This window comes from Brevundimonas sp. NPDC090276, assembly GCF_044772165.1.
Taxonomy (GTDB): domain Bacteria; phylum Pseudomonadota; class Alphaproteobacteria; order Caulobacterales; family Caulobacteraceae; genus Brevundimonas.
The window spans coordinates 442,850-499,123 of record NZ_JBIVYK010000003.1 but is presented as its reverse complement, the minus strand read 5'-3'; the positions used below and the strand labels follow the sequence as shown (position 1 = coordinate 499,123).

General features: G+C 68.1%; 51 protein-coding genes and 1 tRNA gene (2 of these 52 only partly in view). 30 read left to right on the top strand and 22 right to left on the bottom strand.

Features of this window, described 5'->3' with window-relative positions:
- Together clpB and ACIQTU_RS14295 are read left to right on the top strand one after the other, a co-directional pair.
- Positions 1–1,992 carry the 3' portion of an ATP-dependent chaperone ClpB gene (clpB, locus tag ACIQTU_RS14300; protein ID WP_400548475.1) on the top strand. Its footprint begins 597 nt before the window's first position, so 1,992 of the gene's 2,589 nt are visible here — the last part of the coding sequence; its start codon lies off the left edge, out of view; its stop codon occupies positions 1,990–1,992.
- 35 nt (positions 1,993–2,027) lie between these two features.
- Positions 2,028–3,707, top strand: a complete 1,680-nt coding sequence (locus ACIQTU_RS14295; RefSeq protein ID WP_400548472.1) for a DUF262 domain-containing protein — start codon at positions 2,028–2,030, stop codon at positions 3,705–3,707.
- 10 nt (positions 3,708–3,717) lie between these two features.
- Here ACIQTU_RS14295 and ACIQTU_RS14290 read toward each other — a convergent pair whose 3' ends face one another.
- The 6 genes from ACIQTU_RS14290 to ACIQTU_RS14265 all read right to left on the bottom strand — a co-directional run bounded on the left by ACIQTU_RS14290 (position 3,718) and on the right by ACIQTU_RS14265 (position 10,277).
- Positions 3,718–4,077 carry a hypothetical protein gene (locus ACIQTU_RS14290; RefSeq protein ID WP_400548469.1) on the bottom strand — a complete coding sequence of 120 codons (360 nt, stop codon included), beginning with the start codon at positions 4,075–4,077 and terminating at the stop codon, positions 3,718–3,720.
- A gap of 275 nt (positions 4,078–4,352) precedes the next feature.
- Positions 4,353–5,750: a dihydrolipoyl dehydrogenase gene (lpdA, locus tag ACIQTU_RS14285; protein WP_400548466.1), complete on the bottom strand. Its 1,398-nt coding sequence runs from the start codon at positions 5,748–5,750 to the stop codon at positions 4,353–4,355.
- Complete coding sequence (locus tag ACIQTU_RS14280; protein WP_400548463.1) at positions 5,751–6,218, bottom strand: hypothetical protein; 468 nt, start codon at positions 6,216–6,218, stop codon at positions 5,751–5,753.
- 147 nt (positions 6,219–6,365) lie between these two features.
- Entirely contained in the window at positions 6,366–8,015 is a 1,650-nt protein-coding gene (locus ACIQTU_RS14275) for a 2-oxo acid dehydrogenase subunit E2 (RefSeq protein WP_400548460.1), read from the bottom strand.
- 1 nt (position 8,016) lies between these two features.
- Positions 8,017–9,042, bottom strand: a complete 1,026-nt coding sequence (locus ACIQTU_RS14270) for an alpha-ketoacid dehydrogenase subunit beta (RefSeq protein WP_400548458.1) — start codon at positions 9,040–9,042, stop codon at positions 8,017–8,019.
- Positions 9,043–9,044: 2 nt separating this feature from the next.
- Positions 9,045–10,277, bottom strand: a complete 1,233-nt coding sequence (locus ACIQTU_RS14265) for a 3-methyl-2-oxobutanoate dehydrogenase (2-methylpropanoyl-transferring) subunit alpha (RefSeq protein WP_400548455.1) — start codon at positions 10,275–10,277, stop codon at positions 9,045–9,047.
- A 145-nt stretch (positions 10,278–10,422) separates the two neighbouring features.
- Here ACIQTU_RS14265 and ACIQTU_RS14260 point away from each other — a divergent pair, with 145 nt between their 5' ends.
- The gene (locus ACIQTU_RS14260; protein ID WP_400548452.1) at positions 10,423–10,911 is read left to right on the top strand and encodes an Lrp/AsnC family transcriptional regulator; all 489 of its coding nucleotides are present in this window, start codon (positions 10,423–10,425) and stop codon (positions 10,909–10,911) included.
- Between the two features lie 28 nt (positions 10,912–10,939).
- Positions 10,940–11,878: a pirin family protein gene (locus ACIQTU_RS14255; protein WP_400548449.1), complete on the top strand. Its 939-nt coding sequence runs from the start codon at positions 10,940–10,942 to the stop codon at positions 11,876–11,878.
- Here the strand turns inward: ACIQTU_RS14255 and ACIQTU_RS14250 are convergent.
- Positions 11,875–12,132, bottom strand: a complete 258-nt coding sequence (locus ACIQTU_RS14250; protein WP_400548446.1) for a hypothetical protein — start codon at positions 12,130–12,132, stop codon at positions 11,875–11,877. The genes ACIQTU_RS14255 and ACIQTU_RS14250 overlap by 4 nt on opposite strands.
- Positions 12,133–12,338: 206 nt before the next feature.
- Here ACIQTU_RS14250 and ACIQTU_RS14245 point away from each other — a divergent pair, with 206 nt between their 5' ends.
- Entirely contained in the window at positions 12,339–13,382 is a 1,044-nt protein-coding gene (locus ACIQTU_RS14245; RefSeq protein WP_400548443.1) for a helix-turn-helix transcriptional regulator, read from the top strand.
- 47 nt (positions 13,383–13,429) lie between these two features.
- The gene (locus ACIQTU_RS14240; protein WP_400548440.1) at positions 13,430–13,936 is read left to right on the top strand and encodes a DUF805 domain-containing protein; all 507 of its coding nucleotides are present in this window, start codon (positions 13,430–13,432) and stop codon (positions 13,934–13,936) included.
- Here the strand turns inward: ACIQTU_RS14240 and ACIQTU_RS14235 are convergent.
- The gene (locus ACIQTU_RS14235) at positions 13,933–14,901 is read right to left on the bottom strand and encodes an alpha/beta fold hydrolase (protein WP_400548437.1); all 969 of its coding nucleotides are present in this window, start codon (positions 14,899–14,901) and stop codon (positions 13,933–13,935) included. The genes ACIQTU_RS14240 and ACIQTU_RS14235 overlap by 4 nt on opposite strands.
- Positions 14,902–14,997: 96 nt before the next feature.
- Here ACIQTU_RS14235 and ACIQTU_RS14230 point away from each other — a divergent pair, with 96 nt between their 5' ends.
- Both ACIQTU_RS14230 and ybaK read left to right on the top strand, forming a co-directional pair.
- Entirely contained in the window at positions 14,998–17,841 is a 2,844-nt protein-coding gene (locus ACIQTU_RS14230; RefSeq protein ID WP_400548434.1) for an ATP-dependent DNA helicase, read from the top strand.
- A complete protein-coding gene (gene ybaK / locus ACIQTU_RS14225; RefSeq protein ID WP_400548431.1) occupies positions 17,841–18,314 on the top strand; it encodes a Cys-tRNA(Pro) deacylase in 474 nt (157 codons plus the stop codon). The genes ACIQTU_RS14230 and ybaK overlap by 1 nt, the downstream gene beginning before the upstream one ends.
- Positions 18,315–18,323: 9 nt before the next feature.
- On the opposite strand, the gene ACIQTU_RS14220 is transcribed toward ybaK, so the two are convergent.
- Complete coding sequence (locus ACIQTU_RS14220; protein ID WP_400548428.1) at positions 18,324–18,758, bottom strand: VOC family protein; 435 nt, start codon at positions 18,756–18,758, stop codon at positions 18,324–18,326.
- A gap of 102 nt (positions 18,759–18,860) precedes the next feature.
- Here ACIQTU_RS14220 and ACIQTU_RS14215 point away from each other — a divergent pair, with 102 nt between their 5' ends.
- From ACIQTU_RS14215 to hisC, 3 genes are read left to right on the top strand one after another with little or no spacing between them, the layout of a single operon-like run.
- Positions 18,861–19,925, top strand: a complete 1,065-nt coding sequence (locus ACIQTU_RS14215; protein WP_400548425.1) for a DUF2125 domain-containing protein — start codon at positions 18,861–18,863, stop codon at positions 19,923–19,925.
- A complete protein-coding gene (locus ACIQTU_RS14210; protein WP_400548422.1) occupies positions 19,925–20,605 on the top strand; it encodes a hypothetical protein in 681 nt (226 codons plus the stop codon). Before ACIQTU_RS14215 ends, ACIQTU_RS14210 begins: the two co-directional genes overlap by 1 nt.
- A gap of 26 nt (positions 20,606–20,631) precedes the next feature.
- Positions 20,632–21,735 carry a histidinol-phosphate transaminase gene (gene hisC / locus ACIQTU_RS14205; RefSeq protein WP_400548419.1) on the top strand — a complete coding sequence of 368 codons (1,104 nt, stop codon included), beginning with the start codon at positions 20,632–20,634 and terminating at the stop codon, positions 21,733–21,735.
- Positions 21,736–21,741: 6 nt separating this feature from the next.
- Here hisC and ACIQTU_RS14200 read toward each other — a convergent pair whose 3' ends face one another.
- From ACIQTU_RS14200 to ACIQTU_RS14180, 5 genes are read right to left on the bottom strand one after another with little or no spacing between them, the layout of a single operon-like run.
- The gene (locus ACIQTU_RS14200) at positions 21,742–22,530 is read right to left on the bottom strand and encodes a MipA/OmpV family protein (protein ID WP_400548416.1); all 789 of its coding nucleotides are present in this window, start codon (positions 22,528–22,530) and stop codon (positions 21,742–21,744) included.
- A gap of 53 nt (positions 22,531–22,583) precedes the next feature.
- Complete coding sequence (locus tag ACIQTU_RS14195) at positions 22,584–23,291, bottom strand: lysophospholipid acyltransferase family protein (RefSeq protein WP_400548413.1); 708 nt, start codon at positions 23,289–23,291, stop codon at positions 22,584–22,586.
- Positions 23,288–23,923 carry a YdcF family protein gene (locus ACIQTU_RS14190; RefSeq protein ID WP_400548410.1) on the bottom strand — a complete coding sequence of 212 codons (636 nt, stop codon included), beginning with the start codon at positions 23,921–23,923 and terminating at the stop codon, positions 23,288–23,290. Before ACIQTU_RS14190 ends, ACIQTU_RS14195 begins: the two co-directional genes overlap by 4 nt.
- Positions 23,924–23,932: 9 nt before the next feature.
- Positions 23,933–24,814: a cell division protein FtsX gene (locus ACIQTU_RS14185; protein WP_400548407.1), complete on the bottom strand. Its 882-nt coding sequence runs from the start codon at positions 24,812–24,814 to the stop codon at positions 23,933–23,935.
- Positions 24,811–25,536, bottom strand: coding sequence for a cell division ATP-binding protein FtsE (locus tag ACIQTU_RS14180; RefSeq protein WP_400548404.1), 726 nt, complete (start codon positions 25,534–25,536; stop codon positions 24,811–24,813). The genes ACIQTU_RS14185 and ACIQTU_RS14180 overlap by 4 nt, the downstream gene beginning before the upstream one ends.
- Positions 25,537–25,610: 74 nt before the next feature.
- Between ACIQTU_RS14180 and ACIQTU_RS14175 the strand changes: the two genes are divergently transcribed.
- Positions 25,611–26,468, top strand: a complete 858-nt coding sequence (locus ACIQTU_RS14175) for a DUF3426 domain-containing protein (protein ID WP_400548401.1) — start codon at positions 25,611–25,613, stop codon at positions 26,466–26,468.
- Positions 26,469–26,484: 16 nt separating this feature from the next.
- Positions 26,485–27,024 (top strand): phosphoribosyltransferase, encoded by a 540-nt coding sequence (locus ACIQTU_RS14170; protein ID WP_400548398.1) that lies wholly within the window; start codon positions 26,485–26,487, stop codon positions 27,022–27,024.
- On the opposite strand, the gene lysA is transcribed toward ACIQTU_RS14170, so the two are convergent.
- Genes lysA through argH form a run of 3 tightly spaced genes read right to left on the bottom strand, consistent with a single transcriptional unit; the run spans position 27,021 to position 29,956 of the window.
- Positions 27,021–28,301: a diaminopimelate decarboxylase gene (gene lysA / locus ACIQTU_RS14165; RefSeq protein WP_400548395.1), complete on the bottom strand. Its 1,281-nt coding sequence runs from the start codon at positions 28,299–28,301 to the stop codon at positions 27,021–27,023. The genes ACIQTU_RS14170 and lysA overlap by 4 nt on opposite strands.
- 33 nt (positions 28,302–28,334) lie before the next feature.
- Entirely contained in the window at positions 28,335–28,556 is a 222-nt protein-coding gene (locus ACIQTU_RS14160; protein ID WP_400548392.1) for a hypothetical protein, read from the bottom strand.
- Positions 28,553–29,956, bottom strand: a complete 1,404-nt coding sequence (gene argH / locus ACIQTU_RS14155; protein ID WP_400548389.1) for an argininosuccinate lyase — start codon at positions 29,954–29,956, stop codon at positions 28,553–28,555. The genes ACIQTU_RS14160 and argH overlap by 4 nt, the downstream gene beginning before the upstream one ends.
- On the opposite strand from argH, the gene ACIQTU_RS14150 reads away from it, so the two are divergent.
- Positions 29,955–30,566: a TlpA family protein disulfide reductase gene (locus tag ACIQTU_RS14150; RefSeq protein ID WP_400548386.1), complete on the top strand. Its 612-nt coding sequence runs from the start codon at positions 29,955–29,957 to the stop codon at positions 30,564–30,566. The genes argH and ACIQTU_RS14150 overlap by 2 nt on opposite strands.
- 64 nt (positions 30,567–30,630) lie before the next feature.
- On the opposite strand, the gene ACIQTU_RS14145 is transcribed toward ACIQTU_RS14150, so the two are convergent.
- The 3 genes from ACIQTU_RS14145 to ACIQTU_RS14135 all read right to left on the bottom strand — a co-directional run bounded on the left by ACIQTU_RS14145 (position 30,631) and on the right by ACIQTU_RS14135 (position 32,742).
- Positions 30,631–30,936 carry a hypothetical protein gene (locus ACIQTU_RS14145; RefSeq protein WP_400548383.1) on the bottom strand — a complete coding sequence of 102 codons (306 nt, stop codon included), beginning with the start codon at positions 30,934–30,936 and terminating at the stop codon, positions 30,631–30,633.
- A gap of 71 nt (positions 30,937–31,007) precedes the next feature.
- Positions 31,008–32,294 (bottom strand): hypothetical protein, encoded by a 1,287-nt coding sequence (locus ACIQTU_RS14140; RefSeq protein WP_400548380.1) that lies wholly within the window; start codon positions 32,292–32,294, stop codon positions 31,008–31,010.
- A 67-nt stretch (positions 32,295–32,361) separates the two neighbouring features.
- Entirely contained in the window at positions 32,362–32,742 is a 381-nt protein-coding gene (locus ACIQTU_RS14135; RefSeq protein ID WP_400548377.1) for a nuclear transport factor 2 family protein, read from the bottom strand.
- Between the two features lie 187 nt (positions 32,743–32,929).
- On the opposite strand from ACIQTU_RS14135, the gene ACIQTU_RS14130 reads away from it, so the two are divergent.
- Positions 32,930–33,006 (top strand) — tRNA-Arg (locus ACIQTU_RS14130).
- 269 nt (positions 33,007–33,275) lie between these two features.
- Complete coding sequence (locus ACIQTU_RS14125; protein ID WP_400548374.1) at positions 33,276–33,611, top strand: hypothetical protein; 336 nt, start codon at positions 33,276–33,278, stop codon at positions 33,609–33,611.
- Here ACIQTU_RS14125 and ACIQTU_RS14120 read toward each other — a convergent pair whose 3' ends face one another.
- Positions 33,612–34,496, bottom strand: a complete 885-nt coding sequence (locus tag ACIQTU_RS14120; protein WP_400548371.1) for a LysR family transcriptional regulator — start codon at positions 34,494–34,496, stop codon at positions 33,612–33,614.
- 198 nt (positions 34,497–34,694) lie between these two features.
- Between ACIQTU_RS14120 and ACIQTU_RS14115 the strand changes: the two genes are divergently transcribed.
- The 13 genes from ACIQTU_RS14115 to ACIQTU_RS14055 all read left to right on the top strand — a co-directional run bounded on the left by ACIQTU_RS14115 (position 34,695) and on the right by ACIQTU_RS14055 (position 53,872).
- Positions 34,695–36,125 carry an aldehyde dehydrogenase family protein gene (locus ACIQTU_RS14115; RefSeq protein WP_400548368.1) on the top strand — a complete coding sequence of 477 codons (1,431 nt, stop codon included), beginning with the start codon at positions 34,695–34,697 and terminating at the stop codon, positions 36,123–36,125.
- An 11-nt stretch (positions 36,126–36,136) separates the two neighbouring features.
- A complete protein-coding gene (locus ACIQTU_RS14110) occupies positions 36,137–37,885 on the top strand; it encodes a thiamine pyrophosphate-binding protein (RefSeq protein ID WP_400548365.1) in 1,749 nt (582 codons plus the stop codon).
- The gene (locus ACIQTU_RS14105) at positions 37,878–39,152 is read left to right on the top strand and encodes a CaiB/BaiF CoA transferase family protein (RefSeq protein ID WP_400548362.1); all 1,275 of its coding nucleotides are present in this window, start codon (positions 37,878–37,880) and stop codon (positions 39,150–39,152) included. The genes ACIQTU_RS14110 and ACIQTU_RS14105 overlap by 8 nt, the downstream gene beginning before the upstream one ends.
- Positions 39,149–40,033, top strand: a complete 885-nt coding sequence (locus ACIQTU_RS14100; protein WP_400548359.1) for an HpcH/HpaI aldolase/citrate lyase family protein — start codon at positions 39,149–39,151, stop codon at positions 40,031–40,033. Before ACIQTU_RS14105 ends, ACIQTU_RS14100 begins: the two co-directional genes overlap by 4 nt.
- 126 nt (positions 40,034–40,159) lie before the next feature.
- The gene (locus ACIQTU_RS14095; protein WP_400548356.1) at positions 40,160–42,883 is read left to right on the top strand and encodes a TonB-dependent receptor domain-containing protein; all 2,724 of its coding nucleotides are present in this window, start codon (positions 40,160–40,162) and stop codon (positions 42,881–42,883) included.
- Positions 42,884–42,949: 66 nt separating this feature from the next.
- Positions 42,950–43,831: a ThuA domain-containing protein gene (locus tag ACIQTU_RS14090; RefSeq protein ID WP_400548354.1), complete on the top strand. Its 882-nt coding sequence runs from the start codon at positions 42,950–42,952 to the stop codon at positions 43,829–43,831.
- Between the two features lie 20 nt (positions 43,832–43,851).
- On the top strand, positions 43,852–45,807 hold the full coding sequence (locus tag ACIQTU_RS14085) for a PQQ-binding-like beta-propeller repeat protein (protein ID WP_400548351.1): 1,956 nt from the start codon (positions 43,852–43,854) through the stop codon (positions 45,805–45,807).
- Positions 45,808–45,898: 91 nt separating this feature from the next.
- Positions 45,899–47,212 (top strand): MFS transporter, encoded by a 1,314-nt coding sequence (locus tag ACIQTU_RS14080; protein WP_400548348.1) that lies wholly within the window; start codon positions 45,899–45,901, stop codon positions 47,210–47,212.
- Complete coding sequence (locus tag ACIQTU_RS14075; protein WP_400548345.1) at positions 47,212–47,745, top strand: hypothetical protein; 534 nt, start codon at positions 47,212–47,214, stop codon at positions 47,743–47,745. The genes ACIQTU_RS14080 and ACIQTU_RS14075 overlap by 1 nt, the downstream gene beginning before the upstream one ends.
- Positions 47,746–47,766: 21 nt before the next feature.
- A complete protein-coding gene (locus ACIQTU_RS14070; protein WP_400548342.1) occupies positions 47,767–49,785 on the top strand; it encodes a TonB-dependent receptor in 2,019 nt (672 codons plus the stop codon).
- 174 nt (positions 49,786–49,959) lie between these two features.
- The gene (locus ACIQTU_RS14065; RefSeq protein ID WP_400548339.1) at positions 49,960–51,552 is read left to right on the top strand and encodes a DUF4153 domain-containing protein; all 1,593 of its coding nucleotides are present in this window, start codon (positions 49,960–49,962) and stop codon (positions 51,550–51,552) included.
- 2 nt (positions 51,553–51,554) lie between these two features.
- Complete coding sequence (locus tag ACIQTU_RS14060; protein ID WP_400548336.1) at positions 51,555–52,265, top strand: response regulator; 711 nt, start codon at positions 51,555–51,557, stop codon at positions 52,263–52,265.
- Entirely contained in the window at positions 52,262–53,872 is a 1,611-nt protein-coding gene (locus ACIQTU_RS14055) for a sensor histidine kinase (protein WP_400548332.1), read from the top strand. Before ACIQTU_RS14060 ends, ACIQTU_RS14055 begins: the two co-directional genes overlap by 4 nt.
- 6 nt (positions 53,873–53,878) lie before the next feature.
- On the opposite strand, the gene ACIQTU_RS14050 is transcribed toward ACIQTU_RS14055, so the two are convergent.
- A complete protein-coding gene (locus ACIQTU_RS14050; RefSeq protein WP_400548329.1) occupies positions 53,879–55,036 on the bottom strand; it encodes a DUF1624 domain-containing protein in 1,158 nt (385 codons plus the stop codon).
- Positions 55,037–55,223: 187 nt separating this feature from the next.
- On the opposite strand from ACIQTU_RS14050, the gene ACIQTU_RS14045 reads away from it, so the two are divergent.
- Positions 55,224–56,274 carry the 5' portion of a patatin-like phospholipase family protein gene (locus tag ACIQTU_RS14045; RefSeq protein WP_400548326.1) on the top strand. Its footprint extends 8 nt past the window's final position, so the window shows 1,051 of its 1,059 coding nt (coding positions 1–1,051); the start codon lies at positions 55,224–55,226; the stop codon falls past the right edge of the window.

The window sequence follows — 56,274 nt, the reverse complement described above, 5'->3', positions numbered from 1 at the left end:
AACAACCCCGTCCTGATCGGCGAGCCCGGGGTCGGCAAGACCGCCATCGTCGAAGGACTCGCATTGAGGATCGTCAACGGCGACGTGCCCGAAAGCCTGAAGGACAAGAAGGTCCTGTCGCTGGACATGGGCGCGCTGATCGCCGGGGCCAAATACCGCGGCGAGTTCGAGGAACGCCTGAAAGCCGTGCTCAATGAGGTGGCCCAGGCCGAGGGCGGCATTGTCCTGTTCATTGACGAGATGCACACCCTGGTCGGCGCCGGCAAGGGCGACGGGGCCATGGACGCGTCCAACCTGCTGAAGCCGGCGCTGGCGCGCGGCGAGCTGCACTGCGTCGGCGCCACCACGCTCGATGAATACCGCAAGCACGTCGAGAAGGACGCGGCCTTGGCCCGTCGCTTCCAGCCGGTCTTCGTCTCCGAGCCCACCGTCGAGGACACGGTGTCGATCCTGCGCGGCCTCAAGGAGAAGTACGAGGTCCACCACGGGGTGCGCATCTCGGACAGCGCCATCGTCGCCGCCGCCACCCTGTCGAACCGCTACATCACCGACCGCTTCCTGCCGGACAAGGCCATCGACCTGATCGACGAGGCCGCCTCGCGCGTCCGCATGGCCGTCGATTCAAAGCCCGAGGCGCTCGACGAAATCGACCGCCGTCTGGTCCAGCTCAAGATCGAGCGCGAGGCCCTGAAGAAGGAAAGCGACCACGCCTCGCAGCAGCGTCTGGAGAAGCTGGAGGACGAGATCGCCGATCTGGAAGGCCAGTCGGACGACATGACCGCCCGCTGGAAGTCCGAGAAGGACAAGGTGGGGCAGAGCGCCCAGCTGCGCGAAACCCTGGATCGTCTGCGCGCCGAACTGGCCGCGGCCCAGCGCGCCGGCGATCTCGGCCGCGCCTCAGAGATCGCCTACGGCCAGATCCCCCAACTGGAACGTCAGTTGGACGAGGCCGCCGCCGCCGAGCAACCGGCGGAAGGCCCTCTGACGCCGGAAGTCGTCGACGCCGAGCAGATCGCCGCCGTCGTCAGCCGCTGGACCGGCGTGCCCGTCGACAAGATGCTGGAAGGCGAGCGCGAGAAGCTGCTCAAGATGGAGGAGGAGCTGGGCCGCCGCGTCGTGGGTCAGGACGAGGCGCTGGAGGCCGTCTCCGACGCCGTCCGCCGCGCCCGCGCCGGCCTGAACGACCCCAACAAGCCGCTGGGCAGCTTCCTCTTCCTTGGGCCCACGGGCGTGGGCAAGACCGAGCTGACCAAGGCCTTGGCAGGCTATCTGTTCGACGACGACAACGCCATCACCCGCATCGACATGTCCGAGTATATGGAAAAACACTCGGTCAGCCGCCTGATCGGCGCCCCTCCGGGCTATGTCGGCTACGACGAGGGCGGCGCCCTGACCGAGGCGGTGCGTCGTCGCCCCTATCAGGTCGTCCTGTTCGACGAGGTCGAGAAGGCCCACCCCGACGTCTTCAACGTCCTGTTGCAGGTGCTGGACGACGGTCGCCTGACCGACGGTCAGGGCCGCACCATCGACTTCAAGAACACCCTGATCATCATGACCTCCAACCTGGGCAGCCAGTATCTGGCCGACCAGCCCGAGGGCGAAGACGTCGAGGCGGTTCGTCCTCTCGTCATGGAACAGGTCCGCGCCCACTTCCGGCCCGAGTTCCTGAACCGCATCGACGAGATCATCCTGTTCCACCGCCTCGGCCGCGAACAGATGGGCGGCATCGTCCGCATCCAGCTGGCGCGCCTCGAAAAGCTGATGGCCGACCGCCGCCTGACGCTCGCCCTGGACGACAGCGCCCTGACCTGGCTCGCCGACAAGGGCTACGACCCCGTCTACGGCGCCCGCCCCCTGAAACGCGTCATCCAGAAGGAACTGGTCGACCCCATGGCCAGGAAGCTGTTGGCCGGCGAGATCGAGGACGGCAGCGTGGTGGCCGTGTCAGCAGGAACGGAAGGGCTGGAGATCGGCAAAGCGAGGGTGCATTAAGAGTGATCTCCTACTCCTCCGGTTCGGACTAAAGAATGGCCAAAGCTCAATCTGAAATCGGTTTCGAGCAGCTCGGCCTAGGTGCCGTGCTTAAGAGGTATCGCCTGCTCGTTCCCCCGAACCAGCGTGATTATGCTTGGGAGAAGAAGGAAGTGCAAAACCTTCTTGAAGATCTCGTTGCTGCTATCAATGACGACGAACCTCAGCATTTTTTGGGAACTCTTGTCACAATTCCGCGCGCTAACGGCGTGTTGGAAGTTGTCGATGGTCAGCAGCGCTTGGCTACTACCGCGCTAATCCTAGCCTCCATGCGTCAGATCTCGCTTTCTGGCTCTGACAAACTTCCTCAGGCTCTGGCCACCTTCCTGACGGACGTTGATACCGAAACGCTGGAAGACTCTCCTAAGATGACGTTGAACGCTGCGGATTCCGCCGTTTTCCACGAGCTTCTTCTGAATGGAAAGAGCCACAGCGCACTCCCCAACAGGGACTCCCATGCGCGTCTGATAGCAGCTTACGGGATGGCAAAAGCTCAGATGCTCGCCGTTGCGAAGCCGTTCAGTGAGGCAGACCGGACAAAAGCGTTTCTGCGCTGGATGAAGTACATTGAGTTCAACGCACGAGTGATACTACTCAAAGTTCCGGACGACGTGAATGCGTTCAAAATGTTCGAAACCCTGAACGACAGAGGCTTGAAGGTTTCACAATCTGATCTGGTCAAAAATTATATTTTCGGCCAGTCAGGCGCTCGCCTACCGGAGGTTCAGCAACTTTGGTCTTACGTAAAGGGCGCGCTTGAAACACTGGAGGAGGATGACATAACAATGACTTTCCTTCGCCAGTCTTTGATTGCCATGAACGGTTACCTCAAAGAAACCGACGTGTATGAGCGCGTCCAGAAGTCGGTTAAAGGCTCGCAGTCGTCCGTCAACTTCGTCACGGAACTCGAATCTTTGGCGAACGACTACGTGGCGATGGCCAGCCCGCAGAGCGAAAAATGGAACGTTTACCCGTCAAAGGTAAGGGCGTCGCTCAGAGTGCTGCAACTGTTTGATCTCAAGCCATTTCGCCCTCTGATGCTCGCAATCGCTAGACGTTTCTCGACCAAGGAAACGTCACTGGCCTACGAGCGACTGGTCGCGTTCGGTGTCCGATTGATCATCGCGTCCAGCACACGCTCCGGCTCAGTTGAACAACCGCTCGCTCGAGCCGCTAAACAGGTCTTCGACCAAGAAATCGTGGATGCCGCTGGGCTTGCTGCTGCCCTAGGCCCGATTATTCCAACTGACGATGCATTCCGCCAAGCTTTCGAGACTGCCACGGTCGGGCAGGCTAAATTCGCACGGTACTACCTGCGTTCTATTGAGATGGCAGACTCCGGAAGTGAAGATGCTTGGATGATTCCGAACGACGATGCCGATGCGATCAACCTTGAACACGTATTGCCCCAGAAGCCGCTTGAACACTGGCCCGCGTATGATGAGGAAACCGTTCGCACATATGTGAAGCGGATCGGAAATCTGGCGTTGATGATCGCCAAAGACAACTCGGAGCTGAAAAGCGGCCCATTCTCCGAGAAGAGGCCGGCGTTCGCTAAATCGCCCTATAAAACTACATCGATGATCGCGAGCGTTGCGGATTGGACGCCTGAGGCAATTATCGAGCGACAATCAGCGCTCGCCGAAATCGCCGTTAAGACATGGCCGTTGAAATAGCTGGATAGGACTAATCCCCCAGCACCGGCATCACCTCCACCCCGTCGCAGACGAAGATGGACATGTGCGGGTGATCTTTGAACAGGCGGGCCGCCGCCTCGTGGCTGTCGGCGCGCACGACCATGAAGACGGTCAGCAGGTTGACCATGTCCGTCACGGCGCCGTCGTCGCCGATGCGTTTGGTCGGGCCCAGCGGGCCGCCCTGAAAGACGATGGAGTCGCGGTGGGCCGCCTCCCAGGCGGCGACGGCGGCGACGCCGAGGCGGGCGGTCTCGGCTTGCTGAGCCTCGCTCATGGCGCGCCAGGCTCGCCACTTGGGTCCGGTCTTGTCGCTGGTGAAGACGGCCAGGTAATGGGTCTCGGCGCGCATCGAAGCCTCCCGTTTGCGGGAGGGTCGGGCTTTCGTTCGACGAGGGCAAGCGGGACCGGCTCCTTCTCCCCTTGTGGGAGAAGGTGGGCGCCGGAGGCGCTCGGATGCGGGGTGTCAGCGCTGAGGGTTCAGGAAGAAGAACGGCGCCGCCTGAGCGACCAAGCGGCGCCGCCGTCACCCCTCATCCGTCATGCTCCGCACGACACCTTCTCCCTCAAGGGGAGAAGGAAGAACGCGCTCAAGTCGCCAGGGTCCGCGACCCGAGCATAGCGCCCTCAAATATGAATCGCGTGGCCCAATGCCCGCAAGCTGGCCTCGTGGAAGGCTTCGCCGAGGGTCGGGTGGACGTGGATGACGCCGGCCACGTCTTCCAGCACGGCGCCCATTTCCAGCATCTGGGCGAAGCTGTTGGACATCTCGGAGACGTGCTGGCCGACGGCCTGGATGCCGAGAATGCGGTGGTCGGCCTTGGAGGCGATGACGCGGACGAAGCCGCCGTCCTCGCCGGCCTCGATGGCCAGGGCGCGGCCGATGGCGGCGAAGGGGAAGACGGATTGGATCACGTCGTCGCGGCCCTTGACGTCGTCGACGCCGAGGCCTGCCGAGACGATTTCCGGCTCGGTGAAGCAGACGGCGGCGATGGTGACGGGATCGAACACGCGGTCATGGCCCGCGATGATCTCGGCCACGACCTCGCCCTGGGCCGAGCCCTTGTGCGCCAGCATGGGTTCGCCGGTCAGGTCGCCGACGGCCCAGACGTTCTTCATGCTGGTGGCGCAGCGGTTGTCGATCTTCACGAACGGGCCGTCCATGGCGACGCCCATGGTCTCCAGACCCCAGCCTTTCGTGCGCGGACGACGGCCAACGGTGACCAGCACCTTGTCGGCGTCCAGCTGCATCGGGTTTCCGTCCTTGTCGGTGACGTTCAGCTTGCCGTCCCCGAACCCGCCGGCGCGGGCGCCGAGGAAGAGCTCGACGCCGTGCTTCTCGAGCCATTTCTGAACCGGGTCGGTCAGGGCCTTGTCGTAGAGCGGCAGCAGGCGGTCGGCCATCTCGACGATGGCGACTTCGGCGCCCAGCTTGCGGAAGGCGATGCCCAGTTCCAGGCCGATATAGCCGCCGCCGACGACGACCAGCTTCTTGGGCACCTCGGGCAAGGACAGGGCCTCGGTCGAGGAGATGACGTCGCCGCCGAACGGCAGGAAGGGCAGTTCGACCGGCTCGGACCCCGTGGCCAGGATGACGTGTTCGGCGGTGATGAGGATGGGGCCGTCGGCGGTCTCGACGCGGCAGGTCTTGGCGTCGGTGAACTCGGCCCAGCCCTTGATGACCTTGACCTTGGCCTTCTTCAGCAGGGCGGCGACGCCGGCGTTCAGCTTCCTGACGATGCCGTCCTTCCACGCGACCGTCTTCGACAGGTCGATGGCCGGGGCCGAGGCGGTGATGCCCAAGGTGCCGTCGCCGGCGGCTTTCAGCACCGTCTCATACTTGCCCGCGGCGTGGATGATGGCCTTGGACGGAATGCAGCCGACGTTCAGGCAGGTCCCGCCCAGGCCGTCGCCGCCGTCCACCAGCACGGTGTCCAGCCCCAGCTGGCCGCAACGGATGCCCGCGACATAGCCGCCGGTGCCGGCGCCGATGATCAGGACTTTGGTTTTGAGGGTCTGGGTCATTTAGTGTCTCGATAGAGGTTGATCGGCTCTTGCCGCTCGCCAATCGCTCATGAAGCTGTCGATGTAGTCTGCGTCAGCCCTTAAAATGTAGAGCCAACGATGGTCTGCCAGACCGTCGGGGTTCGCCATAACGATGACCTTCAATCCGTTGCGAGGCGGACTATCGGACTGATCGTCCATGAGGAAGAACCAGTTGGTGCAAGCCCCTGCCTCAAACGACAGTCGGAAAGGCTCAGGAGGTTTAGGGCCCCAGATCGCCGTGGTAGGTTTGATGGTGAAGTCGAGATTGTCCCCGTACTGATCGTGCAGCACGACGTTCTCGACCAGCGCTTCATATACGCTAGTGACCGCGCGAAGGTCCCGCGTCCGCGCCGCTACCTGATCCCCTGGCGCTGGAGTGCAGGCGAGAGCAGGCGCGGCACTGAGTGTCGCGAGCATGGCGGCGATGATCAAAGCGCCGGTCTTCATCCGCTTCCTCCTCCGCTCATCCCGGCGGACGCCGGGATCCAGTGCTTTGGCCCAAAAGCGCGGGCCGATTAATGGCCGCTTGCCCGCTTCAAGAACTGGGCCCCGGCGTCTGCCGGGGGAAGCGGGAAGGGGAAGTGCTGCTTCCCCCTAGTTCATCCAGAGCGTGGCCGGGTTCTCCAGCAGGTTCTTGATCTTCTGCACGAAGACCGCCGCGTCATGGCCGTCGACGATGCGGTGATCGAAGGACGAGGACAGGTTCATCATCTTGCGCACGACCATCTGGCCGTCCTTGACCACCACGCGTTCGGCGATCTTGTTCGGGCCGACGATGGCGACCTCGGGGTGGTTGATGATCGGCGTGTGAACCACGCCGCCCAGGGTCCCCAGCGAGGTGATGGTGATGGTCGAGCCGGACAGTTCCTCGCGCTTGGCCGAGCCGTCCTTGGCGGCGCCCGAGACGCGGGCGATTTCCAGGGCGGTGGCGTAGGGGTCCATCGCCTCGGCGTGGCGGACGACCGGCACCATCAGGCCGTTCGGCGTCTGGGCGGCGATGCCCAGGTGGACCGGGGCGTGCGTCGTCAGCACGCCGGCCTCGTCGTCATAGTGGCTGTTGATCGTCGGCTGGTCGCGCAGGGCCACGACGATGGCGCGGGCGATGAAGGGCAGGACGTTCAGCTTGGGCTGGTCCTTGGCCTTGGTCGCGTTCAGGTGGGCGCGCAGCTCCTCCACCGCCGTCATGTCGATTTCCTCGACATAGGTGATGTGCGGGATGCGGCGCACGCTCTCGGCCATCTTCTCCGCGATCTTGCGGCGCAGGCCGATGATCTTGGTCTCGGTGGCGCCCTCGGCGCGGGCGTAGGTCGAGGCGGTCGATCCGCCGGTCGCGGCGGGCAGCGAACCGCCGCGCGCGACGAAGGCGTCCAGGTCGGCGTGTTCGATGCGACCGGCCGGGCCACTGCCCGGCACGAAGACCAGGTCGACGCCCAGGTCGCGGGCGCGGTTGCGCACGGCGGGCGAGGCCAGCGGGCGTTCGCCCGGCTGGCGGCCGGTCAGGGCCGGAACGGGTTTGGCGTCGGCCTTGGGCGCGGCCGGAGCGGCTTTCGCGACCGGCGCGGGCGCGGCCTTCTCGGCCTTGGCGACAGGGGCGGCGACCGGGGTAGCAGCCGGGGCGGCGGCGACATTGCCCGCGCCCTCGACCTTGAAGCTGACCAGGGGGCCGCCGACGGCGATCTGCTGGCCGGCCTCGCCGTGCAGGGCGACGACCACGCCGTTGATCGGGCTGGTGATCTCGACGGTGGCCTTGTCGGTCATGATGTCGGCGAGGATTTGATCTTCCTCGACCGTGTCGCCGACCTTGACGTGCCAGCCGACCAGCTCGGCCTCGGCCGTGCCTTCGCCCACGTCGGGAAGCTTGAAGACATAGTTGGCGCCGGCGGCAGCCGCCGGGGCGCTGACCGGCGCGGCCTCGACCTTCGGCGCCTCGACGGCGACCGGGGCGGGCTCGGCTTTGGCGACCGGCGTGGGCATCGTCTCGGCGTCGGAGGCGTTCCCCGCGCCCTCGACCTCGAACTCGACCAGGGGGCCGCGCACCGGCACCATCTCGCCGGCTTGACCGTGGATGGCGAGAACCTTGCCGCTGACGGGGGCGGTGATTTCCACCGTCGCCTTGTCGGTCATGACGTCGGCGACGATCTGGTCTTCCTCGACCATGTCGCCGACCGCGACGTGCCAGGCGACCAGTTCGGCCTCGGCGGTGCCTTCGCCCACGTCGGGCAGCTTGAAGACGAAACGACCCATATCAACGGCCTCCCGACATGACGGCTTTCAGGGCGTCGGCCACGCGTTGCGGGCCGGGGAAGTATTCCCACTCGAAGGCGTGCGGGTAGGGGGTGTCCCAGCCGGTCACGCGCGCGATGGGCGCCTCCAGATGATAGAAGCAGCGTTCCTGAACCAGGGCCGACAGCTCGCCGCCGAAGCCCGAGGTCTTGGGCGCCTCGTGCACGATGACGCAGCGACCGGTCTTCTTGACCGAGGCCTCGATGGTCTCGATGTCCAGCGGCACGAGGGTGCGCAGGTCGATGACCTCGGCGTCCACGCCCGCATGCTCGGCGCCGGCCAGGGCGACCCAGACCATGGTGCCGTAGGCCAGGATGGTGACGTCATTGCCTTCGCGCATGACGCGGGCCTCGCCGATCGGCAAGGCGTATTTCTCGGTCGGGACCTGGGCCAGCTCCTGGGTCTTCCACGGCGAAACCGGCTTTTCGTGCCAGCCGTCGAAGGGGCCGTTGTAGAGGCGCTTGGGCTCGAAGAAGATGACCGGATCGTCGTCTTCGATGGCCGCGGTCAGCAGGCCCTTGGCGTCATAGGGGTTCGACGGAATGACGACCTTCAGACCCGCGATGTGGGTGAACAGGCTTTCCGGCGACTGGCTATGCGTCTGGCCGCCGAAGATGCCGCCGCCGTAGGGGCTGCGGATGGTGAGCGGCGAGGTGAACTGACCGCCCGAGCGGTAGCGCATCTTGGCCGCTTCCGAGACGATCTGGTCGTAGGCCGGATAGATGTAGTCGGCGAACTGGATCTCGACGACCGGGCGCAGGCCGTAGGCGGCCATGCCAATGGCGGTGCCGACGATGCCGGTTTCCGAGATAGGGGCGTCGAAGCTGCGGGTCAGGCCGTGCTTCTGCTGCAGCTGGTCGGTGACGCGGAAGACGCCGCCGAAATAGCCGGCGTCCTCGCCGAACGACAGGACGTTGGGGTCCTCCGCCATCTTGGTGTCGATGGCCGAGTTGAGGGCCTGAATCATGTTCATGGGGGCAGTGGTCATGTTCAGACTCCGACCTCGCGACGCTGCTCGACCAGGCGCCAGTCTTCGGTGGCGAAGACCTCCTCGAACATGGTCTTCACGCTGGGGCGCGACTGACCCAGGGTGCCGATGGCTTCGGATTCCTTGGCGGCGGCGCGGACCTGTTCGACCGCGTCCTTTTCCGCTTCTTCCTGCTGGGCGTCCGACCATTCGCCGATGACGATCAGGTGCTGCTTCAGGCGTTCGAGCGGGTCGCCCAGCGGCCACTTTTCGTGCTCGTCGCCGGGGCGATAGCGGCTGGGGTCGTCCGAGGTCGAGTGCGGGGCGCCGCGATAGGTGAACAGCTCAATCACCGTCGCGCCCTGGTTGGTGCGCGCGCGCTCCTCGGCCCACTGGGTCGCGGCCCAGACGGCCAGGAAGTCGTTGCCGTCGACGCGCAGGGCTGGCAGGCCGTAGCCGATGGCCTTGGAGGCGAAGGTGGTCTCAAGCCCGCCGGCGATGCCCTGGAAGGAGCTGATGGCCCACTGGTTGTTGACGATGTTGAGGATGACCGGCGCGCGATAGACGGAAGCGAAGGTCAGGGCCGAGTGGAAGTCGCTCTCGGCGGTCGAGCCGTCGCCGATCCAGGTGATGGCGATCTTGTCGTCGCCCTTGGCGGCGCTGGCCATGGCCCAGCCGACGGCCTGGACATACTGGGTGCCCAGGTTACCCGAGATGGTGAAGAAGCCGTAGTCCTTGGCCGAATACATGATCGGCAGTTGGCGGCCTTTGATCGGGTCTGCGGCGTTGGAATAGATCTGGTTCATCATCGACGCGAGCGGGTAGCCGCGCGAGATCAGCAGGCCCTGCTGGCGATAGGTGGGGAAGCCCATGTCTTCGCGGCTCAGGATCATCCCCTGGGCCACCGCAATGGCCTCTTCGCCGGTGCACTTCATGTAGAAGCTGGTCTTGCCCTGGCGGTGGGCGCGGTGCATCCGGTCGTCGAAGGCGCGCGTCAGGATCATGGCCTTCAGGCCGCGACGCAGAATCTCGGGATCCAGCTTCGGATTCCAGGGCCCCACGGCCTGGCCTTCGTCGTCCAGGACGCGCACCAGCTGGAAGGCATGGTCGCGCATGTCATAGGGCGCGCTCGACACCTCGGGCCGGGTCACGGCGCCGGCGGCGTCGAGCTTCAGGTGGCTGAAATCAGGCGCATCGCCCGGCCGGCCCGAGGGCTCCGGCACGCGCAGCGACAGGGTGGGGGTGTTCTTCATCATGCGTCCCGTCCGGTTGATCCGTCCGCGTTTCCTCTATGAAGAGGGCATAGCATGGCGCGTGTCTGTTGGCCTTCCTAAAAATACCCTTGCCAAATGCTGATTTGGGGTATTTTATTGCGTGAAATCCCCTTTTGGAGAAACGCCTTTGGCCGACGAACTTGATCCTATCGACGCCCGCATCCTCGACATCCTGCAGCAGGACGCCGGCCTGTCGGTCGCCGAGGTTGCCGATCGCGTCGGCCTGTCGGCCTCGCCGTGCTGGCGCCGGATCAAGAGACTGGAGGATAGCGGCCTGATACGCAAGCGGGTCACGCTGCTGGACGCGGGCCTGCTGGGCCTGGACTTCGAAGTCTACGCCATCGTCAAGCTGAGCCTGCCTTCGCGCGAGAACCTCGACATCTTCGAATCCGCCGTCGCCAACTGGCCGGAAGTGGTGCAGTGCGCCACCATCACCGGCCGCGAGGACTATGTCCTGCGCATCATCACCTCGGACATGCACGCCTTCGACCAGTTCCTGCGCGACAAGCTGCTGACCCTGGGCATCGTCTCCGACTGCGCCTCGCACATCGTCACGCGCGGCGTGAAGAACGTGACCACCCTGCCGCTGGGCATCATCACCCCCCACGTCAGCTAAGCGACAAGAGACAAGTTAGGAGGCCGGCATGATCGAACTGGTGATCGATGCGCGCAGAAAAGACCTCGGCGGATTCGAGGTCGGGCGCGTCCTGCCCTTCCATTCGCACCGGATGGTCGGCCCCTTTATCTTCCTGGACCAGATGGGCCCGGCCGAGTTCGCGCCCGGCGCCGACGCCATCAATGTGCGGCCTCATCCGCACATCGGCCTGTCGACCCTGACCTATCTGTTCGAGGGCGAGATCATGCACCGGGACAACCTGGGCTACACCCAGCCCATCCGTCCCGGCGAGGTGAACTGGATGACCGCCGGGTCCGGCATCGTCCACTCCGAACGCACCGACCCGCTGAAGAAGGCGCAGGGCGGCAAGATGCACGGCATGCAGGCCTGGGTCGCCCTGCCGCTGGAAAAGGAAGAGATCGCCCCCTCCTTCACCCACCTGGGCGAGGACGCCCAGCCGACCTATGAGAACAACGGCCTGTTCGCGCGTCTGGTGGCGGGCGAGGCCTTCGGCGCCAAGGCCGGGACGCCGGTCGAATCCCCGCTCTTCTACGTCCACTGGGAAATGGCCGAAGGCGTGCGGGCCGCGCCGCCGCCGCCGAAAGCCAAGGGCGGCTACAGCGAACGCTCGCTCTTCGTGGCCAAGGGCGCGATCGAGGTCGACGGCCGCACCTTCCATGAGGGCCAGATGGTGATCCTGTCGGCCAACGCCGAACCCACCGTCACGGCCTTGCAGCCGTCCAGCGTCATGGCCCTGGGCGGCGAGCCGGTGGGGGAACGCCTGATCTGGTGGAACTTCGTCGCCTCGACCCAGGACCGTCTGGATCAGGCCAAGGCCGACTGGAAAGCGGGCCGTATGAGCCTGCCGGCCGAGGACGCGCTGGAGTTCATCCCGCTGCCGGACGAGCCCGTCCAGGCCACCCGCGCGCCGGACCCCGTCGAGCCCAAGCCGACCGATCCGGTCTAGTCGAGGTCGAACCCTCGGCGGCGTCGGATATAGAGGGCGGCGCCGGCAAAGGCGGCGCCGACCGCGATCATGGCCCAGTGGATCGGACTCGGAAACGTTTCCGGGCTTGCAGCCTCATCGTTTGGCGAGGGCGGGCCGAGGTCGGCGGACGTTGACGATGTGAGGCGGGCGTCGATCAGGGCTGCTGCGCTAGAGGCCGGCGGCGTGAGGATGATCGCCGTCGCCAGCAAGGCGACCCGCAAACGTCTGGTCATGATGGCCTCCGTGCGCGGAATGCGTCCGATGCGCCTCCAAACGCGCCGTGACTGGGTAGGGCTCAGGCTTCAGGCTGGGAATGTCTGGAAATCTCTGAATTTGGGACGCTGGGGCAAGAGCGGGCCGGGGCCCATTTGGTTTTTCGCCAAGTTGTGAATATCGGCTAGGGTCGGCGCTCTGTTGTTCCGCCTGGGGATAGGGCGCCATGGCCTCACGTTCGATTGCCTGGGAGATTTCAGCCCAGACCGTGCCTGACGCTTTTGAGCGCTATGTCTATGGAATGGCGGACTTCTATGAGGTCTCCGGCGTCAGCGACCATGACCGGCGGCACTTCTTCAACAAGACCCGCACGACCGCCACCGACAGCGGCGCCATCGGCTATGGGCTGTCGGTTCGCCAGACCTTGTCGCGAAGCCCTGCGACATTGCGCCGCTCGGACGTGGACGGCCTCAACCTTTCGGTCAGTCGGGCGGCGATGGTCGGCGACGCCGATGGTCGGTCGGTCCGCGCCGCCCCCGGCGCCGTCCAGCTGCGCGATCTGTCGCTCCCGGCGTCGTCCCGGATTGAGAGGATCGACCTCACCGCCCTGATCGCGCCGCGAGCGGTGGTGCCGGCCTGTCTGCTGGGGCGAGAAGCCCATGGCGCGGTCATCGCGCCGGACGCCCCCGGCGCGCGCCTGCTGACCGCCCACCTGACCAGTCTGGACGAACTGGCCGCCAGCCTGACGGACGACGAGGTCGAGGCCGCGATGCAGGCCCTCCTGCTGGTCGCCGCGCGGATGACGGGGTTCGAGGTGAGGCTGGCGCCGTCCGAGGTCGCGGCCCTGCAGCGCTCGGTCCGGCGTCAGGCCAAGGGCTTCATCGAAACCCGTCTGGCGGCGGGCGAGGCCACGATCACCAACGACGACGTGGCCAAGGCGGCGGGCGTGTCGCGCACTTCCCTCTATCGCGCCTTTGACGAGGAGGGCGGGGTCAATCGCTATATTCAGGACCGACGCCTGCATCATGCGCGGCGCGCCTTGCGGCAGAGAAGCGGAGCGGCGCCCACCATCGCCGACATCGCCTATGCCTACGGCTTCGCCTCGCCCTCCCATTTCAGCCGCCAGTTCCGGGCGCACTTCGGCTATTCGCCGTCCGAGGTCGAGCCGCTGTCGCCGCCGCGCGACGTCTCCATGTCGGACGGACCCATTCGCCACGAAGTTCTGGTGCAGTGGCTCAAGTCCCTGCCGGATGCGGCGGACGTGGCCTAGGCGACCTGCGTCTACCCTTGGTCGGGCGGCGCTGTTAGCGTTACAGCATGGAAAAGATTCGCGCCCTGATCATCGCCAATTTCCTCTGGCGTGGACGCTTGAACCGTTCCGGGCTCTACATCTCCATTGGCCTCTTCTATGCCTTTGGTCTGCTGGCTCTGCCGTTTCAGATCGTGCTGGCCGTCGCGACATCCCTTGAAGCCGCCTGGTTGGCGGTCGGCCTGAATGGGCTGCTGCTCATCTTCGGCGTGGCGATGGCTTGGAACCTGCTCGGGGCGGTCGTCCGGCGTCTGCATGATCGTAGCAAGAGCGGGCTGTGGCTGTTGCTCTTCTTCGGTCCTCACGCTGCAGTCGTGGCTCTAGTCTCCCGAATTCCATTCAGCGAACAGAAGATGATCACGCTGGCTATGATCCTGGGCATGGTCGTTGCTGCGCCGTTCCTCGTGTGGGGGATGGTGGAAATTTTCTGCCTGCGTGGCCGTGAGGAGACCAATCACTATGGTCCTGATCCGCTGGCGACGATGGCGGGCGAGCCTGCTGCGTCTCTGCCCTAGCGCCCGCCGAGACCACTTAGAAACGCCACCAGCGCCGCGCTGACCTCAGCCGCCCGTTCCTGCTGCAGCCAGTGCCCCGCGCCGAACAGGACGATCTGGCCGCGCAGGTCGGTCAGCCAGTCCTTCTGCGCCGCCTCATGCGGACCGGCGTAGTGGCGGACGGGGTCGCGGTCGCCGACCATGAAGAGGGCGGGCTGGGCAATTTTCTGGCCTTGCAGGAAGGCGGTCAGACTCCAGTTGCGGTCGAGGCAGCGGTACCAGTCCAGCGGCCCCTTGAAGCCCGAGGCGGTGAAGGCGGCGACGTATTCATCGAGATGCGCGGGGCGCATCCACGGCGGCAGGGCGGCCTGGTCGGAGATGCTTTCCAGCAGAGACACGCCCGAGGGCATGAAGCCGGTCGACTGGTCCGCTGGGGCGGTGGCACCGTCATAGGCCCAGAACATCTTTCTCAGCGCGGTGGCCGGATCGGCGTCCAGTTCGACATGGGCTTCGGGCGACTGGAAGCGGTTGATGTAGAGGTCGCCCAATCCCGCTCGCTTGGTGATAGCGGCCATCGCGGCGGTCGGCGGTCCCTTGGGCCGACGCGGCTGGAATGGCACGGACAGGCCGGCCACGGCGCGGAAGACGTCAGGCCGCATCAGGGCGCAGTGCCAGGCCACCGCCGAGCCCCAGTCGTGGCCGACAACCACGGCCTCCGTCTCGCCCAGCGCCCGCACCAGATCGACCATGTCGCCGACCAGATGCAGGAGGGTATGGTCCTCCTGATCGGCGGGTTTGTCGCTCCCGCCATAGCCGCGCATGTCGGGGGCGACGGCGTGGAAACCGGCCTCGGCCAGAGCCTCAACCTGCGCCCGCCAGCTGATCCCCAGTTCGGGAAAGCCGTGCAGCAGCAGGACCAGCGGGCCTTCACCCGCCTCAATCACCTGTTGCGTCAGGCCGTCAGTGGCGATGCGGCGGGTCTGCATGGGCGGTCCTCCCTTTGAAGCGAGCCTATCGCGTTTTCGGCCTCTGGCGAGAGCGTTCCCGTTCCGTTTCGCGGCGGGGAGCGCTATGGATCGGGCGTGACCGACGTCTCCGCCCCTTCCATCGTCCAGTCTGCGGCTCCGGTCTGGGCCGAGCTGCCGCCCGCCCTGGCCACCCCGCCGGGCGCTGGCGCGGTGTGCGACGCAGCGGGCGCCAGGAAGATCGGGCGTGGTGCGGCGGAGGGGGTCTTTCTGGGCGGCGCCGTTCTGGTCGCCCACGCCAGCCTGACCGCGCGCCGTCTGGGCCTCAGCCCGCCGCCGCGCTCCGCCGACATGATGGACGTGCTGGAGCTCTACGCCTTCGTGCGGCCCGCCAGGTTCTGCGCCCCGTCGCCGTCGGGACTGGCCCTGGCTCTCGTCCGGTCCGAGCCCAAGGGGGCCGAGGCCCAGGCCCAGGCCCTGCGTGACGCCGCCGCCGACCTGCTGAACGAACTGACCGATCCGGCCTATCCGGGCCGCGAGGACGCCTACACCCTGGCCGGGACGCTGGATCGGGCGGGCTGGTCCTGGGGTTCGCGCGTGCTGGCCGCGCTTCAGGCGGGGCCCCTGCGCGACCGTCGCGAGCGCGGCACGGGTCTGGACGTCTGGTCCCGCCTCGCCGAATGGGAGGACGAGGCCCCGCGCGGCGAGGCCGGGTCCGCGCCCGTCGATAGCGAGAGCGCCCGCATCCGTCTCGACAAGCTGCTGCAGGCCTCGGGTCTGGACGAGAGCCGCCCGGCCCAGTCCGACTACGCCGCCGAGGCCGCCTACGCCTTTTCGCCCCGCAACGAGGAGGGTCGTCCCCGCGTCCTGCTGGCCGAGGCGGGGACCGGCACCGGCAAGACCCTGGGCTATCTGGCCCCGGCCAGCCTGTGGGCCGAGCGTAATTCGGGGGCGGCCTGGGTCTCGACCTACACCCGCGCCCTGCAACGCCAGATCGACCGCGAAAGCCGCGCCCTGTGGCCCGACGAGGCCGAGCGCCGCAAGAAGACGGTGGTGCGCAAGGGGCGCGAAAACTACCTCTGCCTGCTGAATCTGCAGGACATGATGCAGGCCGCCCAACTGGGCAATGGCGACCTGATCGGCATGGGACTGGTCGCGCGCTGGGCCGCGCACAGCCGCGACGGCGACATGACCGGCGGCGACTATCCGGGCTGGCTGCCCGGCCTTTATGCGACGGCGCCCAGCCATCAGGCCAGTCCGGCCAATCTGGTCGACCGGCGCGGCGAATGCGTCCACGCGGCCTGTCCCCACTACCGCCTCTGCTTCGTCGAGAAGACCATCCGCGCCAGCCGCCGGGCCGATCTGGTCGTGGCCAACCACGCCCTGGTCATGACCCAGGCCGCCTTCGACGGCGCCCGCTCGGCGCGCGGTCTGAAGCAGGACGGAGAGACGGCGGCGCTGAAGCGCATCGTCTTCGACGAGGGCCACCACCTGTTCGACGCCGCCGACAGCGCCTTCTCCGCCGCCCTGTCGGGTCAGGAAGCCGCCGAGTTGCGCCGCTGGATCCGCGGTCCCGAGGGCCGCGGGCGTCGCGGACGCGGGCTGGAGCAGAGGCTGGGCGACCTGTGCGCCGACAACGAGGCCGCCGCCAAGGCCCTGAAGGACGCCATGATCGCCGCCGCCGCCCTGCCGGGCGAGGGCGTGTCCGGCCGCATCGCGCCGGCGTCCGGCGAGATCAATCCCATCGGCCCGATCGAGGCCTTCCTCGTCGCCGCCCTGGAACAACTTCGCGCCCGCAGTCAGGAGACGGGCGGGACCGAGTTCGGCATGGAGTGCGCCCTGCGCCCCGCCACCGAGCCGGTGCTGGAGGCTGCCCGCGCCGCCGCCCGCGCCATCGCCGCCGTCGAGGCGCCGTTGCTGGCCCTGTCGCGCCACCTCGAGGACATTCTGGACGAGGAGGCCGCCGAGCTGGACGGCGCCGCCCGCGCCCGCATCGAGGGCGCCCTGCGCGGCATGGACCGACGCGCGCGCATGACCCTGCCGGGCTGGCGCTCCATGCTGGCGGCGCTGGAGGAAGGCGGGGATGAGCCGGATCCCGACTTTGTCGACTGGCTCAGCGCCGAGGCCGCCTTCGGCCGTATCCACGACGTGGCCCTGCGCCGCCACTGGATCGATCCGACCGTGCCGCTGGAAGCCGCCGTCGTCATGCCCGCCCACGGCGTGCTGGTGACCAGCGCCACCCTGTCCGACCCGGCCGCCGAGGACCCGTTCCAGCTGGCCCGGATGCGCACCGGCGCGGCGCGCCTGATCGAACCGGCGCGGACGCTGAAGGTGGACAGCCCCTTCGACTACGCCGCCAACAGCCGCATCATCGTCGTCAACGATCTGATGAAGGACGACCCGCGCCAGGTCGCGGCGGCCATGCGCGAGCTGTTTCTGGCGGCGGGCGGCGGGGGGCTGGGCCTGTTCACCGCCATCCGTCGGCTGAAGACCGTCTATGAGCGGCTGGGGCCGGATCTGGCCAAGGCGGGCGTCCCCCTCTACGCCCAGCACGTCGATCCGCTGGAAGTCGGGGCTCTGGTGGACGTCTTCCGCGCCGAACAGGACAGTTGCCTGCTGGGCACCGACGCCGTGAGGGACGGGGTGGACGTGCCGGGGCGCAGCTTGCGCGTCCTCGCCTTCGATCGCGTCCCCTGGCCGCGTCCCGACCTGCTGCACAAGGCCCGCCGCGAACGCTTCGGCGGCAAGACCTATGACGACGCCCTGGCGCGCGGCCGCATCGCCCAGGCCTTTGGCCGCCTGATCCGCCGCGCCGACGATAGGGGGGTCTTCCTGATGCTGGACGCCGCCTGTCCGACCCGCCTGTTCGCCGGTCTGCCGCCGGGCACCGAAGTCCAGCGCATGGGCCTGGCCGAGGCGGTGGAGCTGACCAAGAGCTTCCTCAATCCAGAGACGACCTGATGTCGAAGACCACCCCCGCGACCGTGGCCCTGACCAAGGCCGGGGTCGCGTTCGAACTCTTCCCCTACGACTATGACCCCGATGCGCCGCGCGTGGGTCTGCAGGCGGCCGAGGCTTTGGGCTGGGCGCCGGAACAGGTGTTCAAGACCCTGATGACCCTGGTGGACGCCAGGCCCGCCTGCGTCATCGTCCCGTCCGACTGCGAGGTCAGCATGAAGAAGCTGGCGGCGGTCCTCGGGGCTAAGTCGGCCCAGATGATGAAGCCCGCCGACGCCGAGCGCCTGACGGGCTACAAGGTCGGCGGCGTCAGCCCCTTCGGCCAGAGGAAGGCCGTGCCGACCGTGATGGACGAGACGTCCATCCTGTTCGACCGCATCCTGATCAACGGCGGTCAGCGCGGCCTGCTGCTGGGCCTGACGCCGGACGAGGCGGCGCGGGCGGCGGGGGCCAAGCTGGCCGATCTGACGGCCTAGCCTGAGCCCTCACCCTTCGAAGGTCACCACCACGCTGTCGGCCGAGCGCTTGGCCTCGCCGTGGAAGACCGCCTCGATGTTGTTGCCGTCCGGGTCCAGCAGGAAGGCGGCGTAGTAGCCAGGGTGATAGGGCCGCTCGCCCGGCGCGCCGTTGTCGGTTCCGCCCGCCGTCAGCCCCGCCTTGTGGAAGGCCTCGACCATGGCCCGGTCACGCGCCTGAAAGGCCAGATGGCAGCGGCCCGTCGGGTGGCCCGCCGAGGCCACGCTGTCCACCGCCGAGACGAACAGCTCGTCGGCCCAGAAGAAGCGTTCCGCCTCGCCGCCGATCGGCACGCCTAGGGCTTCCAGCACCGCGCCGTAGAAGCGGCGGCTGGCCTCCAGGTCGGGCGTCACCAGTTGCAGGTGGTCGATCAGCCGGCCGCGGTGCAGCTGTTGGGTTTCCATGGGCCTTATCTCCTGTCGGGATGCGATTCGAACGGACAGCAGGGTGGCCCGTTCCTGCTGACAGGGCGTGTCAGCAGCCGCGCGGCCTGCTAAACCGCGCCCATGACCGACGCCCACGCCGCACCTGTCCGCCACAGCCGCAAGGGGCTGATCATTCCCTTCGCCATCGTCTTCGTCGGCCTGGCCTTGTGGACTGGCTGGTGGTTCGTCCTGACACAGCAGATCGAGAAGAAGCTGGAGGGCCGCATCGCCCGGCTGGAGCAGTCGGGTTGGACCGTGAAGCATGCGGGCGTCAGCACGACCGGCTGGCCGCTGCGGGCGCGGGTGGCGATGCAGCACGTCGATGTCGTCGCCCCCTCGGGCCATGCGGTCGCAGCGCCTGAGATCGTGGCCGAGGCCAATGCCTACAACCCGACCAAGTGGGTCATCGCCGCGCCAGACGGTCTGGTCCTGACGCGCGGCGCCAAGGGCAAGGTGGCGATCCGGGCCGAGATGATCCGCATGAGCCTGCACGGCCTGACCCAGCGCTGGCCCAATGTCGTGGTCGAGCTGGCCAAGCCGGTCTTCACCGCCCTGCCGGACGCTGAACCCTTCCCCCTGGCCAAGGCCGGGCTGGTCCAGTTCTACATGCGGCCGCACGTGGCCGGGTCGAACACGCCGACCGACGACGTCGATGTCCTGTTCCGTCTGGTCGATGGCGAGGGCCGTCCCAACGGGCCGGTTGAGGGCCTGACCCAGTCGGGCAAGCTGAACGCCCAGGTCGAGGCCGTGATCGAAAAGGCCAGCGCCCTGAAGGGGGGCGACGCGCAAGGTCTGCTGTCCGCCTGGACCGCCGCCGGCGGCCGCTTCATCGCGGTCAAGGGACAGCTGGAGGCGGGCGAGAGCCGCACCTTCCTGTCCAGCCCGGCACTGTCGGCCGACGACAAGGGCCGTCTGGAGGGCGAGGTCTTCCTGCGCGCCGAGAAGCCGCTGGCCGCCATCGTCGGTTTGGCAGGCGCTACTCAGGGCGGGGCGCTGGACCGCGCCGCCGCTGCCCGCGCCGCCGCCGCCACGCCTCAGGGCGGGACGGGGGATCAGGGGCAGGGCGTCGATCTGGTGCTGAACTTCAAGGGCGGGCGCGCCTATCTGGGGCCCTTCGCCCTGGCCCCGGCACCCCAGCTATTCTGATGCTGGTCGAACCGCCCGAGGATATTGAACGTCTGGCGCTGGACCGCGCCCTGATCGCGGCGGCGCGGGCGCGCATCGTCGCTGGACCGCGCGGTTCCGCCGATGCTGACGCCATCGCACTGCGCGAGCTTCTGCGCAGCATCCCTGCGGCGGAACGTCCGGCCCTGCGCGCCGTCCTCGGCCGGATCGAGGCGGCGACCGGCCCGGCTCTGGCCACCTGCGGGCCGTTGTCACAAGCCCTGGCCGCCGACCGCTGGGGTCTGATCGGACGTCCGATGGCCGAGCCGGATCAGGCGCTGGCCACCGCGCGGCAAGGCGGGCGCGCCCTGATCGATCTCGGCGCCCGGCCCTGGTGGGGACGGCTGCTGGCCCTGCCCATGCTCAAGATCATCGCCGCCCTGCCGGACGATGCGGCGGGCGCGCCGCGCGCCCTTCTGATCTCGACCGAGGCCCCCGGTCCTACCGGCGACGACCGCACCTTCTGGGTCACCGACAGCCCGGCTTCCGACGCCCGCATCGTCGCGGCCTTGGGCGAGGCGGGGCTGATCGCCGCGCCCCTGACGGCGGGCGGCGGCTTGAAGCTGTTCGTTCTGACAGGTTATGTGCAGGCCGAGGACGGGCGGTTGAGCAACGCCCCCGGCCAGATGAGCGGCGTCATCGGCGCCGCCCCCGTTTACTGACCACAGATTTCTCGAGGATGACGCCCATGACCGACGCGCCGAACGCTGCGCCCGCCCCCAAGCCCGGCATCCTCGACATCGCCCCCTATGTCGGCGGCAAGGGCGCCATCGCCGGCTTCGCCGAGCCGATGAAGCTGTCGTCGAACGAGAACGCCCTGGGCGCCGGCGAGAAGGCGCGCGAGGCCTACGCCGCCGCGCTGAAGAACATCCACGTCTATCCCGACGGTCGCGCAACCAAGCTGCGCGAGGCCGTGGCCGCCCATCACGGTCTGGAGCCCGAGCGCCTGATTTTCGGCAACGGCTCGGACGAGGTCTTCGCCCTGCTGAACCAGACCTATCTGCAACCGGGCGACAATATCGTCGCCGGCCAGTACGGCTTCCTCGCCTACCGCATCTCGGCCAAGGCCTGCGGCGCCGAGGTCAAGCTGGCGGCCGAGCCGAACATGAAGCTCGAGGTCGAGGCCATCCTCGAACAGGTCGATGAGCGGACGAAGATCGTCTACGTCTCCAACCCGTCGAACCCGACCGGCAGCTGGAACTCGGGCGAGGAAATCCGCTGCCTGCACGCCGCCCTGCCGTCGCACATCATCCTGGTGGTGGACGAGGCCTACGCCGAGTTCGTGGTCGAGCCGGAGTGGGAGACCAGCTTGGGTCTGGCCCGCGAGGCGTCGAACATCGTCGTCACCCGCACCTTCTCCAAGATTCACGGCCTGGGCGGCCTGCGCATCGGCTTCGGCTACGCGCCGCTGGCCATCGAGCAGGCGGTGGATCGCATCCGCCTGCCGTTCAACGTCTCGGTTCCGGGCCTCGACGCCGCCACCGCCGCCCTGTCGGACGAGGCGCACCAGAAGGCCTCGCGCGATCTGGTGCTGGACTGGCGTCCGCGCATGACCCAGGCCATTCGCGGCTTCGGCTTCGAGGTCTTCCCGTCGGCGGGCAACTTCATCCTGATCCGCTTCGCCGATGAAAAGCGCAACGCCGCCGCCGCCAGCGACTATCTGAACTCCAAGGGCATCATCGTGCGCCCTGTCGGCGGCTACGGCCTGCCCGACTGCCTGCGCGTCACCATCGGCACCGAAGACCAGAACCGCGCCGTGATCGACGCCCTCAGCGAGTTCGCCGCCAGCTGATCGGGCTTACCGGCCGCTGTTGAACCGGACGACCCCGATCAGGCCCGCGCGCCAGACGTGGTCGTCCTCGACCAGCGGGCTGTCCTTCAGGTCGCCCAGACGCTGCTCATAGTTGATGAAGCCGCCCATGCCGAAGCGGTCGCCGATCGGCACGGCCAGCAGGGCCACGGCCCCAACGCCGGACAGGCCGCCGGACGGGGCGAAGGCGTCAAAGCCGCTGCCCGGCGCCTCGGCGGCCGAGACGCCATAGAAGCGCTGGGCCCGCGCGTCGTCGCCGCCGCGCACATAGGCCGAGGTCTGCAGCAGGCCGACGCGGGTGATGCGCTGATGGCCGACCGAGGCGTGGTATTCCATCCCGGCGTCGTCGCCGCTGACGTCGTGCTGGATGCGGCCGCCGACGACGATGTTCCCCGGCAGGCGCTTGTAGGCGTAGAGCGCCGCGTCGGCGCCCAGATCGGGTCGATCCATGCCCTCGATGTCCCCGGCGGCGAAGCGCGGGCGCAGTTGCACGCCCATGCGCAGATCGTCGCGCTTGACGGCGTTCCAGCCCAGACCGTCCAGACCGTTGGCGTAGACCACATCGCGCCAGGAGGCCGAGCCCCAGGCGGTGACGTTGAACTCGTCGCTGGTGTTGCCGGTGGCGCTGAAGCCGCGCACCACGCCGCCGCCGATGTCGACCTTCCACGTCGTCGGCGCCTCGACCGCCTCATAGGGCATGGACTGGGCGAGGGCGGAGGCAGCGGGCAGGGTGAACAGGGCGGCGGCCAGAACGGCGAGCGCGACGCGTGAGGGCATAGGAAAATCGCAGGTCAACGGCTGATGATATAGCCGTCCTGCAAAGCCGGTGTTTAGGGCCTCAACAAGGCGGTGGAGGCCGTTTCGATCCGGCTCTCCAGTTCCGCCATGAACTCGGCGCGTTTCAGACCCGCCGGGATGGGCGGCAGGAACTCGAAAACGATGGTCCCCGGATAGCGCTTGAAGCCGTGGGCGGGCCAGTGGACCCCGGAGTTGGTGGCGATGGGCCAGCAGGGGCTGTTCAGGTCGCGGTACAGGGCGGCGATGCCGGGCTTGTAGTCGGGGGCGGCGCCGATCTCACCGCGCGTGCCCTCGGGGAAGATCAGAATTTGGCGGCCGTCGGCGTGACGGGCGCGGGCCTGACGCACCATGTCCTTCAGCGCCTTGGAATGGGCCGAACGGTCCACGGCGATCATCTTGGTCTTCCAGGCGAACCAACCGAAGAAGGGCAGGGGCATCAGCTCCTTCTTCATGACGAAGCAGGCGTCGTCGAGGAAGGCGAAGGGGGCGATGACGTCCAGCATCCCCTGATGCTTGGCGGCGATCAGGGCCGGGCCGGTCGGGCGATGCTCAAGGCCGCGCACCTCGACCTTCACCCCGGCGATCCAGCGCAGGCCGAACAGGACGAATTTCGACCAGGACTTGATGACCCAGACGGCGGCGCCGTGGGGCATCAACAGGGCCGGCGACAGGCCGACGGCGAAGATCACCATCGACAGATAGAGCCAGACGACAAAGATCAGGGAGCGGATGGTGGTCATTCAGAGACAGCCTCGGGCTGGGGCGGCGGCGCGGCGCGTTCGGGGTGGTCGCCGGTCAGCCGGTGCATCCCTTCGCGGCCCAGCACGGCCAGGTATTTCATGTATTCCAGCGTCATCCGCCGGGCGGTGACGGCGGCCCGCCACCAGCGCGAATTGTCCAGCGACGGCGTCGAGACGGCATAGGGCGTCAGCTTGACCCCCGGGGCGGCGCCGCGGATCTCCAGCAGACTGCGCGGCATGTGATAGTCGGAGGTGACGACAATCAGGCTGTCATAGTGCTTGGAGCGTGCCCAGGCGGCGATTTCCTGGGCGTTGCCGACCGTGTTCTCGGCCTCGAAGCCCAGGTCGACGCAGCAGTTGAACAGCTTGCTGGAACCCGGCGTCAGGGCGCGCAGCTCCTGGCGGCGGACGTCGCGATTGACGCCCGAGATCAGCACCCGGCGGCCCTTGTCCTGTTCCAGCAGGCGGATGGCCGCGTTGACGCGTTCGGCCGAGGGGCCGGTCAGGGCGACGATAGCGTCGGCGCGCGCGGGCTCCGGCGCCGGCGTCAGGCCGCGCACGCGCTCGGCAAAGGCGAACAGCCCCACCAGCCACATCAGCGCCACCACGGCGATCAGCGTCATGAACTTCATGATGCTTAACTAGCCACGACCGCCCAGCTTCGCCAGCGCCGTGAAGCGGGCGGCCAGCAGGGCGACGCCGAAGGCCAGCACGGGACAGGCGATCAGGATAAGAAGGTCGCTGAAGGCCAGAGGCAACGCCGGGGTCAGGCCGCCCTCGCCGCCGATCAGCCGCAGCAGGGCCAGCAGCAGGGCGGCGACCCCCGCGCCCAGCGCCCCCGCCTGGGCCGCCAGCCCGCCGAACCGCCGCTGGAACAGGCCGGCGATGTACCCGTCAGCAGCGCCGTTCAGGCTCAAGGTTTCGATCACGCTCGCCTGCGCCGCCATGCCCGCGCGGGTGGCGTAGGCGATGACCGCCGCCGTGGCCGCCGCGATCAACAGGAAGGCGGCGCCGGCCAGGGCGGTGATGACCCCGGCTGAACGCTCGACCTCGCCGCGCCACAGGCTGTGGTCATCGACAGAGGCGTCGAGCCCGGCCTCGGCCAGAGCGCGGCTCAGGGTCGGGGCGCTGGCCGGGGCCTTGGGGTCCAGACGGACCGTGACCAGATAGGGCAGGGGCAGATCGGGCAGAGCCGCCTCGCCGACCCAGGGCCGCAGCAGGCTCTCCGCCGCCTTGCGGTCCATGGCCTCGGCCTCGGCCACGCCCGCAACCCCGGCCAGGGTCTCGGCGGCGCGGGCGGCGGCGGTGGGACCGGTCTCGTCTACGCGCGGCCGCACCTGCACCGTGGCCTCGGCCCGCAGTTGGCGCGCCCAGCCGTGGGCGGCCCGGTCGGCGGCCACGGCTCCGACGGCGGTGATGGAGGCCAGGAAGCACAGGACGGCGACCACCACCATCAGCCAGCGCTCGCCGCCCGCCTCACGCGACAGCAGGGCGGGCCCGCGAGTGAACAGGGCGCGGATCATGCGGCGTCTCCGCGCGCTTCCATCAGGCGCAGTTCGCCGTTCTCCAGCCGCAGCACGGCGGCGCCGACGCGTTCGGCCAGGGCTTCGTCGTGGCTGGCGATCAGGACGGTGGCGCCCAGCTTGTTCAGTGACTGGAACAGCCGCATCAGCTTCTCGCCCATGGCCCGGTCGACGCTGCCGGTCGGCTCGTCGGCCAGGATCAGGCGCGGGCGGGTGATGACGGCGCGGGCGATGGCCAGCCTCTGTTTCTCGCCGCCCGACAGGGCCGGAGGCAGGGCGTCCATCCTCTGACCCAGGCCGACCCAGCGCAGCATTTCGGCCACGTCGGCGGCGTGATCAGCAGGCTTGCCGCCCCCCAGGGTCAGGGGCAGGGCCGCGTTTTCAAAGGCGGTCAGGTGGTCCAGCAGGCGGAAATCCTGAAACACGACCCCCATCCGCCGTCGAAAGGCGGGCACGCCGCCGCGCGGCAGATCGGTGACGTTGCGGCCGAACAGACTGATTCGCCCGGTCTGTGGCCTTTCAGCCAGGGTCAGCAGCCGCAAAAGCGAAGACTTGCCCGCGCCGGAGGGTCCGGTAAGGAAGTGGAAAGAGCCCTGCGGCAGACTAAGGTTAACGTCGCGCAGGACGTCGGGCCTGTCCGCATAGCCGAAACCCACGCCCCGCAGGCGGACGGTGTCGGGCGCGGAATCAGGGTCGGCGGCGCGTCGGGTCGAGTTTGGCATCAGGTTTCGTATTTGGACCGGGGCGTTGCGGGCGCCTCGACAGGAGGGGGCGTCGAGCCTCGCAGTCAGCTGACATGATACTGACCTGCCCCGCCTGCGCCACCAGCTATTTTGTTCCCGACGAGGCGATCGGTCCGAACGGGCGTCGCGTGCGCTGCAAGTCCTGTGGCCATGACTGGCGCGCTACGCTGGAGGACGAGCCTCTGGAGTTGTCCGCCGCCGAGGAACCCGTGGTTGAGGCGGGCTTCGGCAAGCGCGAGGAACCCCCTGAAAGCCTGGCCGAGACCCCCGCGCCCGAACTGCCGCGCGCCTTCCGCGCCAAGGCCGAGCAGCAGCGCAAGATGCGCCGCGCGGCGACGCAGGGTGCGGTCTGGGCCGGTCTGGCCGTGGTCGTCCTGGCTCTGCTGGGGGCGGCCTTCGCCTTCCGCCTGCCGATCGTCCAGGCCTGGCCCCAGGCCGCCGCCGTCTACAATCTGGTCGGCGCGCCGGTAAACCTGGCCGGGCTGGAGTTCGAAGCCGTCGGCGCCCGGACCGCCCCCCATGATCCGGGCAAGGTCGTTGTTTCGGGCGCTCTGAGAAACATCCGCGACAACGAGGTCGTCGTCCCGCCGGTGCGCGTGGCCCTGCTGGACGCCAAGGGGGGCGAGGTCGCCCATCGCATCATCCGTCTGGAGACCGCGCCCGTCCTCCCGGGCAAGGTCCAGGGCTTCGCCGTCGTCATTCTTGACCCGGATCACAAGGCGTCCGGCGTCGGCGTCGATTTCGTCATGGAGCCGAAGGCGCCTGAGGCTCGCGACGCGGTTCCGGCCAAGCCCGCCGTCAAACAACCGACGCGTCGCGCTCCGCCCGCCGCCGAAGAAGGCCTGCGCCGCGCCACGGGCGCCGATATGACGCCGACGGACGCGCAGCCCCTCGACAGCCGCCCCGCCTAGAGGGTATCCGCCGGGCATGGCTGATCACGACCCGACGCCCGCTCCCACGGTTCTCCTGCCGCAATCCGAGATCGAGACGATCGTCGCCGACCTCGCGCGGCGCATAGCCCCCGTGATTGATGACGAGACGGTGGCCGCCGTCCTGCTGACTGGCGGGCTGTGGTTCGGGGCCGACCTGACCCGCGCCCTGTCGCGTGAGGGCCGCAACGTCCGCTTCGACGCCCTATGGCTGGCCTCCTACGGCGACGAGACGACCAGCCGAGGCAAGATCGACGTCTATGCGCCCTACCAGCGCCCGATCGCGGGCAAGCGCGTCCTGATCCTTGACGACGTCTTCGACACCGGCCTGTCGCTGGCCGAGGCGGTGCGCATCACGAAAGAAGCCGGGGCCTCCGAAGTCCTGACCTGCGTCTTCGCCCGCAAGCCCTGGCCCAAGCCGCGCGCGCCCGAGCCCGACTTCGTCGGCTGGGAAGCCCCGAACCGCTTCCTCGTCGGCTACGGCCTGGACCACAAGGGCGGAATGCGCGGCCTGCCGGATATCTGCGCCCTGGATTAGGCCTTCAGCCAGTCCGCCATTGGTTCGCGGGCGAACATCTGCTCATAGGTCGGGCGCGGGCGGATCACCGCCTGGCGCTCGCCGTCGACCAGAACCTCGGCAGCCAGGGGGCGGGTGTTGTATTCGCCGCTCATGACGGCCCCGTAGGCGCCCGCGCTCATGAAGACGACCAGATCCCCCGCTTCGAGCGGCGGCAGGTCGCGGTCGCGGGCGAAGGTGTCGCCGGTCTCGCAGACCGGGCCGACCACGTCGTAGGGGCGCATCTCGCCTTCGCGCGGCCGCACCGGTTTCAGGTCGTGGAAGGCGTCGTAGAGGGCCGGACGCATCAGGTCGTTCATCGCGGCGTCCAGCACCAGGAAGCGTCGGCCGTCGGTGCGTTCATTGACCTGGATGACCCGGCTCAGCAGCACGCCGGCGTTGGCGGCCATCAGACGGCCCGGCTCGAAGGCCGCCTCGACGTTCAGTCCGTCCAGCACGCGCGCTGCCATGGCGACATAGTCGGCGGGCGAAGCGGTTTCGGCGTCGCCGTAGTAGGGCACGCCCAGACCGCCGCCGAGATCGAGACGGGTGACGCTGTGGCCCTGCGCCCGCAGGGTCGCGGTCATCTGGCGCAGGACGCGGAAGGCGTTTTCCAGCGGGGTCAGGTCGGTGATCTGGCTGCCGATGTGACAGGCCAGACCCACGGGGGTGACGTGCGGCGAGGCGGAGGCGCGGGCGTAGAGGCTCAGCGCCTCCTCGACCGGCACGCCGAACTTGTCGCCCGCGCCGCCGGTGGTGATCTTGGCGTGGCCGCCGGCGCCGATCTTGGGATTGACGCGGATGGCGATAGCCGGAGAGGCCGACTTCTCAGCCGCCACGACGATCAGCCGCTCCAGTTCCGCCGAGGACTCGACGTTGATCTGGCGCACCCCGACGTCGATGGCGAAAGCCAGTTCGGCGTCGGTTTTGCCCACGCCCGAGAAGATGATGCGCTCGCCCGGAACGCGCGCCGCCAAGGCGCGACGGATCTCGCCCTCGGACACGGTGTCGGCGCCGCAGCCGAGCTTGGCCAGCGTGGCCAGCACCGACAGGTTGGAGTTGGCCTTGACCGCAAAGGCGATCAGGGCGTCGCCCAGCGCGCCCTTGTGCGCGTCGCAGGCGTCGCGCAGCAGGCCGTAGTGACGGCGTAGCGTGGCTGAGGAATAGACATAGGTCGGCGTCCCGACCTCCGCCGCCAGCGCCTCCAGTGAGACGCCCTCGGCGTGCAGAACGCCGTCCTTCAGGTCGAAATAATGCACGGCGGGGAGTCCGGTCTGGAGAGTGAGGGCCGATCAGCGCTGCGGCGGGCGGCCGAACGGGTCCGAGGCGCCGCTGTCGATGGGCAGGTGGCTGGGCGCGCGGTTGACCGTCGCCGGTTCGGGCAGGGTCTTGGCGTTCCTGTCGCGCGGGGCGCGCTCGGTCTGGACGGCGCCGGGCGCTTCCAGATCGGCCATGCGACCGCATCCAGCCAGCAGCAGGGTGGCGGCGCTCGCCAGCATCAGGGTCTTCTTCACAGGCGGTTTCTCCAGTCGGCGATGCGGGCGCGGACCTGTTCCGGCGCCGTGCCGCCGAAGCTCTGGCGGCTGGCGCAGGAGGCTTCGGGCGTCAGGACTTCATACACGCCTTCGGTGATCCGGCCATCCAGAGCCTGCAGCTCGGTCAGCGGCAATTCGCCCAGACCGATCCCGAGGGCCTCGGCCCGCTTCACGGCGGCGCCGGTGACGTGGTGCGCCTGACGGAAGGGCAGGTTCAGTTCGCGCACCAGCCAGTCGGCCAGATCGGTGGCGGTCGAGAAGCCGGCGCCGGCGGCGGCGGCCATGCGTGGGGTGTTGGGGATGATGGCGGCGACCATGGCGGTCATGGCCGTAAGCGCCAGATCCAGCGCGTCGAAGGCCTCGAACACCGGCGGCTTGTCCTCCTGCATATCCTTGGAATAGGCCAGCGGCAGGCTCTTCATCACCGTGGTCAGGGCGATCAGGGCGCCGTTGATGCGGCCCGTCTTGGCGCGGACCAGTTCGGCGGCGTCGGGGTTGCGCTTCTGCGGCATGATGGACGAGCCGGTGGTCAGGTCGTCGGGCAGGGAGGCGAAGCCGAACATCGGCGTCATCCAGACCACGATCTCTTCGGCCAGACGCGACAGGTGGCCCGCCGCGATGGAGGCGGCGGCCAGGCTTTCCAGCGCGAAGTCGCGGTCCGAGACGGCGTCGAGGCTGTTGGCCATCGGGCGGTCGAAACCGAGCGCCGCCGCCGTCATGTGGCGGTCGATGGGGAAGGGCGACCCGGCCAGGGCCGCGGCGCCCAGCGGGTTCTCGTTCATGCGGGCGCGGGCGTCGGCGAAACGGCCGGCGTCGCGGCCGAACATCTCGACATAGGCCATCAGGTGGTGGCCGAAGGTCACCGGCTGGGCTGTCTGCAGATGGGTAAAGCCGGGCATCAGGTCGCCCGCGTGCTGTTCCGCCCGGTCCAGCAGGGCGGCCTGCAGGTCCTTCAGTTGCGCCACGGTGCGGTCGCAGGCGTCGCGCACCCACAGGCGGAAGTCCGTCGCCACCTGATCATTGCGGCTGCGCGCCGTGTGCAGACGCCCCGACGGCTCGCCGATCAGCTCCGACAGGCGGGCCTCAACGTTCATGTGGATGTCTTCATAGGCGTCGCGGAAGGGGAAGGTCCCACCCGTGATCTCGCCCTCGATGACGTCCAGTCCGTTCAGGATGGCTTCGGCGTCGGCCTGCTGGATGATGCCCTGCTGGGCCAGCATGCGACAATGGGCCCGCGAGCCGGCCAGGTCTTGCGCCCACAGGCGTTTGTCGACGCCGATGGAGACGTTGATGGCCTGCATGATGTCTGCGGGCTTGGCGCTGAAGCGTCCGCCCCATAGAGACTGACCCTGAGGGGTGTTGGAAGGCGTGTCGGACATGAGCGGCTCTAAACGGACTTTGGCGGGCGTGACGACGGCTGTGCTGCTGATCGGCGCGATCGGCGGCGCGGCGATGCTATACGCCAATCGCGACGGCGGGGGCAAAGAGTCCGCGTCATCGGCCCTGTCGGTTTACGCCAAGGGCTCGCTGGCCAAGCTGCTGACGCCCGCCCCGACGCCCGCGCCTGACTATGTGTTCAAGGACGCCGGGGGCCGCGATGTCCGCTTTGCCGACTTCAAAGGCAAGGTGGCGGTGGTCAACCTGTGGGCCACCTGGTGCGCGCCCTGCAAGATCGAGATGCCGACCCTGGCGGCCCTGGCCGAGCACTACAAGGACAGGGACGACGTGGCCGTCGTCACCATCAGCATGGATGTCGACAAGGCCGTGCCCGAGGCCCGCGCCTTCATCGCCGACCATGCGCCGTTGACCTACTACGCCGATCCCAAGTTTCAGCTGCCGTTCGAGTTCCCCGGCAAGGGGGCCATGCCCCAGACCATCCTGCTGGATCGCCAGGGGAATGTCCGCGCCGTCCTGACCGGCGAGGCCGACTGGGCCAGCGCCGAGGCGAAGGCCTTGGTGGACGCTCTTCTGGCGGAAAAAGGCCGCTAACGGCCGCGACGCGGTTGCGGCCTGCTTGAGCGGGAAGGCGGTCCTCCGCTCAAGCAGGGCTTGGTCAGTTCTTCGCCGGAACCCGCGTGTCCGTGGCCGGGTCGACGGCGCCGGGGCGGCCCTCGGCGGCGGCCTGGGCCTGATTGTCTTCCAGCTTGTCGGCGACCTTGCCGGCGCCGCTCTCGACGGCCTGAGCCGCCTTCATGGCGCCGGATTCGACCACTTCGCCGGTCTGCGCCGCGACGTCAGCCGCCTTGTCGCCCGCGGCTTCGGCGTTGACCTCGGCCTTCTTCTGCTCGGCCTGGGTGCAGGCGGCGGCACCGAGCGCCAGAACCGAGGCGGCGGCGATCGTCAGGATACGGATGCGCATGGGATGTCCCCCTTCTTGCGTTGAACCTTGGCGGTGAACGCGGCTGGACCGAAGGGGGTTGCGTCGCGCCTCTAGTCCAGGTCGACCGGCAGGGTCTGGCTGGCCAGCAGCTTCTCGGTCGTGGCCCAGTGATCCGGCCCCTGACGCTCAACCCATGTCTGCACCATGTCGCGGCCCAGGCCGTAGTTGATCACGTAGCTGCGGTAGGTCTCGATGAAGGTGAGGCGCTGGTTCGCCCGGTCGCGCGCCACCAGATTATATTTCTGCAGCTGGTCCAGCGCCGTCTCGCGGTCGATGCGCCCGGCCAGATAGGCGTCGGCGATGGTGTATTCCGCCCGGCCCAGCTCGCGGGTCAGGGCCAGAAGCTGCGTCTGGGCCTCGGCTGTCGCCGGGTCCAGACCGGCCAGGGGATAGAGAATGCGCTTCTCGAAATCGGTGCGTTCGTGGCCGGGGAAGGCCAGGTCGATGCCGTAGTTGGCGCTGCCCTCGGCGATGAAGGACATGGGGCTGAACAGGGGATAGACGCTCATCTCGACCCAGCCCTTCTGCTTCACAAAGGTCTGTTCCAGCAGGGCGTTGTAGACGTGGTGGCCCGGATAGCCCTCGTGGCAGCCCAGATCGACGGCGCGGTCGATGAAGATGGGCAGGTCGGTGTTGACCTGGATCAGGCTGAAGGCGTTCCCCTTGTACCAGTTGTAGCCCGACCACGGCTTGTTGGTGACAAACTCCAGGGTGAAGGTTTCGCCGGCGGGCAGGGTCATGCGCCGCTCGGTGCGCGCCTTGCACTCGTTGATGGCGGCCCGCATCACCGGCTCCAGCCGATCCTTGGGAATGACGTAGCGGGCGCGGAAGGCGGCGACCCGGTCGGCCAGAGGCCCCTCGCCGGGGATCAGGGCGTCGATGCGCGCCAGCACCGGATCATAGGACGACAGCGGGCGCAGTTCCGGCCGCACGCCGAACTGGGCCTCGGCCTCGTCGGCGAAGCTCATTTTTTCGCCCTGCAGCATCCGCAGACGGGCCGAGGCGGCCGAGACATGGGCCGACAGATAGGCGCGGCGCTGAAGGCTCTGGGCGTCGAGGCCGGTGGTCGGCAGGGCGTCCAGTCGCTTCGTCAGTGCGGCGGCGCCCTCGGCCAACTGGGGCAGGGCGCGCGGACGGGCCTTGGCCGCCTCGGCCCACTCGGCCGGGCCGTAATAGGCGTCGACATAGCCAGGCTCGCGCTCGCCGATCTCCAGCGTCAGGGCGACGTAGTCGCGGGCCACCGCATCCAGGCTGTCGGGCGCCGTTTTCGGCGTCGCGGCGCAGGCGGCCAGCAGGGCGGTCGCAGCCGTCAGAGCGGCGATGGTGGCGATACGCATGGAAACTCCCTCTCTCCCGGGCGCGACGCTAGGCGTTCGCAGGCGCGCCGCCAAGACCGGGCGCGGATCAGGGTTTCGGCTTGATGTTTTGCGGCCCCCAATAGGCGCGCATCTCGATGATGTGGCCCTCGGGGTCGAAACGGAAGATGTCGATCACCTCGATGATCTCGTCCTGCCCTCCGTGTCGGCGATGGACGTGGAAGGGAAAGGCGACGCTGTCGCCCGCCGTGCGCGGTTCCCCGGACAATTCCAGCCTGATGCCGCGGGCGACGGCGGCGCGATAGAAGGCCTGGATGGCCGTGCGGCCCTTGATGGGCGCTGTCCCGACCGGATCCTCGACGGTTGCATGCTCGGCGTAGAGGTCCGCCAGAGCTTCGGCGTCGCCCCGGCCGAACCCGTCCACATAGGCGGCGACGACGCCGCGCTTGAAATCATGATCCGTCATCATCTGCGGCCCTGCCTGCTTCTGGCCCTGAGGTGTGCCGTCTCGCGGGGTCTTGATCCAGACGCCCCGCGGGAACAGAGCGTTGCCGGGCGGACGTCAAATGGCGACGCTTTCTGCGCGGGCTTTTGCGGCCCCGGCGCACAAATCCCTTTGCTCGGCCCCTCAAACGCTGCTAACCGGACGCCCTTCCGCACCCGTAGCTCAGCTGGATAGAGTGCTGCCCTCCGAAGGCAGAGGTCAGAGGTTCGAATCCTCTCGGGTGCGCCATCTCCTCATCATCGTGTCATTGTAGCGCATTGGCAGCAGCATGATCGCGCGACGCTGTGATCGGCGGCCGGGATCATGTGGACCTCGGGCTTCACCTCGACGGCGCCGCCAATGACCCGCTGTTGGGCCAAACCAGTCGCAAAGCGGTGATTGGGAACGTCGGCTTGCCGGGGTGAACTCCGGGGGAGCGAGTTCAGCGTAGCGAGCTCGCCCCCGGCGTGCATACTGCCGCTCCTGCAGCGTTTGTGATTGCGGGGATGGAGGGTGTGATGAAGGGGACTATCGTTTGCTTGATCGGGGGCGTGGTCTTGGCTGGAGGGCTGGGCGCCATGACGAGGACGCCGCCGCAGGAGGCGCCGCCGACTGCCGTCGCCGCGCCGAGCGCTCTGCCGGATGGAGCGGGCCGCGAGATGACGCAACGCGTGTGCGGCCAGTGTCACTCGGTGGGCATGTTCGCGACGCAGCGACACACCCAGGATGAGTGGAACGGGGTCATTTCGCGCATGATCGCCAAGGGCATGACCGCGCCCGAGGACGATCTCTACGAGATCTCCGATTATCTCGCTGAAAATCTCGGGAAGGCAGGCGTCGCTCAGGACGGCTGATCAGGTGTTGTCGCGGGCGATTCCGTAGCCGTTGGCGAAGGCGTCGCGGATGGCGCGCACACGCCGGTTGTCGGCGTCGCCGCTACGGCAGACGAAGGCGATCTGACGCGTCGGCGTGCTGACGCCCAGCGGGATCTGGCGCACGGGCGCGCGCGCTGTCGGGGCGACCGGCAGGCGTGGGATGATCGACACGCCCAGACCGGCTGACACCATGGCTAGCACCGCCTCGATGGACTCCAGCTCAAAACGCGGCCGCGTGCCGGGCGAGAGGCGGTGCAGGTGGCTGGCGGCGGTGCGTCCGCTGGTCAGAGAGGTGTCGAACTGGATCCAGTCGTAGCGCGCGATCAGGGCCTCGGCCGTGGATTCCGTGCTGTCGGGCGGCGCCACGAAGACGAAGGGCTGACGTTCCAGATCCTGCCAGTCGAGACGGCTTGAGCCGCCCGAGGTGGGCCGGATCAGGGCTGCGCCGTCTAGACGCCCGGCCTTCAGGTGATCCAGCAGTTCACCGGAATCGCCCTGGATCACGCGCACGGCCAGCCCGGGATGGCGACCGCCGATCTCCTGCAGAACAAGAGGGATCATGGTGGGTTGGAGCGAACGGATCGCACCGATGACGACGCGGCCTGACAAGGCGGCGGAGTGGCGCGTGCGCGCCTCTTCCACGGCGTCCAGGGCGGTGCGGACGCTCTCGGCCAGGTCGCTGGCGAGCGGGGTAGGGCGCACGGTGCGGCCTGAGCGGTCGAACAGGGGCTGGCCCACATACTCCTCCAGCCGTTTCATCTGCAGGCTCACGGCGCTGGCGGTCAGACCCATGTCGTCGGCGGCGCTGGCGAAGCTGCCGTGTCGCAGGACGGAGTTCAGGGTCATCAGGAACTCGAACTTCAAGACGCTCTCCCGTTCAGGGCCGGCGCCGTGAGGGGCGCAGTCCGATCAATACATAACAAAACGTCACCTATCGATCCAGCAAACGTCACTATTTCTTGAGTTTGGCGGTCGTTACCAATGGTCTCGACCGAGCGATGGGGCCACCCGCCGACCGGCAAGGTCTCATCGCTCGAAGAGGCGAGGGACAGGGAAGAGGCAATGAAACAAGAACACCAGATCAGAATGCTGATCGACGGTCAGTGGACGGATGGCGAAGGCGCGGCCGTCGCGGTCGTCGACAAGTTCACCGGGGCCGAGCTGGGCCGCCTGCGCTCGGCGTCGCCGGCCCAGGTAGAGGCGGCGGTGGCCGCTGCCCGTGCAGCGTTCAACACCATTCGCCTCGAAGCCTATGAGCGCAGCCGCCTGCTGAACCGGGTCGCCGACCTGATCCTGGCCGAGCGTGAAGCCCTGGCCGCCATGATCGTCGCCGAGTCCGGCGTGCCGTGGAAGGATTCCAGCAACGAGGTGGTTCGCACCGCCGAGACCTTCCGCGTGTCGGCCGAGGAAGGCCGTCGTCTGGCGGGCGAAATCGTGCCGATCCAGGGGGCGTCTGGCCAGTCGGGCCGCATGGCCTATACCCTGCGCGTGCCGCGTGGCGTGGTCGGCGGCATCAGTTCTTTCAACTCGCCGCTGAACATGGTGGCGCACAAGGTGGCGCCGGCCTTGGCTTCGGGCAATGCGGTGGTGTTCAAGCCGCCGGTCGCCACGCCCCTGTCGGCGACGCGCCTGTTTGAACTGATGCTGGAAGCCGGCGTGCCGGGCGGCCTGATCAACCTGATCCACGGCGGCGGGGCCGAGGTCGGCGCGCCCCTGGCGGCCCATCCGGGCGTGGACTTCTTCACCTTCACCGGCAGCACCCCGGTGGGCAAGGCGATCAGCGCCAGCCGCGGCATGCGCGCCACAGCGCTGGAGCTGGGCAGCATCGCGGCCACCATCGTCTGCGCCGACGGCGATCTGGAACGGGCGGCGGTGCGGTGCGCCCAGTCCGGCTTCCGCCGTCAGGGACAGGCCTGCACCTCGACCCAGCGACTGTTTGTCGAGCGCGCGGTCATGGACCGCTTCCTGCCCATGCTGCTGGAACAGGTCGAGGCGCTGAAGGTCGGCGATCCGCGCGACCACGCCACCGACGTCGGCCCCATGATCAGCGAGGCCGAGGCGGTCCGCGCCGAGACCTGGGTGCGCGAGGCGACGGATCGCGGCGCACGGGTTCTGACCGGCGGCGAACGGCGCGGCGCCATCCTGACGCCCACGGTCCTGGCCGACGCCGACCCCGCCTCGAAGGTGCTGTGCGAAGAGATCTTCGCCCCCGTCCTGACGGTCCTGCCGTTCGACACGCTGGACGAGGCGATCGACCGCGTGAACGCCACGCCCTTCGGTCTGGCGGCAGGCCTGTTCACCCGCGACCTCAGCCGCGCCCTGAAGGCGGCCGAGCGGCTGCACGTCGGCGTGGTGCACCTGAACGAAGCCTCCAGCAGCCGCGTCGACCTGATGCCGTTCGGCGGCGTCAAGGACAGCGGCGTGGGGGTCGAAGGCCCCCGCTACGCCATGCGCGAGATGACGCAAGAGCGTCTCGTCACGATCACCCTGTGATGGATTTGAATATGTCAGCAGACAGCGTAACCGGCGCCATCTTCATGGCCCAATGCCTGAAGAACGAGGGGGTAGAGAAGGTCTTTGGCCAGTGCGGCCACACCAACTACGCCCTGATCGACGCCTGCGACCGACTGGGTATCGAATACGTTTCCTTCCGCCATGAGCAGCAGGCGGTTCACGCCGCCGACGCCTACTACCGCGTGTCGCGCAAGCTGGCGGTCATCAACGTCCACCTGTCGCCCGGCCTGACCAATACGGTGACCGGCGTGGCCTCGGCGGCGATGGACGGGACGCCGATGCTGGTCATCACCGGCAACACGCCGACCTATCACCACCCGCGCGAGGCGCATCAGAGCATGCGCCTGCACGCTGACGCGTCGCAGGGCGACATCTTCAAGCCGATCTGCAAGCGGGTCTGGCGCGTGGATGATGCCCGCCACCTGCCTGACGTCATGCATCGGGCCCTGAATATCGCCCAGACCGGACGCCCCGGCGCCGTGCTGCTGGACATTCCGATGGATGTCTTCGCCCAGAAGATTTCAGCTGAAGCCCAGACCCGCTCGCGGCGTCCCAACTTTGCCCGTCCGATGGGCGACGCCGAGGGCGTGGCCGAGGCCGTCGCCATGCTGAAGGCCGCGACCAATCCGGTCATCTTCGCCGGCAACGGCGTGGCCCTGTCCGGCGCCTATGAGGCGCTGAAGGCGCTGGCCGAGCAAATGGGCGCGCCGGTGGCCACCACCCTGGTGGGCAAGGGCGTCTTCCCCGAAAACCACCCCCTGTCGCTGGGCACGACGGGCATCTGGGGCGCGCGCGTCGCCAATGACACGACGCGCACCGCCGACGTCATCCTGGCCGTCGGCACCGCCTTCGGCGAGGCGGATTGCAGCTCCTGGCGGCCCGAGCACACCTTCAATATTCCCGGCACGAAACTGATCCAGATCGACCTGGACCCGCAGGAGATCGGCAAGAGCTATCCGGTTGATATCGGCATCGTCGGCGACGCCCGCGCGACCCTCGCCCAGCTGTCGGCGGCCCTGGGCGAGCAGCCGCGGCCTCAGGCGGTGGTCGAGACCCAGCGGGCGCTGCTCGACGAACGCAAGGCCGCCTGGCGCGAGGAACTGAAGGAAACCCAGGAGATCGACACCAAGCCGATCCACCCGGCGCGCCTGCTGAAGGTCCTGTCCGACGCCGCCCCCGCCGACGCCATCTTCGTCACGGATGTGGGCTGGAACAAGAACGGCGCCGGCCAGCAGCTGGAGATTCAGGGGCGCAACGGCTTCCTGACCAGCGGCGGCATGGCGACCATGGGCTATTCCCCCGCCGCCGCCGTCGGCGCCGCCATGGGGGCGCCGGATCGCAAGGTCCTGGGCTTGGTCGGCGACGGCGGGCTGATGTCGGTTCTGGGCGCGCTGACGACGGCGGTCGAGCTGGACATTCCGGTGCTTTGGGTCCTGTTCAACAACTTCTGCTACTCGACCATCCGCACGGTCGGCACGACCTATTTCAACAACCGTCAGGGCACGGAATTCCGCTCGCCGGACGGTGAGCTCTACAACCCCGACTTCCAGCTTTTGGCCAGGTCGTTCGGCATCCAGTCGGCCCTGATCGAGGAGCCGTCCGATCTGGAGGCGGGCGTTCGCGCCGCGATGGCCGAGCGGGGCCCCTTCCTGCTGGAAGTGCGCACGCGCGGCGACGTGCCGATGCCGCGCACCGGCTACTGGGACATCGCTGACTTCCTGGCGACCGGCAATGACTGACGGCCCGCCGCTTCATCAGGGTCTCCACCGACGGGACTATCAGCCGGACGCCGTCGGCCCGCTGGACGGGGTGCGGGTGCTGGACATGTCGCGCCTGTTCGCGGGCAATGTCCTGACCCAGATCCTGGGCGACTTCGGCGCCGAGGTGATCAAGGTCGAGCCGCCCGCCGGCGACACCCTGCGCGGCTGGAAGACCAGGGGCGTTTCGACACACTGGAAGATCTACGCCCGCAACAAGAAGAGCCTGGGTCTGGACCTGCGCAATCCGCAGGCGAAGGACATCTTTCTGAAGTTGGTCCCGACGGCGGCCATCCTGGTCGAGAGCTTCCGTCCCGGCGTGCTGGAAAAGATGGGCTTCAGCCCCGAGACCTTGCTGGCGATCAACCCCAGGCTGGTGATCGTGCGCGTCTCGGGCTGGGGGCAGGACGGTCCCTATGGTCAACGGCCCGGGTTCGGCACCGTGATCGAGGGCATGTCGGGTTTCGCCGCCATCAATGGTTTCGACGACCGGGAGCCGGTGCTGCCGCCCATGTATCTGGCGGACGGCGTGGCCGGCTCCTACGGAGCTTCGGCGGCGCTGCTGGCCCTGCGCGAGGCCGAACGGCCGGGCGGCAAGGGTCAGGTGATCGACCTGCCGCTTTATGATCCCCTGTTCGCCCTGCTGGGGCCGCAGGCCGCCAACTATCGACTGTCCGGTCAGGGGCGCAGACGCGAAGGCAGCCGATCCGGCAACTCGGCGCCGCGCAATGTCTATCGCTGCCGGGACGGCAAATATGTCGGCCTGTCTGGTTCGACCCAGACCATGGCCATGCGCATTCTCAAGGCGATCGGCCGCGACGATCTGGTCACGGATCCGCGCTTCTGCACCAACGCCGACCGGCTGGCGAACGTGATCGCGCTGGATGAAGCCATCGGCGACTTCATCGGGCGTCACGATCAGGCGGAGCTGGTCGCCCTGATGGAAGCCGCCGAGGTCACAGTCGGACCCATCTACGACATCGCCCAGATCATGCAGGACTCGCACGTCATCGAGCGCGAGATTCTGGCCGACTATCCCGACCCCGAGCTCGATCTGCTTCCCATGCATCACGTGGTGCCGCGCCTTTCGGACACGCCGGGATCGATCCGGGCGGCGGCGCCGGCTCTGGGCGAGCACAACGCGGAACTGCTGGCGGAACTGGGTCTGGACGAGGCGCAGGTCGCCAGCCTGATCACCGAGGGCGTCGTCGCCGGCGCCGTGCCGCCTCAGGCGGAGGATGCGGCATGACCCCGGTCTGGCGTTCGCTCCAGTATGTCCCGGCCCATCGCGACAAGCATGTGACCTCGTCGCGGCTGGCCCAGGCGGACGCCGTCATTCTCGATCTCGAGGACGCGGTGCCGACCGAGGACAAGGCCGCCGCGCGCCAGTCCCTGAAGGCGGCGGTCAAGGCCGTCGGGCGTTGGGGCGCCGACGTGCTGGTGCGGATCAACGCCGAGCCGGAACTGGCCGACGCCGACATCGCCGCCGCCGTTGCTGCGGGCGCCGTCGCCCTGGTCGTGCCCAAGGTTGAAGGCGCGGCGGACATCCTGCGGCTGGAGCCAGTCATCGCGTCGGCTGAATGGACGGCGGGGCGAGAGATCGGCGCGACGCGTCTGGTGGTTCTGATCGAGACGGCCCGCGGCTTCCTGTCGATGTCGGCGAGCCTGGAGGCCAGCGCGCGGGTCGCTGCGGTCAATCTGGGCAATGAGGATTTCGCGCGCGACCTGGGGGTCGAGCCTTCGGAGGAGCTGCTGACCTATCCGCGTCAGCAGATGATTATCGTCGCCGTAGCGGCCGGGGTGCTGCCCCTGGGTCTGGCGGGACCGGCCACGCGCTTTGACGATCTGGAAGCCTATCGCCGCCTGGCCGAGCGCTCGCGGCGGCTGGGCCATGTCGGCGCCACCTGCATCCATCCCGATCAGATCGCCGTGCTGAACCAGGTCTTTGCGCCGAGCGAGGCCGAGGTGTCCGAGGCCCTGGCGATCGTGGACGCCGCCCGGATGGCTGGGCAGGGCGCCTTCGCAGTCAACGGCAGGATGATCGACAAGCCTGTTCTGAGTAGGGCGGTCAGCGTGCTTGATCGCAAGAGTTCAATAGAGAGTAAATTCAAATCTAGTTCCAAGAAATAAAACAAAAATGGCGGCTCAAGAAGAAGTCGTCAGTATGGGGAATGTGAAATGCGTAAGGAAGATCGGAGCTCGCTGTCTGTCAGCGAGGGGGGGAACATCCGTCGTATTCTGATGGGAACGGCAGCCGTGGTCGGGCTTCTCTCGGCCAGTTCGGTTCTGGCTCAGGAGCAGGAAGCCGGGTCGGAACCGGAGCAGACGGTTCAGGTCGAGGACATCGTCGTCACCGGCACGGCCATCCGGGGCGTGGCGCCCGTCGGGTCGGCCACCGTCGGCATGACGCGTGAAGACCTGGTCCAGGCCCCGGCGCGCGACGCCAGCGCCCTGGTCGCCAGCCTGCCGCAGGCCTCCAGCCAGGGCACAACCCTGGCCTCGTCGGGCGGCCGCGCCGCCGGCGTCAACCTGCGTGGTCTCGGCAACAACGCCACCCTGGTCCTGTTCGACAGCCGTCGCGTCGTGCCCCAGGGCGGCAACGCCCAGGTGTCCGACCCCAACCTCATTCCCTTTTCCGCGATCGAGCGGGTCGAGGTCGTCACCGACGGCGCCTCGGCCATCTATGGCTCGGACGCGGTGGCCGGTGTGGTCAACTACATCACCCGTCGCAACTATGACGGGGCCGAGGTCACGACCCGCTACACCAACTCACTGTATAATCAGTATGTTGTCGATGGCGTGATCGGCAAGTCCTGGGGCAGCGGCAGCGCAATGTTTGCCGGTTCGTGGGACAAGAACGACAGCGTTCCGCGCAGCGAGCGCGACTATATGATGCTGGACCTGCGGCCCTTTGGCGGGAACGACAACCGCCTGGTCGGCACGACCGTCTATCCCGACGCGCCCGGGGCTCTGATCATCGGCAACACCGTCTACGGCCTGCCGAACACCAATGGCGCAGTGCCGACGGCGGCGGACGTGATCGCGCTGAGCGGCGACCCGGACCTGTATGATTCCTCGTATCTGTATGATTTCTACACGGCCCGCGAACGCCATGCGGCCATGTTCAAACTGCGCCAGGAAATCGCTCCCGGTTTCGAGCTTGGCTACACCGGCATCTACAATCTGCGGACCAATGAATCGCGCTCCGGCGACGGCTTCGAGCGGGTGGCCATCCGCCTGACGCCCGGCAGCCCCTACTATATTCCGGGCATGCCCAATCCGACGGCGAACCAGACCGTCGTCTATAACTACTCGCTCAACAATCCCGACACCTCGCGCGATCAGAAGAACCGCGAGGAGACGATCAATCACTCGATCGACATGACGCTGGAGCTGCCGAAGGACTATCGGTTCTCCGGCCTGCTGACCTACGGCAAGACCGACTCGTGCAATGTTTGTCAGCCGCAGGTGAACACGACCGTCGCCAACGTCATCGCCAACAACGCCTCGTGGGGCTTCAACCCCTTCCTGCAAGGTCCGCAGGCGGGCGCCGACGCCCTGGTCGGCGGCTTCATCCAGCAATACGACACCGTTCTGTTCGACGCGGTGGGCAAGGTGGACGGGGTTCTGTTCGACCTGCCGGCCGGCGCGGTTCGTCTGGCGGCGGGCGCGGAATACTCGCGCTACAAACTCTATCTGAAGGCGCAGAACACCCTGAACCTGGCTGGCGACTATCAGGTCTCGCGTTTCACCAAGAGCGCGCGCGATGTGAAGTCGGCCTTCGGCGAAGTCTTCGTGCCGATCGTCTCGAACGACATGGGCGTGCCCTTCGTGCAGTCGCTCGATCTGAGCGCGGCTCTGCGGTACGATAGCTATTCGGATGCGGGCGACACCACCAATCCCAAGATCGGCCTGACCTGGCGTCCGACGGATGAGCTTCTGATCCGCGGCAGCTGGGGCACCTCCTTCCGGGCGCCGACCCTGATTGAGGCCAACCCGGCCACGGTGGGCCAGACCAACCGGGTCTATGTCAGCAACGGCCTGAACGATCCGACCATCCCGATCACCAATATCGCTTCCGGCCAGAGCGCGGTCCTGTCGCGAACCGGCAATACCGAGGGGCTGCGACCGGAATCGGCGACCATCTGGTCGCTGGGCGGGGACTATCGCCCCAACTACCTGCCGTCGCTGAAGCTGAGCCTCACCTATTACAACGTCAGCTACGAAGACCGGATCGAGAACCTTCCGAACCAGACGCTGATCCTGTCCAGCCCGGCCAACCTGGAACTGTACAAGGACTTCTTCATCAAGGCCCCGCAGCCGACGACCTGCGTCAACGGCGACTACTCGACCTATAATCCGGCCTACCTGCCCTGGCTGACTGACAAGAATGCGGTCTTCTCGCCCTCGACCATCAACGACTGCTCCATGGTCGGGATCATCGCCGGCGGGCGCCTGAACCTGGGCCAGGTGAAGCAGAGCGGGCTCGATTTCGGCGCCAACTATCTGCACGAGACCGCGTTCGGCGACTTCACCTTCAACGCCAGCTTCTCCAAGGTTCTTAACCTTGAAAAGAGCGTGGTCGCAGGCGGCCCCCTGTTCGACGCCCTGGACACCTATGGCTTCCAGGTGTCCGAACGCGGGCGCTTCAACGTCAACTATCGTCGCGGCGGTCTCAGCGCCAACCTGAGCGCCAACTACGTCGGATCCTACCTGAACAACGCCACCATCACCGTGAACGGGGTCAAGCTGCCCGACACGGAAATCCCGGCCTGGACGACCTGGGATGCGGGCGTGGCCTACTCATTCGAGGACGGACGTTTCGGCGGCGCGCTCGACGGGGTTCGCCTGGCGGTGAACGTCCAGAACCTGTCCGACGAACAACCGCCCATCGTGCTCAGCGGCACGACGGCGGTGGACCTGGGCAACCACAACCCGTTCGGTCGGGTCTGGTCGCTGGAGCTGACCAAGGCGTTCTGAGCCGGCTTTGACCGGAGGCGGCGAGGGGCCGCCTCCGGTCGAGGTGTTTTCAAAGGAGGGACCAAGTTGATCAAGCTGAAGATGATGCTGGCGGCGCTGATGACGGCGACAGCCGTCTGGGCGGGCGCAGGCTTGGCCGCTGCCCAGGCGCCCGCGCCGGGCCAGGCCATGGCCGACCCCTACGCCGGACAGAAGAAGCTGCTGGTCATCGCCGACGTCCAGACCGGCTTCCATCACGACTCGATCAACCACGCCATGGCGGTGATCGAGCAGATGGGGCGCGAAAGCGGGGCCTATGTCGCCTTCCTCCGCACCGACTCCCAGTTGATCACCCGCGAGCCCATCCTCGGGACCGGGACACGCTATCAGGGGCGGCCCGTCAACGCCCGCAACCTCAACTATTTCGACGCTGTATTCCTGCTGAGCAGCGGCTCGGGGAACCTGTCCGACCAGCAGAAAGCCGACCTGCTGGCCTTCGTGAAGGAAGACGGCAAGGGCTTCATCGGCGGCCACGCCGCAACGATCGCCTTCTATGACTGGCCTGACTATGGCGAGATGATCGGCGGCTTCATGGCCGGCGAGTATCGGGTAGAGCCGACGGGCGTCATCGTGTCCGACCCGACCTTCCCCGGCGCGGCCGGCCTGCCGACCACCATCACCGATCAATTTCCCTATATGGGCGCGCCCTATGTGAGGGGCGGCGTCCACACCATCCTGCGCCTTGATCCGTCGCGGCTGACGCCCGAGCAACTGGCGCGTCGTCCTGACGGCGACTTCCCGGTCGCCTGGGCCAAGACCTACGGCAAGGGCCGGGTCTTCGTCAGCTCGCTCGGTCACGTCGAGCAGATCTGGGACGACCCCGCCGTCCGCACCTTCCACCTCGAAGGCATCAAATGGGCCCTGGGCCTGACCGAAGCCGATGTCACGCCCGACGCGCCCCAACAATGAAAATCGCAAAGGAACGCCCCATGACCAGACGCGCCCTGAAAGGCGTCGGCGCCTGCCTGTCGCTGATCCTCATGGCCGGAACCCCGGCTCTGGCCCAGACCGTCGGCGCCCGGACTGACGACGGCAGGACCTGGCGCAGCTATGGCCAGAACCCCGGCGCGACCAACTTCTCGCCCCTGACCCAGATCACGCCTGACAACGTCGGCCAGCTGAAGCGCGCCTGGACCTTCCGCTACGGCGGCGGCACGGACGAGGAGGGCGACCGCGGCCTGGATCACCGCTGGGAGGTGACGCCCCTGGTGATCGACGGGGTCATGTATGTCTCGACCCCGACCAATCCCAACCTGCCCGACCTCAAGTCCACCATCACCGCCATCTCGCCCGAGACCGGCGAGGTGCTGTGGAAATGGGAATCGGACCGCAACATCCACGGTCGCGGCATCGCCTGGTGGCCGGGCGACGAGACGCACGGCCCGCGTATTATCTTCGCCACCGACAAGGGCTATCTGGCGGCGCTGGACGTGCGCACGCGTCAACTGGCGACGGACTTCGGCCAGAACGGCCAGGTCGACGCCTACGTGGGCGTAGCGTCCGAGGTCGTGGGCGAAAGCCGCCGTGACACCTTCACCATTCCCAACCCGGTCGCCATCTACAAGAACCTGATGATCACCGGCGCTCGCCCCGGCGAGATGGGCCCGCCCGGCCCGCGCGGGGACGTGCGCGCCTGGGATGTCCGCACCGGTGAACTGGTCTGGGCCTTCCACACCGTGCCCCAACCCGGCGAGGCCAATCATGAAGGTTATGTCGGCGATGAATGGAAGGACCGCAGCGGCGCCAACGTCTGGTCGACCATCACCATCGACGAGGAAAACGGCATCGTTTTCGCCCCCGTCGGCGACCTGAATGGCCGGGCCCAGGGGTCTGAGCTCTACGCCAACAGCATCATCGCCCTCGACGCCCGGACCGGTGCGCTGAAATGGCACCATCAGGTCACGCACAAGGACCTGTGGGACTGGGACATGCCGACCCCGCCGATCCTGGTGAACTTCCGCGAGGGCGATCGGACCATCCCGGCTGTGGCCCTGACCGGCAAGCAGAGCCTGCTGTTCGTCTATGACCGCCAGACCGGCCGTCCCCTGCATCAGATCGAGGAGCGTCCGACCCCGCGAAGCGATGATCCGGCCGACGAGGCCTGGGCGACCCAGCCCTTCCCGGTGCGGCCCGGCCCTCTGGCGCGCGTGACCATGACGCGCGATGAAATCCCCAACATCACGCCAGAGCAGCACGCCTACTGCACGGCCTTCTGGGATGAGAACAATATCCAGGTGGCGGGCCTTTACGGGCGTCCGCTGATGACGCGCGGCACCCTCAGCTTCCCCTCGACCCTGGGCGGGCCGAACTGGGGCGGGCCGTCCTACAACCCGACGTCCGACGTCTTCATCGTCAATGTTCAGAACATGGGTCAATTCCGCGCCGCCGGCCCGGTGACGCCGATCTTCGGCGGACCGCGTCCGCCGCGTCGTCGCGGCCCGGTTGATCCGAATGCGCCGATCACCCAGTCGGGCTTCAGCTATCGGATCGACGCCGACACCATGCTGCCGTGCACGCCCACGCCCTGGGGCGAACTGGTCGCGGTCGACATCAGCAAGGGCGAGATTCTGTGGCGCGCGCCTTTGGGCGCCATTCCGGGACTGAAGACCGATGTGGCCACCGGGGCGCGCAATCTGGGCGGCAACATCCAGACCGCCGGCGGCCTGGTCTTCATCGGCGCGACCAACGACCAGACCTTCCGGGCCTTCGACGCCCGGACCGGCGAGGTGAAGTGGTCGGTCGAACTGGACGCCAGCGCCCACTCCACACCTGTCACCTACCTCGGCAAGGACGGCAAACAGTATGTCGTCGTGACCGGGGCAGGCGGCACAGCCGTCGCCGCCAGACGAATGTCGGACACCCTCAACGCCTTCGTCCTCCCCTAGCGCCGACCGTCCCGCGAGGCCTGAGGGTTTCGCGGGGCGCCTCCCGATCCGACGCCGGTCGGACCGAACTAATAGTCAGTGGATTATCCCAATGGATGCAGCCCTGCCCGTCACGCCGCCGAACAGGACCCACGTGCGATACGTCGTGCTGGCCCTGATCGCCGTCGGCACCATGATCAACTATCTGGACCGCTCGCTTCTGGCGGTCGCGGCCCCCCGGATGGCCGAGGATCTCGCGCTCGGCGCGGCCACCATGGGCATCCTCTTCTCGGCCTTCTCATGGAGCTACGCCCTGGCGCAGATTCCGGGCGGCATGTTCCTGGACCGTTTCGGCGTCCGCCTGACCTATGCCCTGTCCGTCGGGGTGTGGTCGATCTTCACCGGTTTGCAGGGGGCGGCCACCGGCCTGACTTCCCTGATCATCTATCGCCTCGGGCTCGGCGCCGCCGAGGCGCCCTGTTTCCCGGCCAACAGCCGCATCCTGGTCGCCTGGTTCCCGCAGGGCGAGCGCGCCCGTGCTCAGAGCGTCTATTCCGTCGGCATGTATTTCGGCATCGCCTTCCTCAGCCCGGTTCTCTTCTGGGTGACGGGGACCTTCGGCTGGCGTGCCCTGTTCATCATCGCCGGCGTGATCGGCGTGCTGTTCGCAGGTCTGTGGTGGTGGGTCTATCGTGATCCCGAGCACAGCCGCATCGTCAATCAGGCCGAGCTGGATCACATAGCGGCGGGCGGCGGCGGTCTGTCGGCGGCGACGGGCAAGACGCCCTTTTCGTGGAAACAGATCGGCTGGCTGCTGGGCAAGCGCCAGATTCTCGGCGCCTCGATCGGCCAGTTCGCGACCAACGCCACGCTCGTCTTCTTCCTGACCTGGTTCCCGACCTATCTGGTGGTCGAGCGAGACATGCCCTGGCTGAAGGTCGGCTGGATGGCGGTCCTGCCCTTCATCGCCGCCTCGGTCGGCGTGGTGTTCGGCGGTCAGCTGTCGGACGCCCTGGTCAAGCGCAGCGGCTCGGCCACCTTTGGCCGCAAGCTGCCGATCGTCGCCGGTCTGCTGCTGTCCTCGACCATCATTTCGGCGGCCTTCCTGAAGTCCGATGTCCTGGTGATCGCGGTCATGTCGGTCGCCTTCTTCGGCCAGGGCATGTCCAACCTCGGCTGGACCCTGATCTCGGACGTGGCGCCCAAGAGCCTGATCGGACTGACGGCGGGGGTCTTCAACTTCTGCACCAACCTCGCCGGGATCGTGACGCCGATGATGATCGGCTTCATCGTCGCGGCCACCGGCTCCTTCTTCGGCGGCCTGGCGATGATCGGCGTCCTCGCCCTGATCGGCGCCTTCTCCTACACCTTCCTGGTCGGGAGGGTCGAACGCATCGCGGAGCCGACCGCGGTGGAGGCGGCGTGATGGCGAAGACTTATCCCGTCTCCATCCCGCGACTGGGCGCGGGCGTCGCGCTGATCCTGGCCGTGGGTCTGTCCGCCTGCGAGCCGTCCAATCCGGCGGACGGATCGCACAAGGTCGTCTTGGCGGAGGTTGCTCCGGCGGCGCCCCCGGCCTTCGGCGCAAGTGAAGCACCGGCACCCCCGCCTGAGGTCGCGCCGCCGGTCGAGCCCGCTGCTGAGCCCGAGGCGGTTGGGCCGACTGCTCCCCCGGCCAAGGCCCCGCCGACCGTTCAGGTGGTCGCCCCGCCCGCCCCGGCGGCCCAGCCGGTCAAGGCGCTGGTTCAGCCGGGCGTCCTGCCTCAGGGGCCGGGCCGCAACGTCGCCCAGCGTCTGTGCGGGACCTGCCATTCCCTAGTCCTGGTCACGGCCAACGGACACACGGAGGCGGAGTGGGATTCCATCGTCGCTCGTATGGAGTCGAACGGCATGCAGGCCTCGGCGGACGACATCAACACGGTCATCGACTATCTGTCGAAGGCCTTGCCGCCGCGCTAGGCGATCGACAAGGACGTCCGGGTGATAGAGTTCCAGCCGCAGACCACGACTGTTGACGACGTCATCGTCACCGCCGCCCGTCTTCCTCCGGCGGCGGGGGAGGCGGCCTTCTCGGTGATCCGCCTGGGCGAGGAGGCGCTGTCGACCTCGACCCGGCTCGATGAAGCCCTGGCGACGGTTCCCGCGGTGTCCCTGTTCCGGCGGACCTCCAGTCTGGCGGCCAACCCGACGACGCAGGGCATGTCCCTGCGCGCCATCGCTCCCTCGGGGGCGGGACGGACGCTGGTGACGCTGGACGGCGTGCCGCTGAACGATCCCTTCGGCGGCTGGGTGATCTGGTCGCAACTGCCGACCGAAAGCATCGAAAGCCTGGACATCGTGCGCGGCGCCGGGGCCGGTCCCTATGGCGCGGGCGCCCTGACCGGGGTGATCCAACTGAGGGAACGCGAGCGTGGCGGGGTGCTGGACGCCTCCATCGCCGAGCGCAGCGGGGCGCGGCTGGCGGGATCGAGCGGCGTCGATGCCGGGCCGGCGCGCCTGACCGGGTCGGTCCTCTATGAGACCAGCGACGGCTATGTCCCCGTGCGCGGGACGGCGGCGGGGGCGGCCGATACGCCGCTTGATCTGGAGGCGAGAAGCGCGTCCCTGCGTGCCGATATCCCGTTGAGCGACGTCGCCCTGTCGCTGAGGGCAGCGGCCTATGAAGAGGATCGCGGTTCGGGCCTGGCGGGTGCGCGCTCGACCGCCAGCGGCCATGTGTTGTCAGCCGCCGTCGCGCGTCAGGCGACCGCCGGGCAGACGGGGTGGCGGCTCCAGGCCTGGCGCCGCGAAAGCGACTTCGCCAACACCTCGGTAGCCGTGGCGGCGGATCGGGCGACGACCACGCCCGCCAACAACCAGTATGAGACCCCCGCGACCGGCTGGGGCCTGAACGCCGCCCTGCGCGGTCGTCGCGACGGTCTCGGGGGGCGTCTGGAATGGGAGGTCGGCGGCGACGCCCGTTTCAACGAGGGCGAAACCCACGAACTGTTCCGCTACATGGGCGGGAACTACACGCGCGACCGGATCGCCGGGGGGGAGACCTCGGTGGCGGGACTTTACGGTGAGGGCTCGCTGGAAACCGGACCCTGGCTGTTCGCCGGCGGTCTGCGGCTGGACGGCTGGAAAAACCGGAACGGGCGGCGGCTGGAGCGTGACCTCGCCACTGATGCGCTGACGTTGGACGAGCTCGATCCTGAACGCTCGGGCGAGGTGGTCAGCGCGCGTCTGGCGGCGCGGCGGATGATCGGCGGCGGCTGGGCGGCGCGGGCCGCGGCCTATTCCGGCTTCCGGCCCGCAACGCTGAACGAATTGCATCGGCCCTTCCGCGTCGGCAACGACCTGACCGAGGCCAACGCCGGTCTGGTCCCTGAAACCCTGCAAGGCATTGAGGCGGGGCTGGCCTTCGAGGGGCCGATCTCTGCGCTGGGCGTCACCCTGTTCTGGAACCGGATCGAGGACGCCATCGTCAACGTCACCATCGGCGAGGGACCGGGAACCTTCCCCCGCGCGGGCTTCGTGCCCGCCGGCGGCGTGCTGCGCCAGCGCCAGAACGCCGGGACCATAGAGGCGACCGGCGTCGAGATCAGCGCCCGCCAGACCCTGCGCGGCGGCCTGGACCTGACCGGCGCCGTGTCGATCACCGACGCTCGTGTGGACGGCGGGACGTCCGCGCCGCAACTGACCGGCCTGCGCCCGGCCCAGGCCCCGATCTGGAGCGCCTCGGCCGGGATCGACTGGCGCGCCAGCGACCGTCTGACGCTCACCGCTCGCGCTCGCTATGAGAGCCAGCGGTTTGAGGACGACCTGAACAGCAGGGTGCTGGGTTCGGCGGTGACGGTGGACGTGCGCGCTGACTGGCGGGTCAACGACACTGCATCGCTGTGGCTGGCCGCCGACAATCTGTTCGACGTCGAGGTCGAGGTGTCGGAGACCGGGACCGGCGTTGAAGGCTTTGGGCCGCCGCGCACCCTCAGCGTCGGGATGCGGCTGAACTACTGAAGCTGAAGGTCCGAAGCTCGGCTGTGTTTCAACGTCCGTTGTTGGCGCTTCCGGGCTCTTCACATCTGCACAGCTTCTGGATGCTTCCTGCTCTGAAACTCGACGGTTCAGCTATCGCGGCTTGATGCGGGCTGGCGACAAGCGGCGCTTCCGAAAAGGAGGCGTCGTCCGCTCGTGTCCAACTCATCCCTTCGATCCTTATTCTGGCTGAAGGCCGGCGCCGCGCTCCTGCTCGTCGCGGCGGCTGATGGCCTGTTCTTCATGCAGCGACCCGGCGCGACCCTGGGCCTGTTCGCCCTGCTGTGGCTGGGGGTGGCGGCCCTGTTTCGGAAGGGCTGGGTCAGGGACCGGCGGGGCCTGGCGGCGGCGGGTGGGGCGGTGGCTCTGGCCATGGTGATGATCGACCGGCCTGGCTTTCTGGCCTGGGTGCTGTTCGGCCTCGCCCTGACGATCGCGGTGCAGTCGGTGCGGGTCCGGAGCGGCGAGGAGGCCTGGCGCTGGGCGCAGAGGCTGGTCGTCCACGCCGCCGTCGCTGCGGTCGGGCCATGGATCGACCTGTTCCGCATGAACCGGAACAACCGGAAGCGCGGGCGCAGGCTGAAACTGTCTGGGGCGGTTCGTCTGCTGCTGCTGCCGATTCTGGGCGGGGCTGTGTTCCTGGGCCTGTTCGCCAGCGCCAATCCGTTGATCGGCGAACTCCTGGCGCGGCTGCGGCTGCCGCCGCTGACGGATGAGACGGTGGCGCGCGTCGTCTTCTGGCTGGCGACCCTGATCGCGATCTGGAGCGTTCTGCGTCCGCGCTGGCGGCGGCGGCTGATCGCCTTGCCGTCGCGGCAGGGGCGGACCATCCCTGACGGCGCCGCAGCCTCGGTCACCCTGTCGCTGGTCGTGTTCAACCTGCTGTTCGCGGTGCAGAACGGGCTGGATCTGGCCTTTCTGTGGAGCGGCGCGCCTCTGCCCGAGGGTGTGACCTTGGCCGAATACGCCCATCGCGGCGCCTATCCCCTGATCGTCACGGCCCTGCTGGCGGGCCTGTTCGTTCTGGTCTTCCTGCGGCCGGGTTCCGAGACGGCGACGCGGCCGCTGGTCCGCGGCCTGGTCATGCTCTGGGTCGGGCAGAACCTGCTGCTGGTGGCCTCCAGCCTGCTGCGGACGGCGGACTATATCGAGGTCTATTCCCTGACCCGGTTCCGCATCGCGGCCATGATCTGGATGGTGCTGGTCGGCGTCGGTCTGGCCCTGATCTGCTGGCGTCTGCTGAGGAACAGAAGCGCGCATTGGTTGATCAACGCCAATGTCGGCGCGGCCCTGGCGGTGCTGGCGGCGGTCAGCGTGGTGGACCTGGGCGCGGTGGCGGCGTCCTGGAACGTGCGCCATGCGCGGGAAATCGCCGGTCAGGGCGCGCGACTGGATCTCTGCTATCTCGACAGCCTGAATGGCGCGGCACTGGTCTCTCTGGTCGAGTTGGAGCAGCGCGCCTCGGACCCGGCATTCAAGGATCGCGTCGCCGCCGTCCGCGCCCGCCAGATGGCGACGATGCAGGCGCATCAGGCCGAATGGCGGGGCTGGCGCTGGCGGGACGCACGAAGGCTGGATCGCGTGGCGCGCCTGACCGCCGGTCGTCTCATGCAGACACCGCTGCCGGGTCTGCGCGACTGCGACGGAGCGATCATTCCGCAGTCCGTAACCGCCCCGATTACGGCCCCGGCGACAACGGCGCCGCCCGCGCCGGTCGCTGCCCCGTTGACCTCTGAAGCCGGAGTCTGAACATGGCGATCATGCAGCGCACCGTTCTGGTCGTCGATGACGACCCGCATATCCGCGACCTTCTGACCTTCGCCCTCGGCAAGGCCGGACTGGCGACGCGCGAGGCCGGGGACGGCGAGGCGGCCCTGGCGTCCATCGCCGCTCAGACGCCTGACCTGGTCATCCTGGACATCAATATGCCGCGCATGGACGGGATCGAGGTCTGCCGCCGCATCCGCGCCCAGGGCCAGTTGCCGGTCCTTTTCCTGTCGTCGCGCGACGACGAGATCGACCGCATCCTCGGCATCGAACTGGGCGCTGACGACTATGTGGTCAAGCCGTTCAGCCCGCGCGAGGTGGTGGCCCGCGTCGCCGCCATCCTGCGCCGGGTGAACCTGTCGCCGCCGCCCCCGCCGCCGGGCGCGGTGCGCATCGGTCGCTTGTCGCTGGACACGGACGGCTGGCGCTCGCGCTGGGATGATCGGGAGGTGGCGCTGACCACGACCGAGTTCGGCATCCTCAAGGCCCTGGCCGCGACGCCGCAGATGGTCTTCACCCGCGACGCCATCATCGACCGCATTCATGGGCCGGGCTTCGCCCTGACCGACCGGACCATTGACAGCCATGTGCGCAACCTGCGCGCCAAGTTCGCCGCGCTCGGGGCCTCCGACGTGATCGAGACCCGCGCGGGCGTCGGCTATCAGATGGGGCCGTGCCGAGGCGACATGGCGTGATCGGCGGCCTTGTCCAAAGGGCGCGGGCCTTTGTGCGGGCGCACTGGCCTGCCTTGCGTCTGCGCACCATCCTGCTGTCGGTGCTGGTCTTCGCGGCGGTCCTGCCGGGGGCAGGGGCTATCTTCCTTCGGGTCTATGAGAATACCCTAGTCCGCCAGACCGAGGCCGAACTGATCGCCCAGACGGCGGCCCTGTCGGCGGCGGCGGAGACCCTGTGGCCGGGCGCGCGAAGCCTGCCCGCGACCGACGCCCAGCGGGCGGCGCCAGGTTATTTCCGCCCCGAGCCGGCCCGCATCGACCTGCGCACCGATCCCGTCCTGGCGCCGCGACCGCCGGTTCGCGCAGCCGCCATGCCGCTCGAACAGTCCGCCGTCGTCGCGGCGGAACGTCTGGGGCCGATCATGGACGAGACCAGCCGCACCACCCTGGCCTCCCTGGTGCTGATGGACCGCAACGGCGCCGTGGTGCGCGGCCTGGGGCGGGGCGGGAGCTGGCGCGACCTGCCCGAGGTCGAGGCCGCCCTGTCCGGCGCGTCCGCCACGGTCCTGCGTCGCAATGCCGCCTATCAGCCGCGTTACGACATGGAGTGGCTCAGCCGGGCCTCGGGCCTGCGCATCCATCACGCCCGGCCGGTGGTGGTGAACGGCCGGGTCGAGGGCGTGATCCTGGCCTCGCGGTCGCCGCGCGCCCTGTTCAAGGGCATCTATCAGGACAGGGGCAAGATCCTGTTCGGAATCGTCGCCGTCCTCGGCCTGCTCTCCGTCCTGGCGGTCGTGGTCTCGCGCGGCATCGCCCGACCGATCGAGGCCCTGCGCCGGGTCGCCCGCGACGTCACCCATGGCGGCGGGGCGGTGCCGCCCCCGCCGGCGACGGCGGCGGTCGAGATCCGCGACCTCTATGAGGACTTCGGGCGGATGGCCGAAGCGGTCGACCGCCGCTCCCGCTATCTGCGCGACTTCGCCGCCGCCGTTAGCCACGAGTTCAAGACGCCCCTGGCCGGCATCCAGGGCGCGGTCGAACTGCTTCAGGATCACGCCGACGACATGGAGGCGGTCCAGCGTCGCCGCTTTCTCGGCAATATCGCGTCTGACGCGCGACGCCTGTCCGATCTGGTGACGCGGCTGCTGGACCTGGCGCGGGCCGACATGGCGCGACCAGAGGTCGGCGCTGCGGTCGATGTTCGACGGGTCGTGGCCCGAATCGCCGACGCCCTGAAAGGCGGCCTGACGATCAGGATCGACCTGCCGACCGACCTGCCCCGGGTCGCCGTTCCTGAGGCCACCCTCGAGATGGCCCTGACCATCCTGCTGGAGAACAGTCGCCAGGTGGGCGCCGCCGAGGTCCGGATCACGGCCCGCGTCGAGGCTGATCAGGTCCGCCTTGGCGTGGCCGACGACGGTCCGGGAATCGCACAGGGCGACAGGGGGCGAATCTTCGAGCCCTTCTTCACCACCCGCCGCAGCGAAGGCGGCGCCGGCCTGGGCCTGTCGATCGCCCAGTCGCTCCTGCGGGCCAATCATGCGGAACTGGTGCTGGCGTCGGCGACGACCGGGGCCGTGTTCGAGATCGCCTTGCCGTGCGCGCAGGCTGGGCGCGGCTCTTCCTGAGGGGGCTCAGAGGTACTTCATCCACCATTGTGAGCTGCGGCGTTTGAGCCCGGCGAACCAGCGGCAGGCGAACCAACTGGGGACGGCGACAGCGACCGCCAGCAGCCAGATCCAGCCCACGTCCGGCACGCTGAAGACCTCGCCCTGATTGGCGCCGAACAGCGCCAGAGCCGTCAGATTGAGCAGGTGCAGGCCGTAGAGGTGGATCAGGTAGAAGAACAGCGGCGCGCCGCCGAACACGGCGAGAAGGCCGACCAGCCGGCGCGGCGCCCGTTCAAGCCCGGCCAGCAACAGGGCGCCGATGCCCAGCGTCGCCAACAGGAAATCGGCCGAGGGCGGATACTTGGTCAGGTTCAGCACGCTCATCACCGTGTGCAGCAGGTCGGGCTGCATCGCCCAGGGCTGATCGCCATAGACGTTGAGCGTTCGCAGGCCGACGAACAGCGCCAGCATGGCGAGGCCCAGGGCGACCAGCCGACGGCGGCGTGTCGCGCCTTCAGCCGCGAACCAGGGGCCAATCCCGTAGCCCAGGGCGATCACGCCGATCCACGGCAGCAGGGGATAGGAGGTCCGCGCCTGTTCGCCCCAGGGCAGGTCGATATAGCCGCGATCATGCAGCACGGCCCAGACGGCGTGGCCCGGCGCGCCCTCGGCCACGGTGATCGGGTCCAGAAGATTGTGGCCCAGGACGATGACCAGCCCCAGGGCGATCAGCAGGCCGCGCGGCAGATGGACCAGGGCCGCCAGCGCGATCATCGACAGGCCGATGACCCAGATGACCTGCAGGAAGATGGTGGTCGGCGTCAGGGAGAAGGTCCAGGCGAAGCTGACCAGGGTCAGCTCCAGCACGATCAGGAAAAGACCGCGCTTGAACAGGAAGGCCGAGGCCGCTGGCGCGCCGCCCTTCTTCGAGGCGTAGAGCCAGGCGCTCAGCCCGGTCAGGGCCACGAAGACCGGCGCGCACAGGTGCGCCGTCAGCCGCGTGAAGAAGAGGGCCGGAGAGGTCGCCGTGACATCCATCGGGTCCGAGACCTGGGCGTGGATGAAGAAGAACTCCCGCGCGTGGTCCACCAGCATCAACAGGATGACCAGACCCCGCAGGGCGTCGATGGACGGGATGCGGGCCGAGGGTATGGCGGTGGAGGAGGCGGCTGGAGGCGTCATTCGATCAAGCGTAAGTGATACGAAATAACATTACAAATTATCGACAGGATCATTTGACGACCGTCGCGCCGCGTCCGATGAAAGCTGTGTGAGCGAACCCATCCTTCCCGTCCGACGCCTGCCCCGGGGCAGACTGCCTGCGCCGCCACCGGGTCAGGGGCGGATCGCAGGCTTTTCCGACATTCGGTTGAGCGTCGAACAGGCCGAGGTCTCGCTCGAGGCGGCGGCGGATCGTCTGTCGCTGCCGCGTTCGGGCTGGGCGTCGGGGCGGTTCGACATGCTGGCCATTTCCGGCGGCGCGGCGGGCGGGGCCTATGGGGCAGGGGCCCTGGTCGGTCTGACCGAGGCGGGGGCGCGGCCCGAGTTCGCCCTGGTCACCGGGGTCAGCACCGGCGCCCTGATCGCCCCCTTCGCCTTTTTGGGGCCGGCCTGGGACGAGCGTCTGGCCGACGCCTATGTCGGGGGGCACGCCGCCGACCTGCTGAGCCTGCGTCGCCTGGCCTCGACCTTCACCGGCGGCCTGTTTCAGGGCGAGGCCCTGGACGCCCTGATCCATCCCTTCGTCGACGAGGCCCTGATCGACGCTGTAGCAACCGAACACGCGCGCGGGCGGCGGCTGCTGGTGGCGACGACCGATCTGGACAGCCAGCGCGCCTGCATCTGGGACATGGGGGCCGTCGCCGCACACGGCGGGGACAAGGCGGTGGCCCTGTTCCGCGAGGTCCTGGCCGCCTCGGCCAGCCTGCCGGGGCTGTTCCCGCCGCGTCGCATTCCCTGCGAGGTCGACGGCGACAAGTTCGAGGAGATGCACGTGGACGGCGGGGTCGCCGCGCCGCTGTTCCTGATGCCCGAGGGACTGCTGCGCTGGAACCGGCTGGGACGACGGCTGCATGGCGGGCGGGCCTATGTTCTGGTCAATACGGTGCTGGAGCCCGCACCGCGCACCACGGCGCCGAACATGGCCGCCATCCTGACCCGCAGCTTCGACGCCATGCTGCGTTTTTCCTATCGCCAGGCCCTGGGGACGGCGACGACCTTCTGCGCGGCTCAGGGCTTGCCGATCAGCGTCGCCTCCATCCCGGACGCGCCCGAAATGGGCGGCATGCTCAGCTTCGACACGGCGACGATGAAGCGTCTGTTCGACGCCGCGCGCGAGCGGGCGCGGGCGGGCGAGCTGTGGCGCTCGCCGGTGGCCGAGCGGCATGGCCTGCAGGGGCTGCTGGATCGGCTGCGACCGC

What these genes read in the sequence shown, in the direction of transcription:
- ACIQTU_RS14295 (WP_400548472.1), top strand. Translation starts at nt 2,028, where the DNA reads ATGGCCAAAGCTCAATCTGAAATCGGTTTCGAGCAGCTCGGCCTAGGT.
- ACIQTU_RS14290 (WP_400548469.1), bottom strand. Translation starts at nt 4,077, where the DNA reads ATGCGCGCCGAGACCCATTACCTGGCCGTCTTCACCAGCGACAAGACC.
- lpdA (WP_400548466.1), bottom strand. Translation starts at nt 5,750, where the DNA reads ATGACCCAGACCCTCAAAACCAAAGTCCTGATCATCGGCGCCGGCACC.
- ACIQTU_RS14280 (WP_400548463.1), bottom strand. Translation starts at nt 6,218, where the DNA reads ATGAAGACCGGCGCTTTGATCATCGCCGCCATGCTCGCGACACTCAGT.
- ACIQTU_RS14275 (WP_400548460.1), bottom strand. Translation starts at nt 8,015, where the DNA reads ATGGGTCGTTTCGTCTTCAAGCTGCCCGACGTGGGCGAAGGCACCGCC.
- ACIQTU_RS14270 (WP_400548458.1), bottom strand. Translation starts at nt 9,042, where the DNA reads ATGACCACTGCCCCCATGAACATGATTCAGGCCCTCAACTCGGCCATC.
- ACIQTU_RS14265 (WP_400548455.1), bottom strand. Translation starts at nt 10,277, where the DNA reads ATGATGAAGAACACCCCCACCCTGTCGCTGCGCGTGCCGGAGCCCTCG.
- ACIQTU_RS14255 (WP_400548449.1), top strand. Translation starts at nt 10,940, where the DNA reads ATGATCGAACTGGTGATCGATGCGCGCAGAAAAGACCTCGGCGGATTC.
- ACIQTU_RS14250 (WP_400548446.1), bottom strand. Translation starts at nt 12,132, where the DNA reads ATGACCAGACGTTTGCGGGTCGCCTTGCTGGCGACGGCGATCATCCTC.
- ACIQTU_RS14245 (WP_400548443.1), top strand. Translation starts at nt 12,339, where the DNA reads ATGGCCTCACGTTCGATTGCCTGGGAGATTTCAGCCCAGACCGTGCCT.
- ACIQTU_RS14240 (WP_400548440.1), top strand. Translation starts at nt 13,430, where the DNA reads ATGGAAAAGATTCGCGCCCTGATCATCGCCAATTTCCTCTGGCGTGGA.
- ACIQTU_RS14235 (WP_400548437.1), bottom strand. Translation starts at nt 14,901, where the DNA reads ATGCAGACCCGCCGCATCGCCACTGACGGCCTGACGCAACAGGTGATT.
- ybaK (WP_400548431.1), top strand. Translation starts at nt 17,841, where the DNA reads ATGTCGAAGACCACCCCCGCGACCGTGGCCCTGACCAAGGCCGGGGTC.
- ACIQTU_RS14220 (WP_400548428.1), bottom strand. Translation starts at nt 18,758, where the DNA reads ATGGAAACCCAACAGCTGCACCGCGGCCGGCTGATCGACCACCTGCAA.
- ACIQTU_RS14215 (WP_400548425.1), top strand. Translation starts at nt 18,861, where the DNA reads ATGACCGACGCCCACGCCGCACCTGTCCGCCACAGCCGCAAGGGGCTG.
- ACIQTU_RS14210 (WP_400548422.1), top strand. Translation starts at nt 19,925, where the DNA reads ATGCTGGTCGAACCGCCCGAGGATATTGAACGTCTGGCGCTGGACCGC.
- hisC (WP_400548419.1), top strand. Translation starts at nt 20,632, where the DNA reads ATGACCGACGCGCCGAACGCTGCGCCCGCCCCCAAGCCCGGCATCCTC.
- ACIQTU_RS14200 (WP_400548416.1), bottom strand. Translation starts at nt 22,530, where the DNA reads ATGCCCTCACGCGTCGCGCTCGCCGTTCTGGCCGCCGCCCTGTTCACC.
- ACIQTU_RS14195 (WP_400548413.1), bottom strand. Translation starts at nt 23,291, where the DNA reads ATGACCACCATCCGCTCCCTGATCTTTGTCGTCTGGCTCTATCTGTCG.
- ACIQTU_RS14190 (WP_400548410.1), bottom strand. Translation starts at nt 23,923, where the DNA reads ATGAAGTTCATGACGCTGATCGCCGTGGTGGCGCTGATGTGGCTGGTG.
- ACIQTU_RS14185 (WP_400548407.1), bottom strand. Translation starts at nt 24,814, where the DNA reads ATGATCCGCGCCCTGTTCACTCGCGGGCCCGCCCTGCTGTCGCGTGAG.
- ACIQTU_RS14180 (WP_400548404.1), bottom strand. Translation starts at nt 25,536, where the DNA reads ATGCCAAACTCGACCCGACGCGCCGCCGACCCTGATTCCGCGCCCGAC.
- ACIQTU_RS14175 (WP_400548401.1), top strand. Translation starts at nt 25,611, where the DNA reads ATGATACTGACCTGCCCCGCCTGCGCCACCAGCTATTTTGTTCCCGAC.
- ACIQTU_RS14170 (WP_400548398.1), top strand. Translation starts at nt 26,485, where the DNA reads ATGGCTGATCACGACCCGACGCCCGCTCCCACGGTTCTCCTGCCGCAA.
- ACIQTU_RS14150 (WP_400548386.1), top strand. Translation starts at nt 29,955, where the DNA reads ATGAGCGGCTCTAAACGGACTTTGGCGGGCGTGACGACGGCTGTGCTG.
- argH (WP_400548389.1), bottom strand. Translation starts at nt 29,956, where the DNA reads ATGTCCGACACGCCTTCCAACACCCCTCAGGGTCAGTCTCTATGGGGC.
- ACIQTU_RS14145 (WP_400548383.1), bottom strand. Translation starts at nt 30,936, where the DNA reads ATGCGCATCCGTATCCTGACGATCGCCGCCGCCTCGGTTCTGGCGCTC.
- ACIQTU_RS14140 (WP_400548380.1), bottom strand. Translation starts at nt 32,294, where the DNA reads ATGCGTATCGCCACCATCGCCGCTCTGACGGCTGCGACCGCCCTGCTG.
- ACIQTU_RS14135 (WP_400548377.1), bottom strand. Translation starts at nt 32,742, where the DNA reads ATGATGACGGATCATGATTTCAAGCGCGGCGTCGTCGCCGCCTATGTG.
- ACIQTU_RS14125 (WP_400548374.1), top strand. Translation starts at nt 33,276, where the DNA reads ATGAAGGGGACTATCGTTTGCTTGATCGGGGGCGTGGTCTTGGCTGGA.
- ACIQTU_RS14115 (WP_400548368.1), top strand. Translation starts at nt 34,695, where the DNA reads ATGAAACAAGAACACCAGATCAGAATGCTGATCGACGGTCAGTGGACG.
- ACIQTU_RS14110 (WP_400548365.1), top strand. Translation starts at nt 36,137, where the DNA reads ATGTCAGCAGACAGCGTAACCGGCGCCATCTTCATGGCCCAATGCCTG.
- ACIQTU_RS14105 (WP_400548362.1), top strand. Translation starts at nt 37,878, where the DNA reads ATGACTGACGGCCCGCCGCTTCATCAGGGTCTCCACCGACGGGACTAT.
- ACIQTU_RS14100 (WP_400548359.1), top strand. Translation starts at nt 39,149, where the DNA reads ATGACCCCGGTCTGGCGTTCGCTCCAGTATGTCCCGGCCCATCGCGAC.
- ACIQTU_RS14085 (WP_400548351.1), top strand. Translation starts at nt 43,852, where the DNA reads ATGACCAGACGCGCCCTGAAAGGCGTCGGCGCCTGCCTGTCGCTGATC.
- ACIQTU_RS14080 (WP_400548348.1), top strand. Translation starts at nt 45,899, where the DNA reads ATGGATGCAGCCCTGCCCGTCACGCCGCCGAACAGGACCCACGTGCGA.
- ACIQTU_RS14075 (WP_400548345.1), top strand. Translation starts at nt 47,212, where the DNA reads ATGGCGAAGACTTATCCCGTCTCCATCCCGCGACTGGGCGCGGGCGTC.
- ACIQTU_RS14060 (WP_400548336.1), top strand. Translation starts at nt 51,555, where the DNA reads ATGGCGATCATGCAGCGCACCGTTCTGGTCGTCGATGACGACCCGCAT.
- ACIQTU_RS14050 (WP_400548329.1), bottom strand. Translation starts at nt 55,036, where the DNA reads ATGACGCCTCCAGCCGCCTCCTCCACCGCCATACCCTCGGCCCGCATC.